Here is a 57,671-nt window from a genome sequence, read left to right on the forward strand (position 1 = left end):
AATAGATTTATCCACGATCACGAGTCTGTCTCATGGGCTTGTGGAAGCGGGGCGATCGGTTGATTTGAGCGCACTAGAGTCCGGATATTCGACGGACTTTGTCACTTCTGGCCCGGATATTGACCTATCGAATCTACGTGATGCTGATCACGCGGTGTTTACGATTGACGGTCGTGATTTGAATCTTGACACGGTTGAATCGATCGATGGTGCATCGTTTTATGTAAGCGGTGGAGTGAGCATCGAGATTCCATCGGTAACAACGGTAAGCAACACCTATGGCGACGTCTACTGGCGTGTGACCGGTTCGGGAAGTGTACTAAGTTTTCCGAACTTAACATCGGTAAACAACGGTACGGGACGGAACTGGGATACGTTTCTAGAGTCGCTTCAAGGTGGCAAGCTAGACCTTGGTAGGGTCACGGAGATCATCGATCCCAATTCAGGTGACTTGCGTCAACGTTCGGTTCAGGTCAAAGCAGAAGGAGTGGACAGCGAGGTTGACTTGTCATCGCTGCAGAACTTCGTTGACTACGCAGGTTCTGCAACAAGTGACAGTGACGGTGAGTACTCGCGACTCCACGCGACTCAAGGTGGGACGATCGCATTAGGCAATCATCTGACGACCCGTGGTATCTATATCCCGATTGAGCTCCAGAGCCGACTCTTGGTTGGGACGTTGGAGTTAAGTTCTAGTTCTTTGCTGAATGGATCAGGTTCAATTGTTGGTAATCTGATCAACCGATCGATGGTCAACACAAATTCTCTTTCAATCGAAGGGAGCTACTACCAAGTTGGAGGAAGTCTAGAAATTGGTTTCGATGGTAATTCAGAAAATTCACTTCAATCCCGTGTGGTCGTAAGCGACCATGCCGAACTTAGTGGTGCACTTTCAATATCAGAAGATGGTTTCAATCCTGAAATCTTGTTCGACTATCCGTTGATACAAGCTGCAAGTATTGTCGGGAAGTTTGATAGCGTTTCAGGGCATCAAACTTTTGATCCGTCAATCGAAATAATCTACGGTACTTCCGTGGTTGTTGCGAGCCAACTTTTTGATCGAACGCCAATCAACACATTTCTAGAATCGAATTCGGAAATGGGTAGGAGAGTCTTTTTCGACTCACTTCAGACGCTCGAAGGTAACGCAGAATTTCGGGTCGTTGCTCCGTCCGGTGATCTGGTCTTTGTTTCGAATACCATTCCGAACAATCCGGATATTGGAGATTTTGGGCCCTTCCGGTTGAATGAGGTCGGTAGCTACGAAGTCCAGGTGTTTGCGCACCCGGACGACAATGCCATAGTGACTTACGACCTTGTGGATGCGCCAGTCAAATCCTTTGATCTATCGGTCAATCGAGTGAATTCTGGCCAACTGTCAAATCCAGGGGAGCTTGATCTCTGGCATTTCAATGTCGACAAAGCTTCGATCTACGAAATGGAGGCTTCGCAGATCATTGGGCAGGGGGCAGTTTGGTTCCGAGTGGTCAATCCGAGCGGTCGTGTTGTCTTTGAAACGACAGAGGTAACTGGCGCAGCAGCTCGAATGCGTCACACATTCGATCTGTCTGAACCAGGCGAATATACAATTGAGGTACTTGGTCGAGGAGATAGCACTGCCAGCTACCAATTCTTGCTATACGGTCCGGAGAGCCCACGGATTGTTTCAAACGCAGTTCGAGGTTCGGATGATGAGTCGATCAATTCAATTTGGTTGTTCTTTAATCAGCCGATGGACACGAGTGACGGCAACTTTGATTTGGCAACAGACTTGCTTTCGCTTGAAACCCCTGATGGTGCTTTAGCCGCAACAGGTACTCGTTGGGAGAACGATGGGACCTTGGTGGTCAGCTTTGCGGAACAGACTGCCGATACACCGATCATTATCAGCTTGTCTCCTGGTATTTTTAGCCTGTCGGGCGTTCCGCTCGACCAAGACGCCGATGGAAATGCTGGGGAGGATCCAGATGATATCTACGTCGCGACGATCAGGAACGACACGATTGGTCCCAACATTTTTCTTACCGACCCGGACGCAACGGCTTCAGCCCCAATTGAGCAAATCACGCTCTACTTCAGCGAGCCGATCGATACGTCAACGTTTAGCCAGGATGACATTCTTCGTTTCGACGGTCCGGGCGGGTCACTGCTCAACCAGATCGAAGGTGTCCTGGTCGTCGACGATCACGTAAAAATCATCTTCGAACAGCAAATTGAATCCGGCGACTATTCGATTTCGATTGGTACGTCGGTTTTTGATCCAGCTGGCAATGCGCTCGACCAGAATCAAAATGGTGTTTCCGGTGAAGCCGAAGACATCTTCACCACCACCATACGCTTGACGTCCCCCGACCTGACGGTGACCTCGATCGCAAATCCCACCGCGGCAACTTACGGCGACGAAATCAGTCTCACTTGGACGGTAACGAATGAAGGTTCCGACCCGGCCGAAGGTTTGTGGTGGGACTACGTTTATTTGTCGGCGGACGAAACATGGGACTTGGACGACGCTTTGGTTGCACGAGTCCCCTATGATGCGGCCAGCGAAGGCGCGGTTGCAGCGGAAGGAGGAACTTACGACGGTTCCGTTACCGCCGCCTTGCCCGCTGTCTTGCCAGGCAATTATCACGTCATTGTAAGAACGAATTTGCTCAGCACGATTGCTGAGTCGGACATGACCGACAATGTTCTTGCTTCGTCAGACGCGGCATTGTTCGATTTACCAGAACTCGTTGATGCAACACCTGCGACGGTCGACGTCGACTATCGAGATTCTCTGTACTACAAGTTTGAGATACCGGAATTCGCGCAGGGCGGAAGCGTGCTGTTGCGATTCGGCACCGATGATACGACTGTTGCCAATGAACTTTACTTAAGGCGCGGAGCGATGCCGAGCGCGGCTGACTACGACGAACGCTCTCGGCAGGGACTGAGTTCCAATCAGTACATCATCCTTACCAATCCTGAACCAGGACCCTGGTATGCGTTCGCAGAGGTTTCTCCACACATCAGCCGTCTCGGCGAGTTAGGAACCGCGACGACCCAGGTCGAGTTCCTTGTACCCGGAGAATTCAGCGTAGTAGACACATCCTTTGGTCAGGGAGGCACCGCTGGGAACCGGACCATCGAGATCAACGGAGCAAACTTTGACCAAACACTGAATGTAAGCCTCAGTCAGAATGGGACCACTATCGCTCATGCCATGAATTACTACCGCCCCGGGCCCGAACAGCTATTCGCCACATTTGATCTGAGGCAGATGATCCCAGGTGACTACGACGTCGTTTTGACGAATATTTCTGCTCGGTCAGAAACCATCGCAAATGGATTTCAAGTCGTCGCTGGCGGCGGTTACACCAATCAGCCAACACTGACCTATCCCCCGGCGTTCCGCCGTGTCTTTCACAAGCCGTATGTTCACTTCCCAATGATTGTTTCGTGGGTAAATGAAGGGCTAAATGACGCCCCAATCCCTTTGATTCACGTCGCAAGCAATGAACCCTTCCATCGCGACTTGCAGGCCGCGTTGGCTGACAAGGGCGTCTTCGCGGAGACACTATTTGGATTTTCCAAAGTGGGCCCGCCGGGAATCCTTTTGCCCGGCGAGAGTGGAGAGCTGCAACTCTTCGTTGTTCCGCGGTTGCAAGGGGCAACTGAACTGGGTGAGAACGCTAATTATTACGTTGACAATCTTCTAAAAAATATTGATGCATCGTTTGACTTTGAAGCGTATCGCATCGTGTCTCGACAACGCGGGCTGTCGGACTCTGAAAATGACGCTCTGTTCAATAACTTTTCAGCGGATCAACGTGCCAATCCGACAGCGTTCCAAATTGCCCTTACCGAAGCGATAGGCAACCACAGCAACGATTCGGTTGATGGGATTGGCATCCTTCAATCAGCTGTCGCCGATCTTTTTGCCGCCTACGCTGCTGGTTTTGGGCAATCTCTTGTTGGGGCAATTGAAGAAATCCCTTACCAATCGCTCCGTTTAGGTGATGTCGTCGTCGCAACCAATGTAGAAACCAACGCGACTCATGCCTCATCGATTCATTCGGATGGCCGATTCGTATTCTCGCGACTACCCGTCGGGAACTACTTCCTCACAACGCCGCGGCATTTACCTCTTGAAAGTCCCGTCGCGATTGTTATCGAACCAAATCGGACGACTGAAGTCACATTGCAAATTGCGGCATCGGCATCGGTCAGCGGTTCACTCACCACCGCCGAGTCTTCCACCGCAATTGCTGGCGTGCAAGTGCGTTTGCTCAACGAGGATCGAGCTTTTACCACCGAAACAGATGCCAGCGGTGGATTTGTTTTTTCGATTGTTCCAATCGGCAACTACAAATTGATGTTCGAGTCGGCTGGTTGGCAATCTGTTCAAAAGGAAATCTTACTTGGGCAACCAGGAGTAGACAGTATCAACAATGATCTGACGAGTCTTCCTGCTCCACTCGTCATCGGCCGTGTAATTGATAGCGATACAGGGGCCGGCATCGCCGGAGCCGTAGTTTTGGGGAGCGATGGACTTGGTCATTCCGCTTCAACGCTCTCGAGTGCAGATGGAACTTTCCAGCTCAGTGGAATGCCTGCTGGGACCTGGACACTCGACGTGACAAGTCAAGGTAAAGTTCGGGAAACCGCTATCACGGAAGCTGCCGTTGGAAATCAGATTCTCGGCGAGATCACACTTCGAGAAGGAGCCCAGGTCGACGGGATTGTCAAAAACAGCAGCGGAGAGGCGGTGCCAGATGTGCAGATCAAAGCGACCGAGGTCAATGGAGACACCTATTTTGCGAACGTGGATTCATCTGGACGGTTCAGTTTGGACCAACTTCCCGGTGGCCGCTACGACATCGGAATTGAATCCAACCAGTTTGTTTCTGCATCGAAGGCCACGGTGGACGTACTAGCGGGTGTGAATCAAACTGGGATCGAAGTGATCGCCGGTGCAGCAGGGCATTTGCAAGGTCACATCTTCGACGCGAACGGTCAACCGCTGAGCAACGTGGAGGTGCGATTGGTCGGAAATCGCTACGGTAACCACGCAATTCAGTTGACTGACGACCAGGGGCTCTACGTCTTTGACCGGCTTTTATGGGATGTCTATTCCGTCACTGCGATCTTTGAAAGTCGTTTGTCGGTAACGCAATCGGTTGACTTGCGAGTAACGACGGACCAGCTATTGGACCTCGCCATCCCCGCGACATTTACCATCGAGGGCACCGTGTGGGATGCGACCGAAACCTTCGGGATCCCTGCGGCCAAGATACAGTTGTATGACGTGGTCAATAACATAGTCGCAATACAGGAAACAACTCAGGATGGTTCATTTCTCGTCGCCGGGATCCCCAATGGTTCCTACACACTTGTCGCCTCAGCGGACGGCAGACTGTTCAAGCCGGAAAACGTTGAAGTTCTAGATGGCAACATCACGCAGCCTCTGGTTGCCTATTCAGGATCTGTGACCGGTAGGATAACGGACCTGTCAGGGGCTCCGGTCATAGGCGTAGGTGTGGAGTTGATCGTCCCGACTACAGGTTCGCTGGGCTTGATTCGAAGTCGAGTTCGCTCGGATGATTCTGGCAGCTACACGATTGAAGGGGTACCCGCAGGTGACTTCAGTATTCGTGCGGTGGATGATCAAATCGGCAGCATTACCCGATCGTTTAATGCGGTGGCAAACAGCTCAACAATCGCTGACCTTCAATTTGAAGAAATGATCGCACTGGCTGGAGATGTCAAAGATTCAAGCGGAGATGCCTTGTCGGACGTCTTAGTTGTTATTTCGCTTCATGATTCTCTGGATGATAGCTATCGATTGACCCGCAGTGACGCCGATGGACAGTTTGCATTGGCGGGAATTTCGCCCGGCGTTTACGACGTCGTGCTGGTCAAAGACGGGTTCGAGATACAACTTCGCCAACTGGATTTGAATTCGAGTTCGAATCTCCAATTCGTTCTGGCAGAAGCTGCCGCAACCGTATTCCGCGTTGTAGATTCCCAAACTGGTTTACCACTGGATCAGGTAAGTGTCTACTTTTCGCTTAACGGAATCCCCATTGGTAATGCACTACAAAATGAATCCGGTGTGCTGTCTTTTCCCTCCAGCGGCGGCTGGCAACTCGTTGCCCTGCTGCGCAGCGGGGAATCGATCTCGACTCAAACCATTGCCTTGCCAGCCGGACAAGAAGTTAATTTAGAATCGTTCGGCTGCTCCAATGGCTGTGCCGTACTCGGTTCTCAGGGGAGTGCGGCCACGAGTGTGATGAATGTCGCCTTGTCACAGGCGGAAGGCGAATCCAGCGATGGACTCAACGACATTATCCAATTCGCGCCAAATCGAATCGATGACAATCGAGGGAGGATCGAAGAGTACCGACGAGCAAGAGACTATATTCAAAACCAATTTCAAGCGAATTTGCCCTCCATCACTCCGATACCAGGGCTTCCGTCTCTCCCAGGTCCACCACCGGCGATTTGTGACAAGGACGGTAAGTTGCTTGCTGAGTTTAGGAAATTGGAATCGACCTTTCAAGAACTGATTCAACAACGAGACGACCTAATAAAGCAAAAGCAGTTTCTGGACCAGACAGAGACGCATCTGCGCAGCAGCGCCGACAACGCCTTGAAACGCGCTGAGGATGCTATCCGAAGTGCCACCACTGATAATTACGAAGTAGAAGCCAAAGTGATCTTCTTGGCAGCGGTCGGTTATGCATATGGCGGCATCGGTAGTCTCGTCGCACTGATTCTGGGCCTTATTGATGCGACCGTCGAAAATATCGATAAAGCAAACGGAAACCTTAGCGTCTACGAATTCTCTCTTAATGAAGTCGTTCGGATAAGAAAAGAATTCAACGCGAAGATTCCAGCTTTCGAAGACCGGATTCGACAATTTCAAAAGGACGTCGAACAATACCTGGAAAACGTCAGAGATGCCGACTGCAGCCTACCGAACTTGGAACCGATCTCTGATGGCGGCTGTATCAACGACGGCCCTTTCACTGGGGACGTTCTTGACACCAAAGACCTAGCTACGCTCCGGGGGCTGGTTTGGCACATCCGTCGGCAGAATACGCGAGGCTTTTCAATCGACGGAAAGGGTAAATATCGATATGCGCCTGAAGATTGTGGCTCGGACAGTTTTACGTATGAGCTCGTGATAATTGCTACGGGCGTTAACGGGCCTGAAACTTATGTCCTTAGCGGAACGATTTCATTTGTGGTGACTGACGATTGCATCGATCCCCCAGACCCGGGACCGTGCCAATCCGTTGAACAAGATTGCGACGAATTTACGTACACGACAATGAACTGTGGCGCCGTCGACCCCAATGATATCATCGGTCCAATCGGTGCCGGTGAGCAACGATGGATTCCTAAGAAAGAACTACTTAACTATATAGTTCGTTTCGAGAATGATGCCGAAAAAGCGACAGCGCCTGCAGCTCGTGTGACGATCCGACAGCAACTCGATAGTGATCTCGACTTCAGTACGTTTAAACTCGGACAATTTGGTTTTGGTGGTACAGTATTCTCAAACGCGACTGGTCAATCGTCCTATCAATCTCGAATCGACTATACCGATTCGTTGGGGATTTATTTGGATGTCAGTAGCAGCATCGACATCTCAACCGGCGAACTGCTGTTCCAGTTCACCTCGATCGATCCTGAAACGGGGGCGGTTCCATTCAATCCGCTGCTCGGATTCCTTCCGCCCAACGTAAGTGGGTCCGAGGGTGAAGGGTTCATCAGTTACTCGATCAAGCCTAAAACGGGTGTCGCATCGGGAACCAAAATCGATGCGGTCGCGGAAATCATTTTTGATCAGAACGAAGCAATCGATACTCCTCCGATTTACAACACGATCGATGCCGAGATCCCTGGAAGTGCAGTTATGGACTTGCCTTCAGAAGCCTACCCGGGTGTGCTTGTCCAATGGGCCGGTGACGATCTAAACGGATCCGGGATTTCCCTTTACGACGTTTACGTTTCACGTAATGGAGAACAATTCGAACGTTGGCTTACGCGAACGTCATTGACAGAAGCTCCTTTTTACGCTGGTATCCCTGGTAGTACGTACTCGTTCTACAGCGTCGCGACCGACTACGTCGGATATCGAGAAACTCCCCCAACGGTTACCGATGCGATCACCACGATTCTTGAACCCGCGCGGGTCAGCCAAATCAGCGTTGCAAACGATCGACGATCACTCGATGTTCAATTCACTCAAGACATGGACATTGACGGTTTGATTCAGTCCGGAGCAATCAATGAAACGATCGGTATTGAGACATTCGACGGATCCGCATTTGATCTAGATGGCGCGCAGTATCAATACGATCAAGCAAGCCAAACTCTCTCCATCGAATTGACTACGGCAATTCCCGAGGGAACGTACCGACTCTCACTCGATGCCGTCGCACTCACCAACGACGCCGGCGGGCAACTTGCCAGCGGAATCTCCGGCACGACCTTCGCCGCATCCGACTTTGAAACTCCGTCCAATCTGATTGTGTCGGGATCGCCGTTAACCTATACCGGTAGTCTCGGTCCCCAGTGGATCGACTTCAACACCGATGGACTGCAAGACCTTCTTGTTGTCAACGAAGATGCCGAAGGCAACCACGCTCTGGAACTGTACCTCAACAGTGGCAACTCCAGTTCGCCTCTGTTTGATGATCCGATCATGGTCGAAGGGGATGAAGGTGAATTTCAATTGCCCGCACAGGCGACGTCGATGCCGATATTTCACGATTGGAATGGCGATGGCGAAACCGATTTGTTGGTTGCACTCGACGACGGCCGAATCGAACGATGGACGAACGTCAATACAAATGAACAACCCATCCTCTCGCGACCTCAATTGCTGACTTACGAAACGGGTCAGGGACCAGCCGAAATCGTCCTTTTCGCCAGCGCGATCTCAATGATCGATATCAACAGTGACGGTCGTCCCGACCTCGTCGTTGGAATGCAGGACGGAAGCGTTGTTGCTTTTATGGACCAATCGCAACGCGGCGCACCGTCGTTCGCGATCCCGCAGCTGATCATGGTTCGTGATCAAACGTTGGTTGCAACTTCGGTCTCCAATCTCGGGACCGGCGACCTCAACCACGACGGAAAGTCGGACCTGCTGATCACGTCCAACGACGGACACTTGCTGTTCTATCCGAATGTCGGTAGCAACGCGATGCGGTTTCTTGGTGGTTGGGATATTTCTGCGGAAGCGTTTGCTGGACTGCCAGCTGGAACGAGTGTCAGTTCTGCCACATTCGGTGACATCAACGGAGACGGAAGGACGGACCTCCTTGTCAGCAGTAACGACGGCATAGTTCATCAGATTTTGGCATTGGGTGAAACAACCTCGCTCGCTCGCACCTCGCTCATCGAAGCGGATCCAACCCAATACATCGAAGAGTTTGTGGTCAAAGAGTCCATGGTACCGATATGGACGAACCCACTTGAACCTCACGATGTCGACGACATGAACGGGGTGACAACGACCGACGCGCTCATCGTTATCAACTATATTGCGAGAGTTCCCGACGGCCGATTGCCGTCAGAGGAAACCGTTCCGCATTTCTACTACGACGTGAATGGAGACGAGGTTGTTTCGCCGATCGATGCGTTGCGAGTGTTGAATTTTCTTGCAATTCACGGTTCAGGTGAGCAAGAACATCTGGTTCGCAAACCAGCAGCGGTGACGCTGAAAACTGAACGCGAAACTCTATTGATTACCGATGAGGCTCTGACTGAAGACACTTTTGATGTCGGAAGTGCTGTCGAACCGGCCGCGGAAAACCTGAGTTGGTCAGTAGAAGTTGATGAAATGTTTGCCGGGGATCTGTTCCGCCTAAATGAAGTTTCATTACTTCAGAAAGAGAAGACGGAAGAGATCGTTCGCGAGTTCGAAGTGTTAAAGCTTTTCTAGCAGTTGGTCTGGAAACGCTTAGTCCGGCCTTACATGTCTGCTTGGTGGGATTCCTCCACCAATCGGTGTCCGTGTGAACCAATCTTGCTGGCACTGAATTCGGAATTCATTCAGTCCAAAAATGGGAAACACCGCTTCAGCTAAAAGGGTAGCTAGGTTTTCCGTTTTCGGTCCGATAAGCTCATGTTTGTCGATGCGATTTCGATCAGCCTGCATTGGACGAACGTCAGTTGGACTTTATAAATAGGTTTCTGATTAGTCGATGTTGGCTTGTTGAGCGACATCACAAATCGAATTCGCAAGTGACGAGCTGGGCCTCAGCTTGAGGCTCGCCCGGTTGCTTGGGTGATCTTTCTTAGGCGTTCGGCCAGTTCGTCGTTGAGGTCCAGATAGGGACAACGCCAACGCCAACATTCCTCACCGACACCTGGGATGTTCATCCGGGCCGTTTCGTCGAGGCTGAGTAGATCTTGTATCGGGGCGATTGTTAGCTTGGCTTTCGATTCCCAAATCAGTCGAATCATCTCCCACGCAACGTTGTCACTGTTTACGTGACGCTTTAGGTATGTGCGGAAGTTTTTCGATTCATCCGGAGTCATCTCTTTGTTAAACCAGCCGACGACCGTGTTGTTGTCGTGCGTTCCGGTATATGCAACGCAGTTTTCGGTGTAGTTGTGTGGAAGGTAGGGGTGGTCGACGAGGTCTCCACCGAATCCAAACATCAACACTTTCATGCCTGCAAGACTGTACTGCTCCATGACCTCGTGAACATCCTCGGTGATTGTTCCGAGGTCTTCGGCGACGAAACGGTCGGCATCAATTTGTGCGAACACGGTTTCGAGAAAGTCGTGAACGGGAACATCCGCCCAATGTCCATTTATAGCCGTTTCTTCCGACGCGGCGACTTCCCAGTACTGGACCAAGCCACGAAAGTGATCGATGCGAATCACATCATACAGTTCCGTGTTGTGCCGAAATCGATCGACCCACCATTGATACTTTTGTTCTTTCAGCACGTCCCAGCGATAGACCGGGTTGCCCCATAGTTGTCCTGTCGCACTGAAATAGTCCGGCGGCACGCCAGCGACCCATTCGGGCTTAAAGTTGTCTGCGAGCTTAAAACATTCTGGGTTGGCCCAAACGTCTGCACTGTCAGTTTCGACATAGATCGGCAAGTCGCCCATGACTTGGACGCCTTTACTGTGGCAGTACTCGCGGACGGCGTTCCACTGTTTCCAAAGAAGGAATTGAACGAACCGATGGAAGTTCAACTGGTGTTCGTATAGCTTTGCAAATCGCTGCAGTTCGGCTTCGTCAGGCAAGCGAAACGGCTCTGGCCATTCGCACCAAATCTGACCACCAAAGACTTGTTTGAGGACAACGAACTTCGCGTAGTCCTCGAGCCAATGAGACTGGCTATCGACAAAGGCAGAGAACTCGTCGGCGAATTTGCCAGTCTGTTGAAAGACTTCGAAAGCCTGCATCAACAAAGCTTCCTTGAGCATCTTGACGCGACGAAAGTGCGCCGGACCGCTTTCGCGAGCGTAGATGTATTCGACGTGTTCTTCCGTCACCAAGCCTTCTCGGAGGAGCACTTCTGGACTGACAAGCAGTGGATTAAGTGCGAACGCCGACAAGCTGCTGTAGGGAGAATTCCCGGTTAGCGAGCTGGTTACTGTCAGTGGCAAGATTTGCCAGACCGATTGTGATGCTGCGCTAAGGAAATCTACGAACCGAAAAGCTTCGGGACCAAGATCGCCGATTCCAAATCGTCCGGGCAAAGAGGTGACGTGCATGAGCACGCCGCTTTTTCGATCATTCATGCGAAAGGTCGTTGAACGTCAATCAGATACAAGGATGAAACGCATCGCTGAACAATGGAAGTTTCGTGCGACGACCGGTCATGAAATCTGGGGTCGTGAAGTCAATTGCTCAACAGTTCAGTGTACCCGGTGTCTAAGGGACTCGCGGACTTGCGTTTGATGTAAATCCGACATCATTCGCGGCGGAGCGGACAATCGCATGAATTGCAAACAAGGTTGATTCGGTTCCCCTTAACTTTGACGCTTCGCACCGATAACGAGCCATTGCGGGATCTAGGAAAGTGTCTGATTAACGACACAGGTCTGCCGTTGGGAACATCAATACACACCTTGATCGCAGAATTGCTGCTCAGCAAATGAAGTTCTTATGACGTAGACCCGGCCTCCCCCACGGGTGTGTCTGATACCTCTACAATCGAGCCGTTGGATTTCGTAGGTATTAGTATCAAGGCTACACTATGATCAACTCCGTCGAAGAGCTGGCTCGTGAAATCGGGCAGGCCAAGCAAAACCATGACTTAGAACGACTTGTCGAGCTCGAAAGCTGTTTTGTCCAGACGAAAGAGGCTGGGCCATTGCCGCTGGCGCCTCATATTGAGCTGGACCCTAAGAAGGTCAAAACCGCTGGCATTGCCGAAGAATCTGAACGTGTATTGGGACTGGCCAACGCGGTCGCCAAGGCAAAGCGAAAGATTTGGTTTCAGCGGCAGAAATGGACGAATTTTCGCAGACCGGTGATTGTCAGCGAAGGCGATAGCTGGTTCCAGTATCCCGTTCGGCTTGACGATGTCATCGATGTCTTGATGGATGATCATTTAATCTTGTCGCTTGGCGCGGCTGGTGATCTGCTCAGCAACATGTTGTCCGATGGAGAGTATCTGAGAGCTATCGGCGAAGAAAACGCAGATATATTTTTGATTAGTGGCGGTGGCAACGACATGCTACATGGTGGGCGTTTGGCGACCTTCTTGCGTCCCTATCAAGACGGTGATGACGCCGCATCTTTGCTACGTCCCGACCGTTGGAGTCAATTCCGGACAGAGCTGCGAAGCAACTATGCGACGATCTTTAATTCGGTTGCCATACAATTCCCACACGTAAAGACGTTCTGTCATGGATACGATTATCCCATTGCTCGGGATGGCGGCAAATGGCTTGGCGGCCCGTTGGCATCACGCGGTGTTCCAAAGGAACTTTGGAATGATGTGATCAAGATTTTGATCGATCAGTTGAATGAAATTTTGATCGAGTTAGCTGCGGGATCGCGGGGAAAAGTCATTCATGTCAATTGTCGTAACGTCGTTGGCCCCAGCACGAACAGTTGGTATGACGAGCTGCACCCAAAAGATCCCGGATACAAAAAGGTTGCCAATCGATTTGCTCAATCAATACGTTCATCACTTCAGAGTCATCCGCCGGCGACTGAACTGGCAAGCGATACCGTTGCACAAGCCGATTTAAAGACGCCCACAACGCCGAAGCTGCCACCGGTCGTTGCGCAACAGTTTTTAGCGCGGCAACAAGATTTGAGACTGCCTAAGCAGTTTAATCTTCGTGACAAAGCATCGACCTATGTCGCGACGGAGGCGATTATCGATCACGGGCGGTCGAAGGTCGGTCCTCTGTTGCGGCCTGCGCCATCCACCGCCGTTCCCCAAGATTCATCAGAACCAGTCGGTATGAAACCGGAGGACGTCGGAAGTCCCAAGATGGATGACGCGGCGTTGATTTCTGCGAAGATTCGGATGACGGTCGATAGCGTCCTTGAACAAGGGCGTTTGCCAGACACCGGTCTGGGAGCCGAGCCAAGTGAGGCGGATCAGCACCCAACGGACGCGGATTTGCTACGTCAATCTCCATGTTCCTCTTTGGACGCTTGGCAAGCTCATCTGCGAGCCGACCCGACTGCGATTGAGTCCTATAACGACTATGTCGAAGTCCGTCGAGAATTTGATCGAGAGGAATCGGTCAGTCGGATTGAGACGCGCATGGAGCTACTTCCAGAAAGCGATCTGTTTTTCCAAGAACGCATTATTGGTGCGTCAAATTTGGAACAGATCAATTTCTTATCGCGAGGCGAACGCGCTGCGCGAACTGTGGGGCGACTCTCGGTCATCACTGAATATGGGATTCCGGCCGGAACCGGGTCTGGATTTTTGGTCGGTCCGGGATTGTTGCTGACCAATCATCATGTCATCGCAACGATCGAACGCGCCGGATCGGGAAGCTACGTTCTGTTTGACTACGAGTACGACGCTGACAATCGACTGAAAAATTCAGAGCGATTTGATCTCACAAAGGAGTTGTTCTTCACCGACAAAGATCTCGACTTCACATTCGTTTCGGTGGCTCCGACTGGTAGCCGCGGCAACAGAATCGAAGACTATGGCCGGATGAAATTGATCCGAGAGAGTGGCAAAGCACTGAAGGGTGAAGAGGTTTCGATCATTCAGCACCCCGAGGGACTGCCAAAGCAGATCGCGATCCGCGAAAGTACCGTCGTCGGTCGCAAAGACGCCTTTGTCTATTACTACGCCGATACCAATCGGGGATCGTCAGGTTCGCCGGTTGTTAACGATCAGTGGTTCCCGGTCGCACTCCATCACCGCAGTGTTCCTGACTATTACAAGCCATGTGAATACGTCGCGAACCGCGGGATTCGAATTAGCGAGATCTACAAAAGGCTGGAAACGCTTGCCGACGCTGGTAGCGACATGTGCCGGCGTATCATCGATCGATTGGAGACCGATCCGGTTAACTCAACGACCGTTACGACGTCGACGAATTCGTTTGATTCTGCAGTCGTTGAGAGATTCGTCGAGCCATATCATGAACTGCCATACGACAACCGAGGCGGATACGATGATGAATTTCTCGGTCGACGCGTTCGTATGCCGATGGTGACCGATCCGGATGGTGTTGCCGCACCTCGCATTGATGGGGCGACACAAAAGTATCTTTTGACCTATGAACACTTTTCGCTGGTGATGCACAAGCACCGGCGTATGGCCATATTTACTGCGTCAAATGTCGATGCGTCGCCAGCGAAAAAGCGTCCTGAACCTGGGAAAGGCTACAGCCGCAAGGCATTGGGCGGATTGGGCCCAAACGACCGAGAGAAATGGTTTGAAGATCCACGAATCGCGTCGAATCATCAGTTACCAGATCGGTTCTTCGAAAAGGACGACGGCGCTTTTGATAAAGGGCATTTAACGATGCGGGCTGATGTCGCGTGGGGTAACGATTATTCCGAAGTCCGGCGAGCCAATGGAGATACATTTCACACAACGAACTGCTCACCTCAAGTCGCCGAATTCAATCGAGCTATTTTTGGGTTTCACGGCCTTTGGGGTGAGCTCGAGGAGATCGTGATGAAACAGGCGGCCGACGAAAAGTTGTGCGTGTTTGCCGGACCGATCCTGAGTAGTAGCGATCAGTCGTTTCGCGGAAAAGACAGCTCGGGTGAAGTGCTAATTCAGGTGCCGTCTGCGTATTGGAAAGTCATCGTTGCCAGAACCGATAGTGGACTAGAGTCATTCGCATTCATTCTTGAACAAGACCTATCGGACACGCCACTAGAATTTTCGTTATCTGCCGAATGGAAACGGCGTCGCGTGAAGGTAAAAGAAGTCGAAGACCGAGCAAAGTTCTTCAAATTTCCAAGTGAAGTCCACGACGCTGACGGAGCGTAAGCGTCGCATCCGGCTTGTGTTCATAAATGCCGAGTCGAAGGCGACTCGGCACTCTACCGGTCGTTGAATCAGAAACTTTCGAAGGGTTGCACATTCGAGCGGTTTGCGAAACGAACTACTTGATCGGCTGGTCAGCGTCCCTCGATTGTGGATTCAAATGTTTTGCGGTCTAAAATCTTTGGCGGTTCGCTTGTTAGGAAGAAGAAGACGACAGAGATAATTGCGACCGTGGTTAAAATGCCGGCCAGCATGATCAAGTAGCGGATGATCGATGCGGTCAATGCTTTGGGTTTGCGAGGCAGCGGTTTGCGATCAAGCTTCTCCGCTTTCGAGAGATCGTACTCCGGTGGCGTTTCGACATGGTTGAGCAATTCTTTTGCTCGATCACTTGCCTGTTCCGAATCAGGATTCGCTGATGGGGCGATCACTTGCCCGACGGGTTGGTGCAGGCGTTTGTCGATGGCATCTCGTAGTGGCGGTAAGATCCAGTTCATCGACAGGATCTTTGACTTGCTGACCGCATATCGACGCATTTCAACGAGTAGCTCAACCAGTTCAGGCGGAGCACCTTGCACCCCGCGCAGATCCAGTGGAACACGGCGTGTGTGTTTATCGATTTCTTGTGTCAGTGTTGATCTCAATAAGGTCACGTCCATTCCATCGAACCAATCGATCCGGACTGGAGCTTCGCCGGACAAACGGTCCATGTGCTTATCCAAACGCGACATCCGAGCTGGCCTCGCGGAAATGAATTTTCTGACAACTGCATCACTGACGTGCTTTGACCACGAGGCGATCTGTTTGCGAACGCCAGCGGTAAGACCTGGGAACTCGAAAGCCCAGCGTGGTTTAGACCGTACCTGTGAAAAGGTAATCAGGTGCCCCTCTGTCGGCTGCGCGTTGTGGTCCGACCGAAAACTGATTCATCGAAACTTCAAAAGCACCAAACAGGCTGTTCATCAGATCTGAACAGAGTGAGTCGAACTGTATGACTCTCAATACGTGCGTACAGTTAGACACGACGAAGTTGACGCGTCAGAACTGAATCCAACGCGGACAGAGGTTGGCTCGGATATTGAATCGAGTCGGTATGGTTTCAAGTCAAGTCGGCAAGCGATGCACATGGAATTGTTCTTCTGCCAAGGTCTCGGTAGCCAAGTCGAGAACATGTTCGTGGTGTGTGAACATCAAAACCTGAGTCTTGGCCGATAGGTTTGAGAAAAGCTTCAAACCCGCAGCCGCTCTCTCGTCATCGAGCTGAATGAGGCAGTCGTCAACGATCACAGGAAACTTTCGACCGCTGGACAATTGATGTTCGATCGATGCGAGTCGCATTGCCAAGAACACCGAATCACGCGTCCCGTCGCTCATCAATTCCACCGGGACCGTCTGCTCAATTCCGTTTTCGGATTGCTGAACGCCAACGAGCGCCCAGCGATCTTTGTCGTCGTATTCCGGGCGGAGTCCCTTGTACTTGCCCAGGGTCAATTGCGAGAACGCATCGCAGGCAATTTTCAGAACGGGGCTTTCGTTCGCGCGTCGGTAGTGATCAATCGACTGTCGCATGATCATCGAAGCGACTCGCAGCCGAGCCCATTGCTCGGCGTGGTGGCTGATTCGACCGAGAGCCATTTGAAGATCCTGGTTCAGGATCGCTGCACGGTCGCTACCGTCGATTCTGTCGCGGTCGTTTTTCAATGCCCCAATATTTTGATCGACCTCGGTCCGCAGTTTTGAAAGTTCCTCAACCTGAGCAGACAGCTTCTCCATCGTATCGGTGATTTCGATCGGATCGAAAGATTCGACTTCGATAGCGAACTCTTCTGGATTGTTGCTGCCGGCCATCGAAATCAGTTCGCGATTACTTTGATCAAAGTCCTGTTGTGCGGAACGTTTTGCGGCGGCCTTTTGTTCTACATCGGGAAGGTCGTCAACACTCGCCACGCCAGCTTCATCACAGAGCTGTTTCAGGATCGTTGAAGCTTCTTGCAAGGCTTCGTTGGCTTGGGCCAACTTCGTTTCGATTTCTTTGATTCGATCAACCGTTCGCTTTAACTCGGCGTCTGCTTCACGCGCGGCCTGCAGTCGCTCATAAAGTGATTTAGCAGTTTGACCTGACGACATCGCATCGTCGGCTTCGTGTTCCACTAGGTTGGCTATCGTGATGACCCGCTGGTCAAACTCTTTTTGCTCACGCGAGAGAGCTTCAATGCGTTCGGCTGTGTTGTCACGCTCACGTTTTTGTTGGAACAGCTCGGTGATCTTTTTGATCTTCGCGTTGACCACAGATGGTGTTGCGGACGATTCGCGAACGATATTCGCCGTCGCTTGCTGCCATTGTTCCTCCCATTGCTGTCGATTGGTGCGGCAGCTCTCGAACTTTGACTGTGCCGCAGGGATCGCGGCAGCCAATTCATCGCGTTTGGTCTGCAATTGATTCCGCCGAATCCAAGCACTCTGTAGTTCGCCTTTGAGACCGATGGCGGCATCATGCAGTGATTCGAACTCCATTGCGTCGATGTCGATTGAGTTTTCGCTGGCTTGTTCAATCGTTTGACGCTGCGACCATGCGAGAGCTAGCGCATTGGAAAGCCGCGTGGACATCCGCCGAATTTTCTCTTCGTTCTGTGCGAACAAGGATTCGGCTTGGCTGAGTGAAGTTAGCTTTTCGACGAGTCCTTGGTGCCGATTGACCCATTGACGCATTTCGGAGACTGTTCCGGGAGCGACGCCTCGGTCCTGCCACAACGCTTCCCACCGGATGGTGACTTCTTGGAGTTCGTCGATGATTCCTTCTAAGTCATCGCTCAGTTTTGCCGCTTCGTCGGACAACTGGGCAATCTCGTTACGAATCGAATCCGCTTTCACAACCTTTTCTTGTTGATGCCGCAATGTATCGACCATCTGATCTGACTTGCGGATTTCGTTGCGGGTTTTTTGAGCGGACTCCAGACGTTCTTCGTCGGTTTTTGCTGCGATCCAGCGGTCCACCATTTGATCACGCAGTTCACGTGACTGTGCCAGTTCCTGCTCGGTCGGCAGGGCATGTTCGGTTTGCAGCTGGGTTAGTTCGGCCTCAAGTGTCTGGCGGCGTTTTAATAGTGAGGAACGTTGGTCTTTTAGTTGATCGATGCGGCGGTGGCATTGACCAAATGTTTCATCGCAGTCGTCGATCTGTTGTGGCGAAGGCGGCGTGAAAGTCTTGATGTCTTCAAAGGTTTGCTTTCCGAGTCCCAGTGCGACAGCAATCTGTTGACACTCCGAACGGCCCGATTCTAGGTCGGTCTTTCGTTGGTCTTGCGCCGCAAGGATTTCTCGCGGAGGACCGATCTCACCGAGGACGGTTTCGAGCGTTTTTGGGTCCGAAGTGGTTGGAGTTTGCTCCAATTCTTCGTCCAGTTCATCAAGTTCGCGTTTCAACGTCCGTACGTGTTCGCCAGCGTCTTGCTCGAGTTGGCGGAGCACTTCCGCGTTTGCAGCGAGCTCACTGATGCGAGTGTGTGCGGCGTCGGAGATTTGAAGTTGTTTGATCGCTTCTTCAAGTTCGGCGATCCCGGCGTCTTCTGCGATTTCGATATCGAGGTCGGTGAGCGATCGCCGCAACTGTCTATCATGATCAGCAAGGACGCGTTTAAGTCCGGTGCGTTCGGTTTCGGCCGCCTGACGGCTGGCGACATCCAAAAACAAAGCGACGACCGATTCGGCATTGTCCAAAATCGCAGCGTCTGGCGTTAATTGCACCTGCTTATCTTTGGCTAGCTGCAGCTCTGATTGCAGTTCTTCAGAACGTTTGCGATGAGAGACGCAGTTGGCGTTTGCTTCGCGTCGACGCGCGGTGAAGTCTTCATCGAGAGCAGGAACGCTTCCCAATTCGTCCAAACGTTTTTGCGCATGCCGCCAAAGTGGGACGACTTTGCAAGCCGACGAAAACGCTTTGTAACGCAAAAGCTGTAGTCGGATATCGGAGATCTGGACGTTAACTTCGACGGACTTTCGTTCTGCCTGTTCGATCTGTTCGCAAAGGGTCCGGTACTGGGCCGGTGGCCTTTGAAGTTCTTTGATCTCGCCCCGCTTGCTTTCCAAATCGGAAATCGCGGCATTCAAAACAGTCTTACGTGCTCGCGCGGCAAACAGCTCACGTTCTTCGTTTTCAAGCTGTGAAAGAATGGCACGAAGTTTTCCTACGCCGGCACCTGCGGCGAATAGGATTTCGCCCAATTCACCTTGGGATTCTAGAATCGCTTTGCCACCTTCGATTAATTGTTCATGTGACAGTGCGAATCGGTGGTGAAACGTGGCTTCGTCGATGCCGCCTAACGCGAGAGTCAGTTCCTCGTCCTTGAGCGCGGTTTTTCCATCGGCACCAAGGATCGTATTTTGGCGGCCTTTACGGCGAATGAATTGGAGACGCTTGTCTTCACCGGTATGCAGCGTCGCACCGATCCGAAGTTTGGCATTGTTGTGAAGATAATTATCTGTTGTGACCGTCGGGAAACCGAACAGCAACGCCGTGATGGCACGTAGGCATGTCGACTTGCCCGATTCATTCGGCCCGTAGACAACATGAAATTGGTGGGGACCAGCGGAGAGATTGATCTCGTGATCGGTAAAACTTCCGAAGGCCAGTAGATCAAGTTTTTCGATATACATTTCAGACACGCTCGCCTCTCACTGATCACTTTGAATTCGGGCGTGGACTTCAGCCGCTGCGGAATCAACCAAGTTGACGACCCATTGTGGGTCATCAATGGGAAGTGCTGCCATCATCGAATCGGGACGCAGTTCGCTGGGAAGTTTCCTGATGAGTTCGTCCAATTCCGCAACAATGGTGTCTTTCGAATCTGGAGACTCTCGTAGCTGTGACAACACTTCTTGGACGCTTTGCATTGGACCGTCGAGGTCAACGGTCGATTGGTCTGTTGGCAATTCGGTGCGAACGCGAACGTCTTCAAGCCACAACTGCTCGCGAGCAACTGCGATACAAATTGCCTGAAGTTCACTGCGTAAACTAGATTCGCTGCGCAATAGCTCGGGTGACAGATTCGTCTGTCCGACCAATCTCGCTCGCGTGATCACCAAACGTGATTCGGCGGCCAAGAGTGCTTGTTTGATCTGAGATTCGAAATGATCGAGTATCTCGTCGCGGTGTTTCAGGTGCGTCACATCGATGATGCATTCGTGCCAGCGAAGGACATCGCAGGAGTGAAAATCGTAGGTGCATTTCTGTCGGTCATCGACATCGATAATCACGCAGCCTTTGGCTCCTGTTTCATTGATATGTCGGCCTTGAAGGTTACCCGGAAAAACGATTGGGGCACCGTCGGCGAGAGCGTGGTCGTTGCGGGTGTGGATGTGGCCCAGGGCCCAATAGTCATAGGCTTTGTCGGTCAGTTCACGTGGGGTGCACGGTGCGTAGTTGGCGTGTTGCGTGTTCCCTTCCAACCCGGTGTGCAACATTCCGATGTTAAACATCCCGTTGATCGGATCGGGATACTTTGCGGCCATATTTCCGTTTTCTGCACGACGGGCGAACGATTGCCCATGAACCGCAATTCCCAAGTCATCAAGTACGCGAGTTTCGGCGTGTTTTTCGGATAGAAAGGGATGACCGATATACTTCAGTTTGGGAAGCGGAAGAGACGAAGTCATCTGGTTCGCGGCGTCGTGGTTTCCACGGATCACGAGCAGCGGGATTCGAGCGTTATACAAACGAGTCGCCTGAGCGACGAAGGCCAAGCCGGTGTTTTGATCCGTCCAGTCGCCGTCATAAAGATCACCCGCAATCAAAACTAAGTCGACATCCTGTTCGATCGCCAGCGTGGTCATGGCTTCCAATGCACGTCGGCTGGCACCACGGATTTGATCAACCGGCGCGTTGTCGTAGCGATCCAGTTTTTGAAGTGGACTATCCAAGTGGATGTCCGCGGCGTGAAGAATCTTGCGTGTATTCAATTCGCTATTTTGGGGTACAGATGAGAAAGGCGAAGCGTGTATTCGCCATCGGGGCAGCTTTATTCGTGGGGTGTGCGTTATCGATGCAGGCTGCGGATCACATGCTCATTTCATCAAAGTCATTGGCGGCAAAGGCAAACAATCGTCTCGGGCGTCTGGCTACGTGAACCACGCAAGTTCATCTGGCTTTTGCTGAAGAGTGAAAATGCGTCCTCGCCTTCTATGGTTGCGTTTTAGCCAATCCAGGCGGTGTTGATCCAAATTCTCAAGTCAGCGGTGTCTCCGTAGCAGTATCTCAGAACATGGGTGGGGCGGTAGTACGGCTAGGGTATGACGCACCATACTTTATGGGACTTCGGCGACGGCAGTGAATTTGGGTAAGCAGGGTATCGCTATCGCGACGGTTTATCCGCATACCAGTCAGATTCGCCTTTTTCGAACAGCACCGATTCGCCGTCTCCCAAATGGCTGTCGGTGCCCAAGGCGGCATGGATCAACGCCGCCATCGTCTTGGATTCCGTTTTAGATGGATGAGTGACCATGTACAGGGACTGCCGTGCACGCGTGATTGCGACGTACATCAAACACAGCGTTTCGGTAATTTTGGCGGCGGAGTGTTTGCCGAATGCCTGTCGCCATTGCGGGTCTAGGAAGTGCCAAGCTTCCTTGTTTAAGAATCGTGACAGCGCGCGAGGCGGTTGACCGATGGTCGGTGCATCAGCGAGGTAAAGGGGAGGTTGCCCGGAAAGGCTGCCATCGAGTTCCGGAAGAATTACCGCGTCAAACTCGAGACCTTTGGACTGGTGGACTGTCATCACACGGACCGGTGCCGCTTGAGGCCGTTCGATGCGTTTTTCCCGTACCATTCGCACGAAGTCGCGGACTCGGGGAGTGGCGTTGGGTTCAAAGTTGATGGTCAACTGCGTGAGTTGTTTTAATCGCTGAAGATCTCGCGCATCGCAGTGCGGTGCGATCAAACCCGCCAGTTTTCGAACCGTTCGCGCAAGACCCAGTTCGGTCAGTAATTCACGAACTTGGTTGGGTTCCAGGTTTTTTAGTTCTGTGACAGGCGAGCTTTGCACATGGTATTTCCAGCGTCCGTCACCGGGATGCTCGCTCATCATCAAAGCAGACAGGACGAGTTCAACAGCGGCGGAATCGACCAATGGGTTTCCGCCTTCTTGGCTGACGTCCACGCCACGTGACTGCAAAATGAAAATCAGATTGGCGACCGCGCGATTGGTTCGAGTCAACACGCCGATACTTTTATCGGGAGCGGATTGATTGAGTTGAACGATCTGTTCGGCGGCAAGTTCAAAGCAAGCTGCTGTTTTGGGAGCAGACTTTGGCCCCGCGATTTTCTGGCAGGTTTCAAATCGGACGTAGCCGGGAAGGTTTTCTTTGAACGCGACATGGGTTGGGAAATCGCTTGCGAATTTACGAATGGCTTCAGCCTCGTAAGTTGCTTTTTCCGTTTCCAGCGGGTCTTCGGGCGGATCGGCGATTTCGTGACGAGTCAGGTTTTTGAATACGTCATTGACGAAGTCCATAATGACGGGACTGCTGCGGAAACTGGTGTTCTGTTCGATCGATTTGACACCAGGGATTTCGTCGTCCACAGCATTAAAGATCTCTGCAACTCCGCCTCGCCATCCATAGATTGCCTGCTTTGTATCACCGACGCAGAAGAACGAACGCGCAATCGCATCTTCAGCAGATGATTGTTGATCGACGGTCTGGTCTGAACTGCGTAGTGCCAAGGGACGCAAGACTTGCCATTGGGCTGGCGAGGTGTCTTGGAACTCATCGAGCAGCAAGTGATCAATCGCCCCGTCCATCCGTCGGTTCAACGTTTGGTAGTCGACGGAACCAAAGAAGTTTGCAAGACGGATCGCAATGTCGTCAAAGCCCAATGTGCGATTGGCTTGTTTCAATTGCGTGATCGTGCCGTTATAGAACGCAAGTATTTCGCCGGTTGCTTCGTTTTGGGCGTGCAAACGGGACAGCATCCTGCTTCTGACCGCAGCGTAAAGTGCGCCGAGGGCAGTGTCCAAGCCGTCGGGCAAAGCTGACCGGCCAAATTTTACGGGTTCACCGCAAGCCTTCGCCTTGGCGTAGTTATGGATCAATCGTTCGTTGCCCAACGAGTCGTACTCGCCTTGTTCCATCAAATCGGAGACATCGTCAAGCTTTTTGCGGATGGACTTTTGCGGAGGCTCGGCACATCGAAATGTCGCGATCGCCTGTTGCATAATCTTGTCATCAGGGGCCGTTGGTGCGTCGACTTGTTGCCAGGCGTCGGTGGCCGCGCGACGAGAAAGTTGATAAGCACCGGTAACGACCGAATCCAGCTCACGAACGACGGAACGTTTCGTTTCGCCTTTGCTAAGCATCGAAAGCAATGTCGAAAGCTCCGACGGTTTTAGCGACGCGATGACCGAATCGATCGCGCGTTCGCGAAGCCAGACCTCTTCGATTTCGTCAGTCAAACGCCAAGCGGGAGGCAATTCCAATTCAAAGGGAAAGGACTTGGCCAGTTGTGTGAACAAACTGTCGAGTGTGCAAATCCTAAGTCGATGGATGTGCGACACCAGCTTCTTGACCAGCTGCAGGCACGTATTTCGCTGCAGCGTCTTAATACCGACTTGTTGTCGAAGGTCATTGAGCGCGGCTTCGTTTTCGGGGTCGCCTGCGTTGGCGAGGGTCAGCAGAATTCGATCTAGAATTTCGCCTGCAGCTTTACGAGTAAACGTCGTCGCGAGGACCGATTGTGGTGCGGCGCCTTGAAGCAGGATCTGCATCATCCGCGCCGACAATCGATAGGTCTTTCCTGTGCCTGCCGATGCACGCACTAGCATCGGTGGCAATCGCCCGTCATGGAAAATGTCTTTCGCTTGCTGCGTCTCTTGAACTACTTTGGCAGTCATACTCCGACCTCCTCGTCATCCATCCGTGAAAGCATTCGTGTCGGAACGCCGGTCTGCAAAATCATTTCATAGTCATCGTACAGCACCATCTCCTCGGTCGGCTCGAACTTGCACGCGAATATGTTTCGGATGCAGTCTCGGATCAATTCGCTTGCCGCATCAAGTTGCTCTGTTGAAAAGCTAGCCAAGTTGATTTTCGTTTCTTCTTCTTTGTCGCTGACATTGAAGTATCCGAGTTCGACTTCGTCACGCGGGACTTCGATTCCCAAGTACGGGATCATTTCACGATAAAGAGGCAACTGCAAATCGATCCAGTTGTCTTTTCCTGATTCGCCTTTGCGGCGAAGGTGTTTCTTTTCTGGGGGGCTGCCATGCGTTTTGTAATCAAGGATGGCCCAACGATTCAGTTCGGGATGGAAATCAATTCGATCGAAGCGACCTTTGAGTCCCATCTTCTTGCCATCGACTTCGATCGCGGCACCCATCGAGGGATTTACCGAAGCTTCTGTAGCATGAATTTGCCAGCCTTCGCCAATCCGCTTGGCCTGCGATTGGGCGACGAATTTTAGTCGCCGCTGTGCTTGGCTGATTTGCATTTGGACCGCACTGCGGACCTTCGAACCGTACCGTTGTTTGGCATAGTCTTCCAAATGATGAAGTAATGCGTCATAGATGCGCGATTCGGATGTTTCGCCTTTGTCTTTGGAGAGCCCAAAGTTTTCCAAGGCGCCATGGACGAGGTCACCGAATTGATTGGCGGCCAGTTCCCCAGACGCGTCATCGAGAGGTTTTAAGCCCAGAACATGACGCAGGTAGAAACGATAGGGACATTCCAGATACGATTTGAATGCGGTCACACTCATCGAATCGATTGGGCATTCGCTGACGTCAACAACAGGCACACCCAGGTCCGAAACGCTTCGTGGTTGGTGTGATCCAAATGGGTTGGTGGTTGGTGGAGCGTGCGTGCCCAGCAGAAGCCGAATTCGTCGTGCAACCGCTTCGGCGGGCGCGGCCGACAGCAGGCGGCTAGGTGGTGTTGGCGAACCATCGGCCGCATTTGATCCGACAACAAATCTGACATGATCCCGCGAGTGAAGGATCAGATGCATCGCATAGATGTCACGCGCGTAGCGTCGATCGTTGTCAGCCAGTCGTAATTCGCTGCGAAGTGATCCAGGCAGAAACGGATCGTTGGTTACCGCGCCTGGAACGAAGGGGTGATTAAATCCTACGACGATCAGGGCGGGTGCGTCATCCATCGCGAGGTCCAGCCAACCGTGAAGGTTGATCGGAGGTTCAACATCCGAATCAGGACGCTCCATGGAAACCCTCAAGTCGGCCAATCGTGCAGAGATGGTTTCCAAAGCCATCGCGGGGCTGACGTTGACATCCAGCCGCCCGTTCAATTCCGTGAATCGCAGCAACAGCTCATCGACCTTTTTGGCCGCCTGATCGGTCAGTTGCCGATGCGGCAACAACGATTGCTGCGTCGGAGCGACCTCTGGTGCAAATGTCTCCGACTGCGGTAGATCGTTTTCATCGTTCTGATCCGTCGGTGACGTCTGCGAAGATGAGTAGACGTCGTGTAACCAGTCGCGAAGTCGCTCGCTCCAAACGCTAATGGGAGACGATTGCTCGATGGGCGGACGCCGCGTCTTTCTGGCTCTGCCGGTGATCAATTCCGGTGCGCTATCGGCAAGCAGATTGGGCGGCAAAAAAGAGTGCAGCCACTGGACAACACGGTCACGAACGTCGATCGCAACAGGGTGCGACTTGATCGCAAACGCGGGCAATGAATCGGCGACATCGATCGGAAAATGGTCGGCCAGAAGTTTGTCGATGTCGATTAGGAAGTCTTTCTTCGATTCGGATTGTTTCGAAATCCAAGCATGCACGTCGTGGTGCCGAACGAACGCGGAAAGAGACTGCCAAGTTGGACGGGCGACAAGCCGGGTCAGAAGCTGAATCAGTTTTCCAGGCCCCGTTTGTGCGACGGTCCACCCCGCATGCCTGTAACTGGAAAGTGAATTGTCTTCCAGTTCGATCTCGACCGGAGCCAATTGTGAATGGTCTGTTAGACCGACCGTGATTTGTTTTTTCGAATAGGTCTGACAAAGTTGGCGGACAAGGTCGGCTGCGACCAACGACTGATCAGAGATATCGCCACTGGCGACCAACTGGTTGTCGTGCAGCGGAAGTTCATCATGGAGAAACGCTTCGGTTTTGATGCGCCCAAGATGATCAAAGTCATGTTCTCGTTTCTGCGGAGCCGCGATCAGAACGGTGACTTCGCCTTCGGCCTCCTTGACCATGGCCGCGATCGATTCGTTTAGGTCACTTGTCCCGATCAATACAAGAGATTGATGAAAACGGATGCGACGTTTTTTGATCGCCAGCTGCCTTTGCTGAAAGGGATCGGAAAGACCAGCTCGCGACAATTCACCAAGATAGGTTTCGTGAAGAGTTTGCAGCAGTTCCCAGCGTACACGTTCGGCTGGCGTATGTACCTTATCGAGTACGTCAGCGAACTCGACGTTGTGGGACGCCAAGTCAGTTGAAAGACGCCGCAGGGTACCTGCAATTTCCAACCAGGGTGCGAACGAATCCGATTCTGGCAAGGTCGGCATCAACGGTGCCAGCTTCTCGTCGGGTTGCTTTTGCAGCACACGAGCCCACGCGAGCGTTTGTTCGAACTCGATCGCGATCGGCTTTTCAGGTTCGTAGAGCCTTTCGGGCAGTTCACCTGCCGTGATGATTTTGGGTGGGGAATATCTCAGTCCGTCCTGCAGGGCTACACCACGCAACAATTCGTCCAAACGGACTGCGGTCTGCGTGGTCGGAAGGACACACAAACGATTGCCTAGATCGAGTGATTTGCCGACTCGGAATTGGTCCACGAGCCACTGTGCAGCAGTCGTGGGCAGGGGACGATCCCAACCGAGGAAATATTTTTGAAACAAAAGGTCTCGGAACAGTTCCATTGCCACTGACCTTGTTCCCCCATCAAATTGAGCGTGTTAAATAATTGTTCTTCCGCAAAGCATCGGCTGATACGCCAGTGTTCGAATCGCGGCAAACCCGTTGAATGTGGTCGTGGCGAGTCTTAAAGATGCTTGCTGTTTGCCTGTAGCGGATCGGAATCATCCGGGCTGATGCCGAACCGCATCGTCGCGGCAATACGAAGAACGGATCGTTTGAAAGCGTTTTCGGCGTTGAAGCGGACACATTAGGTCCGAATCTTATCCGGATCGGTCATCAATCGTGAACGGGTGGCGAACGAAAACGACGTCAGCGATGGATCAAGAGCCAAATTCGAAAGGGATGCGAGTTGATTTCCCGCGGTGCTCAGTCCCACATGCAATGCTGCGAAACACGAACAGAAATGCCAAGGGATGTGGGGATCGGATGCCGAGGCGGCTATCGGACAGGATTTTCAGAATCATCCGCGATTTCCGAGATCGCTTTAAGGCGGGTAAACCGTATAATTCCCAGGGTGGTGCACCAGGATGTACTGTCGGAGGCGGATAGTCGAGTGACAGGCAATTGATCAAGTCAACCAGCTGACGAGATCGAGAGTTCGATAAGTCGAATAGGATTCGTATCGGCGTGGTGCTATCGCCCTGAACCGCAACCTTCCGACGCTTAGGCTCTTGGGCCAATAGGCGAATTGTATCCCGCGACACGATGCAAGCGTTCGACCTCGATTCGCAAAATCCACAAGGACCACTCGACAGCCCACCGGCGGACCATTGGTCGGTTCCGGTTGGCAGGATTGCGGGGATACGCCTGTACGTCAGTTACAGTGTTTTCTTTACCCTCGCGATCCTCGCCGTCTTAATCACGACGGTTCAATATCGACAAGGCGAGGCGGACTTGCCGGTGATCGCGACTGCTGCGATCGCGTTTTGGATGACCGGTTGGCTCGTGCAGTTACTGGTATTCTTCTTTTGTCAGCTGTCCTCGATTGCTCGAAGTGACGTTCTGACGATTGGAATCCTCGGCGTCGAAGTTGGGTATCCATTGTCGCGGCCGATTTGCTGGAGCGCGATGACCAATGTGCTTGTCTCCGCAACATGCTTTGCCGGCTTGCTGATCTTCGGAGTTGGCTGTCTTGCCGTGCACATGTACGGACAAGGGTTGCCTCTGTCTAGCTATTCAGTCTGGATGGAGACGTTGCGAACGCCAGGATTCGGTTTAGGGTCAATCAAGAATATTTATCTGACAGCTACATGGTTGTTCTGGTGCCAAGCTGTATGTCAGACCTATCCGATGCCTCGTTGTCTAGGGCGTGGCGCGATGGTTTCCGCATTGGTGTTATTTGCGGCGGAATCAGGCGAGGATTTCAAGCTAAAGCTGGTTCGCCGAACGATTCAGCTGGTTTCCATCATCACGATCATGATCGCGTTATCGGTCATGCTGGTGGAGCCTAAAGAGAACGTGGCGCGATGGCCGGTGCTCGTTGTGCTGTCTTTGTTGCTATGGCAGTCGTCGGGGCGTCGAGACTTGTTGGCTTGGATTCGGTCAGTCGAGGTCGCTCGATTTGATCAATCAGATAGTCCGGTTTTGAGCCTGGAGGACTTTCATACCAATCAGAAGCCACAGCCTGGGATCGTTGGCAAGACTTTGGAATCCGTTCGGATGCATCGCAAACGAAAGCGGGCGATCGCGGTTCTGCAAAAGGAACGTGAAGAAGCTGTTGATGCAGCTAGGCTTGACGAAATCCTTGAAATTGTCAGCCAGCATGGGACCGATGCTTTGTCTCCAGAAGATCGCGCGGTGCTCGAGCGCGTCAGCGTGATGCTACGAAAAAGCCGCCAGCCGGATTCACCCGATGGCGGCTCTGAAAATTAGTGGTGTTCTGAAGCAGCAGCTTTAAACGGGCCGGAGATTGAATGGGCGAATGAACCATGATCCAGTCGCCCACCACCTTCATTGCCCTGCCGATTGGTAGGCAGAGCAATCCTGCGAGAGCGTCTAGCGGCGAGCGCGATAAGGTGTCAGCTGACCGCCTCCGCCAAGCGGCGACAATTGGTTGATGGGCTCTTCGTGGCTGACCGGCTTCAACAGTGCTGGCGAGGAAATCGGCCGCAGATTTGACGCCGGTCGAAGTCCGCTTCCGATCGGTTTGGCAGAGCTTGGCCGTTCGAACGACGATGACCGGACGCCGACTGGACGAACAGGTCGATAGGGTTGACGCAGGTTTCGAGCATCTTCGCTGAACGGGTCATCCAAGTTGTTCAGCTCTTCGTCCAAAATGTCAAAAGGTGACTTTTCGGGTTGAGGCGTTGCAGGTGGTGTTGCCGACTCGGCTGGCGGAGTCGCCGGTTCGTTGAAAATGCTATCCAGGTCGTCGCTAGGCGTCGGAATGCTGGGCGTTGTGTTTGGCGAATCGTTCATTTCAGGTAACGGCAAAGCCGAATCCGGCATCGCAGGGTCTGGCAAAGCTGGATCACCAAACGGTGTTTCGGGGAGCATCGTTTCCGGTTCGGTCGGTTCCGGCAGAACTTCTTGAGGCGCAATTTGCAGCGGCGCCGGTGGTTCGGGCGTCGAAGGCGTAATCTTCGGAGGCAATGTTTCGGCCGGTTCCGGCATCGTCTGGCTTGGCTGCGGTACAGATTCGGCAGCAGGCGGTTCCACAGTATTCGGTTCGCTATCGATGATCCGTGGAGGTGTCGGACGCAAGTTAGGCTCGGTCGACGGTGGATCTTCGGAGGGAACCTCGGTTGGTGGAACGCTTGGCAGCGATGGTGCTGCGGAGTGTTGCTTTGGCGATGCGGGAATTTGCAACGGCTTCAGCGGCGCTGCTTCACCGGGAACGCTCGGGATCATTTCCACGGGATACGCATGCGAGTGACTGACGCCGCACTTGCACGCTTTTGCAGCCGGGACGCATTTGCACTTATCCAGTCCCAATGTTTTCTCGATCCCGCCAGCAAACTTGTCCAGCGTCGCAAACAGTGGATTGTGAGGGCGACGTGGGCCGCACGAATCGCAGCCGGCATCGTCGCAACCAGCAGCTGTAAATAGCTCCGTATGGCCAAGCCCGCAGGAGCCACAATCGCAAAGGCCCGCACCGCAGGACGGTTCGTACGTATCGCATGGCGTATCGGCGTGTACCGTCGGCATGGCCAAACCGCCTAAGAATCCCGCGGTGAGTCCTAGGGTTTTGCACCACTGTCGGAAAGGAGTCGACTGCCGTGTGCCGCGATCGAATAGCTTGCTTTGCAATTCGCGTCGGCGAAGTAAAGGACGGGATGCTTGATACATTCGATAACCTCGAAATAGATGACGTTTCCGCGAAGGCTTATCGACGTCCGAGACTCAGGCTCAGCAAAAGAAACGGAACTTCCGGAATACAGTTTGCATCTTGCCCCGTTTAACAGGGGGGCGGCGTCGTGCACCGGCCGGTTTTCCGGTAAATCGTTCCGAAATGTCTGTGTCTGAGGCTGACTGCGAATCGAAACTGTTCATTCGCCCCCCCTTATTGGCCCGCTATTGGCCGTTGTCGGATCCTTGCAATCCAGATCGGTGCTGGGGGCGACTAATCTGTCCGGACGCGATAAACTGCTAACTTGCCGGGCCGGTTCGGTCCCGATCGAACTGCATTCACTAACCCGCCAGATTCATCCAGAGAGATAAACGCAGTGAGTTCTGACCCGTTTAACGTACGCGATCAATTTGAAACCGGTGAAGGTAAAGCAACGATCTATCGATTGAGTAAGTTGCAAGATGCGGGTTTAGGTCAAATCGATCGGATGCCATTTTCGATCCGAGTCCTGTTGGAGTCGGTGCTGCGGAATTGCGATGGATTTTCCGTTAGCGAGCAAGACGTCAAGAACATGGCGGCCTGGAACGCAGCCGACCCAGCAAAGCAAGAACTTCCTTTCAAGCCATACCGTGTTGTCCTTCAAGACTTCACCGGCGTCCCCGCGGTCGTCGACCTTGCAGCGATGCGTTCGGCGATGCAGCGTATCGGAGGTGATCCCAACAAAATCAACCCGCTGATTCCCGTTGACTTGGTCATCGACCACAGCGTTCAGGTTGATTATTTCGGCAGCGATAGCTCGCTGGCAAAGAACGTCGAAATCGAATTCGAGCGAAACCGCGAACGCTACGAATTCTTGAAATGGGGCCAACAAGCATTTGATAACTTCGGTGTTGTCCCACCTAACGTGGGAATCGTTCACCAAGTCAACTTGGAATACCTCGCTCGCGTTGTCGCGTTGGTCGACACCGCTGACGGACCTGTTGCGGTTCCCGATTCGTTGGTCGGTACCGACAGCCACACCACGATGATCAACGGCCTTGGCGTTTTGGGCTGGGGCGTCGGCGGTATTGAGGCCGAGGCAAACATGTTGGGCCAGCCGCTATACATGCTGATGCCCGAAGTGATCGGCTTCGAATTGACAGGGCAGCTGCCATCGGGTGCAACCGCCACTGACATGGTTCTGCGAGTCGTCGAAATCCTGCGTGCCGAAGGCGTTGTCGGCAAGTTTGTGGAGTTCTTCGGCGACGGCATGAACGCGATGAGTGTTGCTGACCGCGCAACGATCGCGAATATGGCTCCCGAATACGGTGCCACGATGGGCTTCTTCCCCGTGGACAACCTGACGCTTGAATACCTGCGTCAAACCGGACGAAGCAAATCTTCGATCGAACTGGTTGAACGATACTGTAAGGAACAAGGCCTGTTCCGCAACGATGGCGACTCGCCATTGAATTACACCAAGACACTGTCGCTGGACCTTTCGACGGTCGAACCAAGTTTGGCCGGGCCTAAGCGTCCGCAGGACCGTATCGCACTGGCCGGAATGAAAGAGGCCTTCAACGAATCTTTGACCGCTCCGGTAGGAAAGACCGGATTCGGATTGGAGCCTTCGGCACTCGATCGCAAAGGCACTGTCGAAAACAACGGTCAATCGACCGAAATCACTCACGGTGCTGTGGTCATCGCCGCAATTACATCGTGTACCAACACCAGCAACCCATCGGTGATGATTGGTGCCGGTCTGTTGGCCAAGAAAGCTGCCGAACGCGGTTTGAAGGTTGCTTCTCACGTGAAGACTAGCTTGGCACCGGGCTCGCGCGTTGTCACCGATTACTTGAACAAAGCCGGTTTGACGGAGGCTCTGGATCAACTCGGATTCAACACCGTCGGCTACGGTTGCACCACGTGCATTGGCAATAGCGGGCCGTTGCCTGAACCGGTTGCCAAGGCAATCAAACAGGGTGACTTGGTCGCGTCTGCCGTACTGAGCGGCAACCGTAACTTCGAAGGTCGCGTCAACCCGCTAACCAAAGCCAACTATTTGGCCAGTCCGCCACTTGTGGTCGCTTATGCTTTGGCCGGAACGACGGATATCGATCTCAATACCGAACCGCTCGGACAGGGTTCTGATGGCAGCGACGTATTCCTGAAAGATGTCTGGCCGACTGCCGAAGAGATTCGTGACACGATCAAGACTTCGATCGATCCAGAGATGTTCACCAAAGAATACGGTGCTGCCGTTGCTGGCAACGAGCTTTGGAACAAAATCGATGCCGCAGAGGGCGCGATTTACCCCTGGAGTGATGACAGTACCTACATCCATCATCCGCCATTCTTGGATCACGTTACCAAAGATGCCGATCCAAAAATCGCTCCGATCGAAGGTGCCCGCTGCCTGGTATTGCTGAATGATTCCGTAACGACCGACCACATTTCGCCAGCCGGTGCCATCGCCAGCGACGGACCTGCCGGAAGCTATCTGCAAGATTCAGGCGTCCCCGTTGTCGAATTCAATAGCTTTGGATCACGTCGCGGAAACGATCGCGTGATGGTTCGCGGAACCTTCGCAAATATTCGAATTCGCAACCAACTGGCCCAAGGCACCGAAGGCGGATACACACGGTATTTGCCAACCGACGAGGTCACCAGCATTTACGACGCATCGATGCGGTACCAATCCGAAGGCACACCACTTGTGGTGCTCGCTGGCACCGAATACGGAACCGGCAGTAGCCGCGACTGGGCCGCCAAAGGCACCATGCTTCTCGGCGTTAAAGCCGTGATCGCGGCCAGCTATGAACGTATTCACCGCAGCAATTTGGTCGGGATGGGCGTTCTGCCTCTGGAATTTGCTGAAGGACAAACTTGGCAAAAGCTGGGACTCAATGGCGAAGAAACCTTCGACATCCCAGACCTGTCTGAAGAACTTGAACCTCGTAGCACTATCTCTGTCACTGCAACGGCCGCGAACGGTGATGTGACGAAGTTCGACTGTATCGTCCGAATCGATACACCTGTCGAGTTGCAGTACTACCGAAACGGTGGCATTCTTCCGACTGTCCTCCGTAACCTCGCAGACATTTAATCGCCAAACGATCACGCAATCATGTGATCGACTGAAGCGATGCTAGTAGCTAATTCTGATTATCGGCCGGTAACTTGCCGGCCGATGTCGCATCAAACACAAGCGATGTCAACGTTCCCCGCGTTTGGCATCGGTCGTCGGTAGCCGACTTGGCCACCCTGACGTTTAGAACCAGAAAGTGAGATTTGGGAAATAAGTAATGAGTGATATTCACGCACGGTACAACGAAGTCGAAAAGTTCATTGACGACGAACAGTACGAAGAAGCGATCGAAGGATTGACTGAGATCGTTGGGATGGACGAAGACTTCGTGCTAGGCCATTTGGCGTTGTCTCGTGTCTATACCAAAACCGGTCAGCATGACCTTGCGATCCAGCACGGCGAAAAAGCATGTGAACTGGAGCCCAATGATCCCTTCAACTACACCGCAATGAGCGTGACTTATCAACGCGCATGGGCGGGAACCCAAGATCAGCAGTACATCGTCAAAGCCGAGGACGCGAAGGCGAAGGCATCGATGCTGCGTTCACAAGGCTAAAAACGGCCTTCAATCCGACGAGTCATACCAGAGACCAACGACCCTTTGGTATGACTCGGTCTCTGCAGAATTTTCTTCGAATCGCGCGAAGCGGTAACTTTATCAGTCGTCATTGTCGCGCGTTAGATGTCCGCTCTGTGCGATCGCGAGCATCAGCCACAGCATGACTGTGATACTGCCCATAACGCCGAGCAACCCAAACAGACTGATCGGTTCGAGTTGCACTAGCCAAAGGTTGAGCTGCAACATCGGCGGGACTCGTTGCGACAGCATCAACGATGATCCGACGAACACGCTGCTTGCCATCACGCCAAGCACCAGTCGGTTGACAGAGGGACTGAGCTTTTGATGCTCGAGGGTCAGTCTGGCTTCACCACGCCGAACCATTTGCATCATCGAGATCACTTCATCCGGTGCGGACTCGAGAAAGTTTTCGGCCTCAAGATAAATCCGCCGCGCTTGACGCAATCGTCGTTGTGGGCTCAAGCGACGCATCATGGTCTTTTGTGCAAGCGACTGCACAACTTTCATCGAATCGAACCGCACGCCGAGTTCGCTTAACGTGCCTTCGAGCGAGATCAGCATTTTAAGTAGCAACGCTGATTGGTTCGGCAGCTTGATCGAATGATGATGCAGGATGTCAGTCAACGCATTTAGTGCACCCGTCAAGTCGAACTGTTCGATCGACTGACTGCCATAGGTGCCGATAAAATCTGCAACATCGATCGCCAGTGCCGATTCGTCCAATGTTGGTGGTGTTTCACCGACGCGGCGGATTAAGCGAATCAACCGGTTTTGGTCTCCACCGGAGATCGCCAACAACATGTCTTCGATGTTTTCACGAAGGGAATCATCGAGTCTGCCAGTCATGCCAAAATCGAGAATCCCAAGCCGTCCGTCCTCTAGGCAGAATAGATTCCCTGTATGAGGATCGGCATGAAACAATCCCTCTTCGAAAATCATCGCGAGATAGACATCAGCGATCGTTTGTCCGAACTGTTCACATTTAGCGGCATCTAAACGCATCGGGTTTTCAGTTCCGTTGCGATTGATTGCGATGCCGTTCGGAGTTTCGTTCGCTCGAGCTTCCTTCTGTTCTTGCAGCATGTCCGCCAGCGACCGGCCAACAAGCTCATCCATCACCAAGACGCGTCGTGTGCATAGCTCTGGAACTGGCCTTGGAATGACGACTTTGGAATCGTGTCTTTGCGTCCATTCGCAGAAATGTTCCAGCGTCTGCCGTTCCCGACTAAAATCCAGCTCGCGGGAAATCATCGGAGCCAATTGGCGGACAACGTCTGAGGGACGCCAGGCGGCTAGTGTCTCAACGCGTTCGGCCAGGTCTGCTAAACCGCCTAGCAGTTCGATGTCCTGCTTGACGATTTTTTCAAGCCCAGCCCGTTGGACTTTGATGACGACGTACCGGCCGTCATTGAGGACCGCGCGGTGAACTTGCCCAATCGATGCGCAAGCGAGCGGCGTTGGCTCGATGCTCCGAAAGTGGACCTCGTAGTCGTCTCCCAGTTCAGCGGCCAGTGACTTTCGAACTGTTTCGATGCTGTCCGGTCGCACATCGACTCGCAACTTTTTCAGTTCTTCGCTAATCGAAAGGCCGACCAAATCGGGGCGTGCTGCCAGAATTTGCCCCAGCTTGATAAAAGACGGCCCCAGGTCCGTCAGTACCATTCGCACACGTTCTTCACGGCTGAATTGTGACAGCGGAGTCCCGCGATGATCCTTGTACCACTGGCTAAAGGGCAAACGTTGGTGTTGGCTTAACCAATCGGCCAACCCGTATCGCTGCAATACGGCCAGAATCTCACGCCAACGACGCAAGTTTCGGTACAGCTGTGGGATGGCGGTGATTTTCATACGTGGCGTCGATGGCGAACTGGCCTTCGACAAGGCGTTTGTGAATGTGGGCTTTAGCGTGCAACTTCGGTTCGCCGCACAACAAGACTGGACTGTTAGCCCGGCTGAAGAACACGCGAACTTCATTGCATTGTAAACGGGCCCGAATTTCTTTCGATCTGGGGGAAAGTTCGGTGGTTTTAAAGGCAAAAAATAGCTGCCAATCGATCGGTTAAACTAGATCGTCCGATTATCTTTCCCGTCCAAGTTGTCATTGGTCGGTCGTGTTAGTCGTGTGTAGCAGTCAATATTGAGACCCGAAATAGCCAAGCCCATAGGCTGCCGCTCCAATTTCAGGTGCAGAACAGGTCCTGTGAATGTCTGAAGCCCCACCCATCGAGCCCCCCTCCCCAGAAGACAGGTCTGCAGGCGGCGTCCCAAGTGCAGCAAATTCCTCTGCAAATGTTGCCGCAGTTGCGGATCTTGCAAAGCGACTGATCGGGAACGTCGAGCACGCGATTGTTGGCAAACGAAAGCAGTTGGTTCTTTCGCTGGTAGCGTGGCTCAGCGGAGGACACCTGTTACTGGAAGACGTTCCGGGGGTTGCTAAAACCATGTTGGCTCGGGCGCTGGCGAAGAGTGTTGGCTGCACGTTTAAGCGTGTTCAATGCACACCGGATTTGCTGCCCAGTGACGTGACTGGCACTTCGATTTTTAATCAGAAGTCCTCCGAGTTTGAATTCCGTCCGGGGCCTGTCTTCACGCAGATACTTCTCGCCGACGAAATCAATCGCGCGACACCGCGAACCCAAGCTTCGCTGTTGGAAGCGATGGCAGAGTCTCGTGTCACGGTGGATGGGACAACGCACGATTTAGACGCTCCTTTTCTTGTCATTGCGACGCAAAACCCGGTCGATCACGAAGGAACGTTCCCGTTACCAGAAGCCCAACTCGACCGATTTTTGATGCGTTTCAGTCTTGGGTACCCATCGATGGAAGAAGAGTTGCGTATGCTGGATTTGCTTCAGCACACGCATCCGGTTGATAAGTTGCAGGCCGTCGCGACGGCTCAGGAATTGATCTTGGCGCAACAGGAAATCCGCAAGGTTCATGTTGATCCCCGAGTCCGGCAGTACTTTTTGCAGATCATTTCTCAGACGCGGCAACATCCGGATCTAGCTCTTGGCGGAAGCCCCCGAGCGTCGATCGCGTTATTCCGTTGCGGACAGGCGATGGCAGCGATTCGCGGGAAAGCGTTTGTCAGTCCGGACGATATTAAGCGGGTGTTGGGGCCCGTGATGAACCACCGATTGATCATGCAACCCGAAAGTCGGCTTCGTAAATTGACGACCGAAAGCGTGCTCCAAGAGATCGTGAGCGAAATCGCCGTTCCAACGATTCAGGCCTGAGAGAGTTTAGAAGGAAGCGTCACAGGGACTGTGATGGGGACGATTGGTGCGTCCCCAAAGTACCCGTCACGCTCCGTCGTGACGCACCTGTGTCCCACCCCAACAAACCAACGCCCGGCATCACGGGGACCGTGATGGGTACGATTGGTGCGTCCCAAAAGTACCCGTCACGCTCCGTCGTGACGCACCGGTGTCCCACCCCAACGAACCAACGCCCGGCATCACGGGGAACGTGATGGGTACGATTAGAGTGCCCCCAAAGTACCCGGCACGCTCCGCCGTGCCGACCGGTTTCGCAGCTCATCGGAGACAGCTGCGTGCATCACGGGGACCGTGATGGGTACGATTGGTGCGACCCCAGAGTCCCCGGCGCGCTTCGTCGTGCCGATTCTCCCGACTCCGCCTCATCATCGAATCCCCTTCCCCACCTTTGCCCTCATTGTGAAATCGGCTTTGATCCTTTGTAATGGTGGTTCGTTGAGTGGTGTTAGCCCCACGTCCGACCTTTGCGGATCTGGAGAACTTGCGTGGCCGAGAAAACGAAGGATCGACTATCGTTGCATCAACAGATCTCTGTCGATGGCAACGTGGTGCACGAAGTTGGCGAGCAGCCTTTGGTGCTGCATTCGAAACTTGACGGTCCGATCGCGGAGCTGAGCTTTCTGCGTCGCAGTTTGCTCTTCGCCGAACTATCGATGATCGCATACAACGACGATGCCGAAGCGAGAGCGGCAGCATCTGTCGTCGGTTTTGATGATGTAACGATGTATGACCGTGATGGCTCGCAAGCCTATCGGTTCCGCAACGAACACGATTGCGTGATCGCTTGCCGTGGAACGGAGCCAACGGAATGGAACGATATCAAGGCCGACGCGAATGCCGCCAGCGTGCTTGCGGAAACTGTTGGACGCGTGCATCGCGGCTTTAAAAGAGAGGTGGATGACCTATGGCCGATGATCGAAACAGCTTTGCTGGATAATCGGCAACCGCTCTACTTTTGTGGTCACTCGCTCGGTGGAGCGATGGCGACGATATCAGCCGGTCGGTGTTTTCTTTCGCACATTGCCAGCAGCCCAGAAGAGCTGTTTACGTTCGGAAGCCCACGCGTTGGCGACAAGCGTTACATCAACTACGTCCAACTAGATCACTATCGATACGTTAACAACAACGACATCGTGACGCGTGTTCCCCCTAGTTTGTTGGGGTACCGACACAGCGGTTCCGAAGTCTACTTTGATCACAATGGTCGAATTCGGAAGTTGGGAGTCGTTTCTAAACGACGCGACAAATGGCGGGGGTTCATTCGCTCACTAAAGCGTTGGAAGATTGATCATTTTTCCGATCACTCCATCCATCGCTACATCGATGCATTGATTGTCGCGGTGCAAAAAGAAGATGATGAAATTGCCGTCGGAGGCACTTGCAAGCCCGCGGCCGCGTACGCTGATACTGAAGAACAGCACTTGTAGCGGATTGTTAATTCTTCGGTTGGGGCTCAGATGATGTCACTTTTGACTCCTCAAGCCAAGCGTGAAAGAACGATGCGTCCATGTAGTGAAAGACGGCAATTGGATATCGGCAAAATATCTGGGCTCAGAGGTCTGTACCGCCAGGGCCCGTAGGCCTGAGCCTGCCGGATTGTCCAGCATTGAAGTTCGGACGCTTTGGGTTTCGCATTTGCCGCGGTGATCGGCCAAAGACGCTGTCGTTTCGAACAAGATCCGCTTGTCATTGCCGTTTGACTTTTTCGCTGGGCGGTTGGTCAATTGTCGTTCACTTCAATCATTACCTCCAACGCGTCAAAATTCGTTTTCTGACGCTCCAGCCCGCGTGTCCCCGCTCACTGTTCCTTGCCATTCTCGCCTACAATGTCGTAGCAAATAAGCCAAGTGCATTGTTGAAGTAGACGCCCCACTGGCGGATCGGCATTTGCAGTGAAGTAATAATCCCAGGCAAGTTAACCAGGTAGGTCAACGTGGAACGGCAGCGGATGCCGCATGGTTCAAACCGTGTTCACGAAGACAGACCGAATGTGCTGGGAGAACTTACCAAAACTCGCGTTAGTTCAGCATCGCTGGACTCCGCGTCCCGATCGGCTAGTCAATTTGCCAGAACCTGATGTCACAAGAAAGCGATCAACCGAACGAAGAAGGACAAACCGATTCAATTCCGACGCATGTCGAGATTGACGGAATTCGATTGAAGCTGGCGAAGCCGTTTCGCGACGATGCGAAATGGATCGGTCAGGGCGAGATCCTTGAACAGCTGTTGGCGTGCTGGATTTCCATCGACAAAGCTGACCTCCCACTAACGCCGCGGTTGGTTGGCGCACCCGGTGTTGGAAAAACACAACTGGCGATCGCGGCGGCGAAAGCTCAAGGACGCCCGCTGTTTATTTATCAATGCACGGCGGATACGCGACCCGAAGATTTGCTCGTCACTCCGGTGCTCAGCCAAAAAGGCGAAATCGCTTACCACGCATCACCGTTGGTCACCGCGATGATCTGCGGCGGCGTTTGTGTGCTGGACGAAGGCAACAGGATGAATGAAAAGTCTTGGGCTTCGTTAGCACCGCTGTTTGATCACCGACGATACGTCGAGTCGATTGTGGCGGGGATCACGATCAACGCACATTCGGAATTCCGTGCGGCAGTGACGATGAACCAGGATGAGTCGACGTTCGAAATCCCCGACTACATCATGAGCCGATTGCAACCGACACTGCCGGTTGGGTTCCCGAACAAGCAGGACGAGATGGCAATCTTGCAATACCATCTGCCGTTTGCCGAAGCGGAGATGTTGGCGATGACGGTTGAGTTTTTGCAGCGGTCACACCAATTGAAATTGGAGTTCTCACCGCGCGACGGCATCAACTTGCTCCGCTACGCGCTCAAACGCATTTCGCAAGATCCGACGCATCCAGTCAGCCGTGATCAAGCTTGGCAGGAAGCGTTGGAAAAGTGCCTTGGGAATGAAGCATTGGATCTCGAAAAGCTATCCCAGCGGAAAAGTCGCACGCTCGGTGGCGATGCAGTTCCACTCGGTTTAGCCGACCTGTTCTTCGATCGAGATGATCCGATGCACCCTGATCGGGACGATGATGACGAGGATGACGACGATTTCAATGTCTGATATTTCGAGAGCAAATCCAGCATCAGGTGCATCCACGACCACTGTGAAAGGCACGGTGGACGTGAAGCAACCGCCGCCCCGCCCCGTCGCGGTCATCGATATTGGCGCGTCCGCGATTCGAATGGCGATCGCCGAGATCCATCCGAGCGGTGAAGTTCGAAAACTGGATCAGCTAATTCAGCCGGTGCCATTGGGGAAAGAGACGTTCGAAACACGGCGGCTTTCCAGACGCAGTATCGAACGCGTTGTCCGTGTTTTGCGCCAGTACCAACGGATCTTATTGGAGTACGGTATCGACCAGCCTTCTGCGGTACGCGTGGTCGCAACCAGTGCTGTTCGGGAGGCATCAAACCGCTTGGCTTTTGCCGACCGGGTTTACATGGTGACGGGCTTGCACGTCGAGCCAATTGACGAAGCGGAAGTCAATCGCATCACCTACATGGGAATTACGCCGCAGCTGCTTGCCGATGAGGAACTTTCCAATGGCAAGGCGATGGTGCTCGAGATCGGCGGCGGCAGCACGGAAGTCCTTGTTGTTCGCAGCGGCAACGTCTTGGCCAGCCATTCGTATCGTCTAGGATCGATTCGAATGTTGCAGACGATCGACCTTGCGCGAGCGGGGGCGAAACGAAGACGTGCACTGCTGGAAAACCATATCAACCGTATGCTGACCCAGTTAAACGAGTTGGTTCGTTCGGAATCTCAATTGAACTTGGTAGCTGTCGGTGGTGACATTCGTCTAGCAACACGTCTGCTCGGACACGAATCGCTCGGTGGCGACTTGGCTAGCGTTTCGGTCGAACGACTCGCTGAGCTGACTGACGAAGTGCTAACGCTGGACGAGGAAGAAATCGTCAAGAAATACGATGCCACGTTCATCGAAGCCCAAACACTTGGACCGGCTCTGCTAGCGTATTCAGCTGTCGCGAGACATTTCTCGCTTGATCGTATCTATGTTAGCGATACGAACATGCGAGATGGCCTGCTAAAGGACATGGCCTCCGGTGGTCGCTGGACGGCGGAATTCCGGAACCAAATTATCCGTTCGGCGCTTTCACTTGGACGTCGTTTTCATTTCGACGAGATGCACGCCCGCAGTGTTGCCGAATTGTCGCGAAAGCTGTTTTATCAGCTACAGTCGCAGCATCGATTGGACAATCGACACGAAGTCATTTTGTATGTCGCGGCGCTACTGCATGAAATCGGGATGCAGATCAATGTCCGAGGGCACCACAAGCATTCGCTTTATATTATCCGGCACAGCGAGCTATTCGGGTTGTCGCAGTCGGAACTGGTCGAAGTCGCTTTGGTCGCTCGATACTACCGGCGCGCGACACCGCAGCCAACGCACGCGGAATACATGTCGCTCGATCGCGAACACCGCGTCATGGTAAGCAAGTTGGCAGCGATCTTGCGAATTGCTGCCGCACTAGACGATACCAGGACCAGTCGAATTCGCGAGATCGATTGCAAGGTCGATAGTAATCGCCTGATTATCGAGATTCCTGGTGTTAACGACGTCTCACTGGAACAGATCGCGATGAAGCAACAAGCGGGCTTGTTTCGCGATGTCTACGGACTTCCTGTTATGCTTCGCGTGAATGGCTGATGCAATATTGTTGCAAGACGTTTCGCATTGCATTGCCCTGAGTTCCTGAAATCGTCTTGGCCTAACCTGGCAATCAGTTTTCGATTTTGATTACGTGTTTGACAGGCTTCATGGCGGCGTGAACTGCCGCTACCAACGGTTCGCGTTCTTGTTCTGAATCCTTGACGGCCTTTTCCATGTTGTCGCGGCCCTGCCGCCCATGAAAGATCTGTTTGATCTGCTTCGTTTCATATTCCTGCTTTGCCGCAACCGCATCGTCGACTCTCGCAAATGCATCGCAAAATGGGTTGTCCGTAAATTCCGCCGCCAAATTGATACCATCGGCCAATTGACGAGCCGAAAAGGTTTTCGATGCGCCGCCCCACGTAATTGTGGCGATCCCATGGACTCCTGTGACTTTCAGTGTCAAACGGTTCAACTTTTCATCAAACGGAACAAACGTCATGCCTGAGCGTACCGAATCATCTCGGTCGATCGGGCCAGGGGCACAGAAGCAGTATCGCTCGCTCGTGACATGGATTTCGCCATGGTTGACGCGCTCGACATGGTGACCACCTTCACCTTTGCCTGATTGGTTTTCTAGATTGACCGAGATCGTTCCCAAGTCACCGTCGAGGCCTAGCGAGGTCAGGAAGGCGTAGGCCATGATTGCATGTCCGGCCCAGTCTGGGTGAATACCATCTCGGCCAACGATTTCGTAGGGTTGTGAACCGTCGCCAAGGTAAAGTCCGGGAGCCGCAACGCGAGCTTTGTACATCGGCCAAAAGACGTCCGCGAAGGCGACTTGTTCGCGCTGAGCAACACCCATCGCGATATCACGCAGTGCACAGAGATGCTGGTTGTGTTCTTCAAGAGTTCCGGATCGTGATTGAACCCAGGTCGCCAATTTGCCGCTGCATCCTGGCGAACCGACAACGACTTTGGCACCAGCGTTTTTCAGTTTTCGCACGATCGCGGTATAGTGATCCTCGTACCACTTCCCGTTGGTGATATCGAATGGTCGATATCTAGCATCGTTCATGCCGTAGCATAGCGTGGCGATGGTGGGATCAAAACGCAGACAATCGTTATCCATCCGCCGAAGGAAACCATCGGTCTTTTCGCCGCTCCATCCATACTGCCGTACCGACACGTTCAAGTCAGGCATGCAAGCGGTCAAGTAAGTCTCGATCAACCTAGAATACATCCGCTGTTCGGTGATCGAATCTCCGACGATGGCCAATCGGTCACCAGAGCGAAGCAGCATTGCACCGGGCTCTGGTGCCTTGCGAGGGTTCAGTTTGACAAAAGCCTCGCCCTCGGGTTTTGCCTCGTATTCATACGGGCCTAAAACGGGCAAAGGCAGCGTTTGCGGTGATACATCCTGCGCAGCTGCAGTCAGCGTAGCGCAAACGAGCAGAAGGGCTGAAATCGATCGCATTGATAAGTCTGGCGGGAAAGATGAGGAAGGTAGGGGATAGGTGGGGATGATCCTCACAACGATGCATGGGTATCTGTTGCACCGCTTTGCTAGATGGTTGCTACGCCACGTGAAGTGGCAGCTAGGCTGGGTTCCATGGTAGTCGACAGACGCCCCATTGGCCGTTGTTTTCGTCGACAGCGACCTCAATCCAGCTCAAATGGTCACCGAATTTCGCTCGTGTTTTATCGCGGACGCGTTCGGCGATGACACGCGCGATTTCTTCAGCGGTCGTGTTTATCACGGGCAACATCACGCAGTCTTCATTGGGGAACACCCAGCGGCGATCGCGGAATCGAGCTGTTGTTTCTTTTTCGTCGGACTCAATTTTGATTTCCGCGTGATCGGTCGGCAGAATGACGTGATGATCCAGCAGCAACGTTTGCTCTAAAACCGCATCACGCAACGCGATAAAGTCCACAACATAGCGGTTCTCATCCAAAGGTCCTTCGACGCTGGCACGGACGCCATAGTTGTGACCATGCAGTCGTTCGCAAATATCGCCGGCGAAGGTGATGAAGTGTGCTGCAGAGAAAACAAATTGCTCTTTCGTAACATCAACTCGAAAGGTCGCACCGTTGTTGGACATAAAAAAGTAGCTCTACTGACAGCGAAGGAGGAAATAGAGTCCGGCGGCAATCAGGTCCGCCGTCGTTCCTGGATTGAGAGGCTTTGGATGACTGGTGCGGAGGAAGTTGTCAAACTGTTCGCAAGCTTTGGCGTCATTGTGATCGAAGTCCGCTTTTGTCATGACTTGCAGCGCGACTTGATCGCCAAATTTTCGAGCGATCAGCGAATCTGGGCGTCGTCTTAGTAATACCAGATGTGCACGAGAGATACCGGTCAATACGTCGCCGGAATCGCCTATACACGTTTCAATGGTTGGCGCGACGACTTGGAGCAAATCTTGAAATCCATCGCTGTAGTTTTCCGCGATTTGATCGCGGGCTCGCGCCGAACGCATCGCTGACATGAAATCCGGTGGTGGCGAATCGGCGAGATCCATGTCATCGACATTTCCCATCCCTCCTGGATGCGCTTGATTGATCGCAGAATACAAGTGGCTAGCGTCTTCGCTATCGAGCTGTTCCAGAAGTTCTGAAATCGCCAGCGACGTCGAGTTGACGTCCTTGGTGAGCTTGGACTGTTGATCGATCTTGACTAAAGGGGCGATCAACAAAAGGATTCCGAGGTTGACGTTGGTACCGATCTGATTCGAGACACTCCGTACCGCACTCAGCACGTCACAACTGAAGCGAGCATCGGGGCTGCGGAACTGTTCGGCTGTGAGATGTGCCGCGGAAACAAAGTCGTTGTAGGAAAGATCGTGAAAACTCTTTCCAGGGTAGACGTTCCCGGCCTTTGGCGCGGTCGCTTCCAAGATGCACGCCCACAAGACGGCATCCGCCGGTGTTGGACAGCGCCAACGCAATGATTCAATCGCGCTAATCACGACTTGTTGTCAGTCGCTATATCGCTCAGAAACGTCTCGATTGCGGAGAGAACCTCCTCCGGCGCGTCTTCGAGAACGTAGTGGCCTGCATCGGGGATCTCTACCGAGCGGGCATGTGGCCAAGCTTTCTGAAACCGATGCAAACAATCCGGTCGGAAGCACCAGTCTTTCATTCCCCAAACCAGTTGTGCCGGAATGTCGGTTAGGTCAGCAAGGGAAGCTTCTAGTTCGGAAAGCGTCTGAAATGTCGGATGAGAAGAGCTCATCGGGATGTCGCGAACGAAGGCATCAATCGCAACGCGGTTCTGCCAACTGTTGTATGGGCGCAGCAGTCCTGCGGCGACTTCGGGATCGAGCTTGTTGCGGTCCATAGCCATCGTGATCGCGGCACGAGCAAACAAGTTCATGCCACGCACCCCTAGCGTTCCGAAAAACGGGATGCGGCATGCGGCGATCCGCCATGGGACGTAAGGTGGCGGGAACGCTCCGGTGTTAAGCAACGTGATTGCAGAAAACCGTTCACGGCATTTCAGTAGCGCGCCCAATCCGATTGCTCCACCCCAGTCGTGTGCTAGCAGCATCACATTCTGCAAATCCAAATGCTCGATCAGATCGGCAAGGTTCTGCTGATGGTCGGCCAGTCGATAGGTGAAATCAACCTGCGAAGGTTTGTCGCTGTCACCACAGCCGATGTGGTCAACCGCGACGACGCGATATTGCGATGAAAATCGTTGGAAGATGTTTCGGTAGTAGTAGCTCCAGGTCGGATTGCCATGCACGCATAAAATCGTGCTGACTTCCGCCTGCTGGGACTGATCCCCTCGGTCGCGGTAGGCGAGTGAATAGGGGCCCGCCTTAAAACGGGAAACCGGAACATCGAATTGATTGGTCAACTGTTGCATTTCGATAGTGTTGCCGGTTTCTTGTCGATCGGGAAGTCGACAGGGGCAACGCATTTCGTACATTACCGTGCGGAACAGCTAAAAAGCCTAGAAAATTCCGTGTTTGGTCTCTCGGACGACGCTAACTCCCACCCGTTTTAATCTTGTGAAGCTGACCCTAGCCAGCATCCGGAAGTTATTTCGCGAAGACTTTAGCGGTGAAGCCCCGATTCTGATTGACCGATCGAACCTGCATGGGGCAATTCGGCATTGGCAGGCAGTGGTTGATGGAATCGAAGGCTGCAATCGTACCAAGCACCCTGGAGACAAAGATTCGCGCTCACGGACGCTATGTCGATTCACGATCCCAGAACCAGAATCCGATCGCAGCCATTGGCGAAGCGAAGAATTTCGCTTGCAATACGACGAGGAATGGCACCTGACGCTGCATTCCTATTGCGGGCATGTCGGTACCAGCCAAGTAAAGACCACCGTCAGTGATGTTGACGAGATTAAACAATTCGTTCGGCACGTCCACCAGCGTTACGCGAGGCAAAAAGCGTCCGCACAGAAACGTGAGAAAGTCCGGCAATTTAAATCAAAAGCCATCTTGGCTCAGATTCGAAAAATCGCCAAAGAGGAAGGGTTTGATTTCGCAGCCACGCAGGACACGGTAAAAGTAAAACTATTCGTCAAATTGGCGTCCCATGAAATGATCGAAATGCATGTGCCGTTCAAGCAGTTCGAGAAAGTGATGCCACGCTTGAAGACAACGATCCAAGATTTGCGACAACTGTATTCCGAAGGCTTGCGATTTAAAATGCAACCTGTCAGTCGCCTTCCGTGGGATCTTGAATGGGTCGATCACGAGAGTTTGTAAATGCAAGCGTGTATGGAAACCTAGATGGTCAACAGTGCCGTCTTTGACCTGCACGCTAATGAAAGAATGCAACGAGTGTTGAGGAGATAACATTGCCGGTACGCATCGATGCAAGCGAGCTCACCGAATTGCTGGAGCTAACGCCTTCGACTCAAAATGTCATGCTTGTCGGACGGCATGGGATTGGCAAGAGTGAGATGATCACAAGTTTCTACGCATCACGCGGGATCCCGGTGATCTCTTTCTTCCTTGGGCAGATGAGCGACCCGGGGGATTTAATCGGTTTGCTGCACAAGGACGAAAGCACGGGCCGAAGTGAGTTCTTGCCGCCCTACTGGTGGCCTGCCGATGGCAAGCCCATCGCGTTGTTCCTAGATGAGCTTAACCGAGCGCGGCCGGAGATCCTTCAGGCGGTCATGGAACTGGCGCTGAACAAGACTCTCGCTGGCAAAAAGCTTCCCGAAGGAAGCGTCATTGTGTCGGCGGTAAACGATGGCGACGAATACCAATTAACCGATCTCGATCCAGCCCTGGTGTCGCGTTTTAATCTTTACGAGTTCGCGCCGACTGTGGAGGATTGGTTGGTCTGGGCCGAGAACGCAGATGTCGATCATCGCGTTATTCAATTCATACAGCAACAACCTCAGTTCCTAGATGGCGCTGGGCTGAACGAGGGCGGAGCATCAATCGAGACACTATCGGGACTCGTGAAGACCCCGGACCGTCGATCATGGAAACGTGTCAGTGATCTTGTGAAACCAATCCAGGGCGTCACAGACCGCCATTGTAAATTGATCGCTGGAATTGTCGGTTCGGCCGCGGCGACAGCATTTCGCAAAAGTCTTGCCACACAGTTGCCAGTCACGCCGGCCGATGTCTTGCTGGAGCTTTCGAAACACCGCAAGGTGCTCAACTCGCTCGGACTGGCAGAGCTTCTATTGTTGAATGAGCAAGTTTTGTTGTGGATTTGTACAGACAAATGTCCCGCGAAACATCTCGATAAAGCCAGAAACGGACTCTTGGGCTACTTGAAATTATTGCGGAAACGCAAGCTTGATGAAGCCGTTGCTCATTTTGTCGCGATGTTAGATAAACCAAAGTTTGAACCGGTCATGGGATTTGTTTCAGAGTCACTAGAACTGACCGAACTTCTGACCAGCTACATGGAAGGTATCCGAATCGACTGATTTAGGATTGCCATGAATTCACAAGCTTCCAACAAATCGTTTGCGCGTTTAACGGCACGGGAAAGGATCACTCAGGTGGTCGAGACGTGGTTCCTTACCGAGCCGCTCTTATTTGCCGCATGGACGATCCATGATGTGCAGCCCCAGCCACACATTGAAACGGTTCGTGTCGCGAGAGGAAAAGTTGAATTCAATCCGATGTTCATCTTATCCCTTCGTCGCGATCAGCTGCGCGAGGTTTTGACATTTGAAGCGATGCGGATTCTGTTGGGACATCCTTATGAAAGGCGTAAGCCGAATCCGGACTTGTCGTATATGGCGAGCAACCTAACTGTGCAGGAATGTGTTCGAACGAACTTGCCGATCCCTCGCGCCAAAGACATATTCGGTTCTGACGAATTCAGTGACCAATATTTCGAATTTTACTACCGTGAATTGTTCGAGCGGCAGCAGAAGGATGAGCCGGACGAGCAGCCCCCAGAGCAACGCGAAGATAAACTTCAAAATAATGATCGTGATGAGGCTTCCACGAACGACTCAAGCGATCCGGCCACGGACTTAACACAGGCTTCAGAAGATGAAGCAAACTCGGATGCTGAACTAGATCTCAGTCAACGGGACAAAACCAACGACGCCACGGATGCCGATTCCTCGAGTCCTGAATCCGAGTCAGGAAGTTCTGACGGTACCGAGAAGGGATCTGTTCCTCTTCAACGGTATGCAGATGCGGAGCAAGTCGGAACCGAAAATGCTGCCCAATGGGATAGCGACGAACTTCTTAAAGACGAGATCAACGCGGCGGTGCGCGAAGCCGCCGAGACAAGTGGCTGGGGAAGTATCGGCGGATCGGCCAAGGAGCAATTGCTCGCGACTTTAAACCCTGTGATGGATTATCGCGGAGTTTTGCGACTGTTCCGCCAAAATGTGCTTTCTGTTAGACGTCGATTGACACGAATGAAACCGAGCCGGCGTTATGGATTCGCCCAAATGGGAAGCCGGTATGACGTGACAACGAAGCTTCTATTTGCCGTCGACGTTTCCGGTTCGATGAGCCGTTCCGATTTGCAACTAGGATTTTCGGTTGTCGGCAAATTCTTTCGATACGGTGTCGAATCGGTCGATGTCTTGTGGTTTGATGAGGAGCTGCGGTCCGAAGCAGTCACGATTCGGCGGGCACGACGGCAATTTGAAATCACTGGCCGTGGTGGCACAAATTTCCAGCCCGTGATGGATTACATCGATCAACATCCAAACTATGACGGGCTGATCATTTTCACCGATGGCTATGCACCGGTGCCTCAAAAACCGCAGAACGCTCGAACCAAGGTGCTATGGCTATTTCGTGATGAACACACCTACCAAAAAATGAACGCGGCACTGAAAGGGTTCGGAAAGTCGGCGTATATTCACTCCGAACGCTCAAAGCCACGCCAATCATTGTCGCCATTCACGCCGTGAAGGTCGTGTTCTATCCCGCTGATATTGTGGAACGGGGAGCCAATTTTTGAGAGATCAGGGCTGAAGATCAACATCTCGCTACGCCACCGTGCGATGAACGGACGCAAAAGGTGAACGGCATAACGAATTGTCGACCACAGAAACTATTCCGTTATTGCTTTGATCATTTCAATCGCCTTTTGAGCTGCCTCGGCTGTTTTGGGATCCTGGGACGATGCTAACTTCGCTGACGTTTTCAAACAGGCAATGAGAGTCTCGCTGCGTTCGGCGTCGAACTCGTCTTGGTATTTTTCTTTGACCTGAAGCATTCCTTCGACGGTATCGAGATCTTTCACCGACTCAAGGGCAGAGCGTTCCCAGAACATCAAGCTATACATGGCGATAGCGTTTGCACGAGACTTCAAAAACGGTGAAAGCGAATCGGTATCACGGACCAGTCTCGCGAATCGATAGGCGAGTTCAATCGCTTGGCGTTCGTTGCGATTGGAAAGGATCCGCTGCGCGTCATCGAGAAGCTGCGCCAGTTGCCGGGTTTCACCTTGCGATTGTGGCTGCAAATGGTTGAGTAGCAGCCGGGCACCGTCCTGAAGGTCTGCAACCTTGGTGTTCGAGATCGACGATTGCTGAGACATCGCAAGTCGTTCACTGAGTTCGAAGATCGCTCGTGTTGAGATTTTGGAAAGCTGAACAGCTTCCTGTGACTCTTCGGAGAATTGCGGAAGTTTTGGCCGTCGCCCTACGATCGTTTCGATCACATATGTGAAAAGTTTTGGGTCTTCCGAACGGGTCACCAAATCGGTGAGCGTCCCCATCGTTCGCAGAAACTCCGACGCTGTACCCGCATCACCGCAACGCTTTAGACCTTCGATTGATTGAGAAAACCGCGCGTTCTCGCCGAGAACCAAAATTGTTCCCCATAGCAAATGGACTCGGCCGGGATGATCGGCAAGTTCGCTCGATGCGACTAAGTCCATAATCTGTTCGGCCATTCGCAACGCATCGCTGCTGTTGCCGCGAGCTTGCTCGATTTGCATTTTCCAGACCAACCATTCGGCCGCAATAAATCGGTCCTCGTCGAATTGCTGGTCGGTGGGTGGCACGTCAAAGGCATCGGCCGCCTGATCCAGAATCGCTTGTTTTTCACTGCCGGTGTAAAAGCTGGCGCGTCGAAATAGTGCTCGCCCCAGCGAGAACTGCGCTTTTAGATCCTTCTGGCCGGTGTCCATCGCTTTCTGAAACGCTTCGACCGTCAAGTCAAAGAACCGCTTTCGGCGTTCGACTTCCTCTTCTGTGTCGCCGGCGGAACAGTAGAAAGCGATGTCTTCGCAAATGTTTCCTTTCGTGGTCCAAGTTCCGGCAAGTGTCCAGGTAACGAATTCGCTTAGATTTGGTTCGTAGCTATCTAAGGCGGCGGTAATTTCTTCGAAAGATGACTTCAGTATCGGCAGCTTGATTGCAACATCGTCCGATAGATAGGCGAGTCGGACACCGATCGCAGCGGCATCGACCAAAGCTTCGAAACGTTGAGCTTTCGATCGCACCGTCATGTTTTCAGCCGTAGCGATTCGATTCACAGCCTGTTGATAGAGCGATCGTGCCATCGCGAAATGGTCCGATTTTTCGGCCGGGTCATTGGTCGCATCTCCGATTAACCGGTAGGCATCGGCACGCCAGCGAGATTCCATGACCGGAGTCGCACCCATTGCTGCGGATCGATTTGCAAACCGAAGCATGGACTCTCCGTCTCGCTTTTCCATTGCGAAGAAAGCTTGAGCGATGCGGTTCAGGTATTCACTGCGATGATCCGGATCAAATTGTGGATCTTCTAAACTCAAAAACGTGGTCGCAATGAGGATTCGAAGTCGTTGATCGGGATCATCCTCGTAAAGCTTGACAACGGTTTGGTCGGTGTAGACCGTTGATGTCAGCTTGCAGAATAGTTTGGTGATGTCAGCATCAGTCGTTGGTCCGGATGACGGCTTCGGAATGATGTCGTTGGACTCAAGATGCATTTGAGGGATCAATACCGTTTCGATGGTGGGCTTGATCACGTTTTTCAGCAGATGGGATTTTGTAACCGACTCTCCCTTATCGGGACCGAACTGTTCCATGCCAAAACGATTGAGAAGCTTGATGGTTGGCTTGAACACCAACTGATTGGCAATGAGCCTCTTGGCTTCTGTGTCGGATGCTCTTTGGAAGTAGCTCATCGCGACGCTGTGAATTGCGAGGTCCAGTTGACTGGAATCCGGGAGCGAAGGCAGATTCAATCGGTAAGCCTGGCCAAGACGATTTGGTATTCGAACTGTTTCCGGATCGCCAGCACTGAGGGCTACCGATTGGATCAATCGTTCGCATTCGAGCTGAAGTGAAACTTCGTCTTGGATGTGGTCATTGAAAAGTTTGCCGACACGTAAATAGTCGAACGCTCGTGTAAGCTTTGCGTCCTGCGTTGTTCCAGGGCGATATCGTAGATTCGCAATTTCGTCATTTCGAATGTCGGACAATTCGATTGCTTTTAGCGCCATCATGTCGGCCCCGTTTTTCAATCGCCAATTGTCCAGAAGCTCAATTGCCACACGAGATTTATTTCGCAGTGTAGAGCTACCAGGATCAGTTGCCTCACCATTGATCGCAGCGACACAGCACTGCAGAAACGGATGATATGCGTTAGAAACGAGGTCTAGTATGGATGACTGTCCATTGCCAATCGCATCGCTTGCCTCTGCGAGTTGGTTTTTACCGCCGCCACGTATCATGCTCTCGATTCGCAACGCGCCGGCCAAGCAGCGGTAACGTTCGCTGGAACTGACTCGATCGATGCAGGTAAGCAGCGTTGGGGCGATTTCACCGCTACGCGAAACCACATCGTCACTGGGCAGTATCAATGCGGCCGCCAAGGGAACCGCAAACGCGGCCGGAGAAACCTGGACACCGAACTGTGTTTCGATAGCGAGTAGCGATTCGACTTGTCGCTTGAAATCGATCTGATTTGGCGTGAATGAATTGGCGAGCAGTTCTGCGTTGGTCGCACGGATAAAACTTTCGATGACCGGTCCAATATTTAAAGACCTGACATTGGCGAGCGTGATCCCGCTGGTTTCCAAAGCAACACGCAGTTCTGGCATTGCCGTTTGCTTAGCACGAATCTGGTTCAGCGTGTGAACAAGGCTCACCAACGTTTTTCGAGGGGCATCGAGATTGGACGCGGTATCCAGTTTTTGCAGCAGTGCTGTCGTGGTCGACCAGTCGTTGTCAATAATCGATTCTCGGAGCCGAGCGATCAGACGGTCGGTCTCTAGCAGAGGGAAGTCGCTTCGGACTTCATCTAAAACTGAGTTGGCGATATTGGAGTTGGTGACAACTCCGGTCGCCACCGGTTCGACGGCACTAATGTATTGATCGCGGATTTTTAACCAGCGTGACAGGTAAGGTTCTAGCCCACTGTCGAGTCCGACTAGCTTTTCTGCTCTTGCGAAGTCCGCCCTCAGGTCATCAGCCAACCAATCGTTGACGGTCCAGGATTGAATCGGTTGGCCAATGGTATCCGCCACAGCAACGAGTAAAGCACACAGCGGAGTGCTTAACGAATCGGCTTGATCAAACGTTGGCGACTGTTCTTCTAACGCGGTTCGTACGGTTTGAATATCGTCGCGAATGATTGCTGAATCCTCTAGAAGTCTCCAGCGGAGATTCGCTGCGGCTAGCAGTTGATTGAACTGACGATGGGATTCAATAAGTTCTTCGTTCTCGGAATCAGACCACTGCTGCATTCCATTGTTGATCGATTGCTTGACGGATGCCTGCTGTTCGGTCGGTGATTCGGCATCGACGTTTAGCATTTGGAAACAGTCATGCAGTGCAGACCGTTTGTCAGAATTGCGAATCGACTTTCCAGACGCTTCGATTTCAGCCAGCGTCTGATGAACTCGGTTGACTAGACGGTCGGCCGCATTTGCAAACAGCAGTTGACTACTGGTGCGCAAATCCACCTCGTTGTTTTCAGTCAGCGAAACCGGCGCACTGGATGCAAGATCACCGGCTTCGCTTAAGACCACATTGATCAACGTGAAGCTCGACTCGGCGAATGCCTGTTGATCCGTGCGGTCGTAGCTTGCTTGCGTTCGGGCAAGCAATTCACGAGCGGTATTGATCTCACCTTGATTAACAAAGCTATAGAAGCTCTCAGGGAAAAAATACCACCACGAGGTGACTCCGATTGTCGAGACTAGCAGAAGTGTGGCGATCGTGGACAGGATGCGAGTGACGGTGATGCCGCCGCTTTTCTCGACTCCTGACGCGACTGCCAGTGCCGTGATCATATCGCTGCAAGAACGGTAGCGTTTCTTGGGATCACGCTGCAGTGCCTTTTGAAGGACTTTCCGTTCCGGCGGCGTCAGCGCCGTCAAGTCAAGATTGCCCGTTGACTTTGCCGCGATCATGCTGGCATGGGTTGTCACATCAAATGGAAGCAACCCAGTTCGCAACTCGTAGTAGGTGACGGCGAGTGAATACTGGTCGACATAGAGGTTTTCGCCTGATGTGGTCGAAAGGTGCTCGCCTTCCAAAATCTCTGGCGATGCATAGGCGGGTGTCGCGTGAGTCTGTTGTGTTGCGCGGACATCACGTTCAATCTTTTTGGCCAGACCAAAGTCACAGACTTGTGCTTCGCCACCAACCAATAAAATGTTTTGCGGTTTAATGTCAAAGTGGTAGACGTCATGCTCGTGGTTGAGCAAGTCGATCGCGCTAGCGGCCGCACGCAAGTACCGAATCGTTTCCTCCGGTTCAATCCCCAAAGGAGTTTCCAAGTCCGACGGCGGAAGCCCGGCTTCTTGGCGGACGTATCGCAAGCGGTCATAGAGCGTGCAGTCACCGAGCCCCATGACGACGATCAATTGCTCGGCAGTGATTCTTCGCTTGGGCGGTTGATTATCCGGAGACTCCAGTGGCTCGCTGATTGCAGAGTCCGGTGACAGACCAAACGACGGATCGAAAGAACCGTGCATGGTTGGATCGATCGCCATCGTTCCGCCAATTTCGGCATCCGAAGGTTGAGACGCGCCGGGCGGTGAAGGAGGCTGATTTGTGGTCCCAGGAAATGGGTTTGGTGGAGCCGAATGGACCGAATCCAGGGTTAGTTCTTCCGTCTCGCCATCGGCCAAGATTCGACCACTGGCGTCCTTGGTCCAAAACCCAAATAGCGGGCAGAGGTTCGGGTGGTGAACGTCCCGAATGGTTTTGAGCGCCTTGAGCTCCTTTCGTCCTCCGACGTCTTTCAGGGAGCGAACGATTTTAAGTGCAACCTTGATTCCGCCAGCTGCTTGTGCCTGCCATACGTCCCCAGCCATTCCACTGCCCAATGGGGCGATCAGTGTATATCCGGGGACGATTTCCATTCCTGGTTGGAATTCGACAGGTGGAGGACTGGTCATCAGACGTAATCAAATGTGAGAGCTGAAAACAACAGTATGCGGATAAGGAAGGCGGGAGGTCCAGATTGTTTCAATCGCGTCCCTACAAGTTAACACGACCATTGGATCGACGATGTTGCAAAAAGGCAACGTGTCTTGTTTGACACCCCACCCCCGCAACCTAAGTTTGATGCGAAACCGCAACGTCTGCGGCGAAAACTCCACATCCGATGATCTTGTCCGGAGCGAGACACCATGTTTGCCGCTAGATTCTGGGGCTCATTTGCTACCGCTATCGTGTTGTTGCCATCCATCGCGCAGGCTTGTGATGATTGTGCAAAATGTAAAGGCACCGGGTGGTGCACCAAGACCGTTCAGGTCCCTTGCACCGTGATGAAGACAGTCACGGAAACCTGTTATCGCGAGGAACAGCGTGTCGAGACGGTTCTGGTTCCCAAAACGATCAATGTTGAGAAAGAAATCCCCTACGAGTACAACGCTTTGGTCTGTGTCGAAAAAGTCGACGAACAGGTTATCGAGGTGAAAACACCAAAGTTTCGCTGGGTTGAACAAGAATACGAAATCATGGTACCGGCCAAAGATACGGTTACCAAAGTGCGGAAGCGAACTGAATGTGTACCGGTCGTTGAACAGCAAACCTGCATCGAAGATCAAGGATGCTGGAAAATCGAAATGGTGGCGACAGCTTCGTGCGGCGGATGCAAGTGCACCGAAAAGAAGGTTTGGTGCCCAAATCCGGTGGAGGTCACTAAAGACGTGACGGTGATGAAAGAGGTTTGTGTCGAAGAGCCTTACACCTGCGAAGTCGATATCATGGTTCCATACAAGAAGACTCGCAAGGTAAAGGAGTACTTCACCAAGACGGAAACAAAGACGATCAAACACCCCTATAAGACGATGGAGTACCGAAAGAAGACCAAGATGGTCAAGGCTTGCATCCCCGAATGTGTTCAGGTCGAACAGGAACGCACCATTACTGTCAAAGTCCCATACACCGTCGAGAAAGAAGTGCCATGCACGGTGATGAAGACGGTCGAACAGTCTTGTGCGTGCAGCTGCGGATGCGGCGTCTAATGATGTGTTGATGCCCAGTTTTATCTTTTACAAAGTCGCCTCCCGCTCCGAAATGGCCGCGCGAAAGAACGCTACCTACACGGAGTCAATGGCGACCATAGAACGACGGTTGGCGACAAGACACCTGCGATCGCTGGATGACGCGATCTGAGATCATGTGTGGTCAATTCACTTTGCGAAACACATTTACTGCGAGACCGCTTCACTGTGACTTGTTGCGTATTCCGGCAAGGTGTCCAATAGAATCTGGTCGATTGTTTTTCGCAGCATGGGAGTTAGGTGACGGTATTCGTCTGCTTGTTCTCGGCCACCTAAAATCGCAGCCAACCGCTCCAAAACTTGCTTTCGCGTGATCTCCGGAAGTCCCGCGAAGGCGTCTGAATAAATCAGGTAGCTGCATGGGTGTTTGAAAAGTCGAGTTTGCAGGTCGAATTGACGAAGCGATCGGCCTTGCGAATCCAGTTTTCCCTGGCTTTCAAATTCAGTGGCGTAATCTGTTGTGCCGGTGACTTTATCCGTGAGCTGAAATTCTTCACAGAACAGCAGATAGTACAGCAGGTCGTCGACAACCGCCTTGATCCGGCGATGGGCGCTGTCACTAATAAAGCCCTCTGGACGCTCAAGCAGTTCATTCATTTGAAAAGACTGATGCAGCGCCAGACGCGTTTCATAGTTCGCCGCAGCGATCGCATTGTGCATCTGGGTTTGATGCTCCAGCACCATCAGCGCAACGATATCGCTATGTGGCGTTAGGTAAGTCTCGGTGCGGAAATGCTCGGTAAGGTTGGGAACGTTCGCACCTGGTTCTCGATCGAACGTCGTTTCGTCCCCCATACAGATGGTGTTTCCCATGTGCTTCATTTCGCCGTGTGAACCGGTCACGTACCAACCTCCCCAGCGATCTTTGAACTCGCTGGTGTGATCGGTAGTGAACGTTCCGCTGCCTAATTTTGGGCGACCAGCCGCATCGGGAAAGACACTGCGAACAAGGTATCCTGGGATCCCTTGCGTTCGACTTGACGCGTGACAAGACAAGCATCCGCCTTTGTCGCGGACGAAACGTGGTCGAGCGGATTGGTCCTGTTCGAGCGTGTAAAACGTTGCCCCCTGATTGGCATCCGTTGCCGCTATCTCGATCACATCGCCGCGTTGACAGTATCCAACATAAACGTCGTCGTTAAAATAAAGTGACCGAGGTCGACGCGGTGAGATCTTCGAAAGCTGCAAGCTCGTTTTTGAAAAGACCAGCGACTGCGAGTTGATCGGGATTTCAAGTGCTTTCAGTAGCGAGATCAGGTAGCCATATTGCTCGTCAAATTCGAGCGAGGCTTCGCCGGTTTCTAGCTTTCGCTGCAATACTGCAACGCGATCGTTGACCTCGGCGTTAAGGTAGTCAATTGGCGGACGTTCGTAGGAAACTCGCTGCGCCGATGCGGTGATTGCGAAACCAAAGAGTGTCGCAGTCCAGAACGCAACTTGAAGGCAGAGCTTCTTGCGATCGGTTTGTAGAATGAGGCGGGGCATCGAACAACTCTCGGCGTCGACGGTTCGTCAGATGATCAGGTGGGACGGTGCGCAAGCTTGACGAAAACTGCACCCAAGGGTACAGATATAA

General features: G+C 52.7%; 27 protein-coding genes. 13 read left to right on the top strand and 14 right to left on the bottom strand.

The window, feature by feature from the left end:
- Positions 1-64: 64 nt before the first annotated feature.
- Entirely contained in the window at positions 65-9,940 is a 9,876-nt protein-coding gene (locus LOC67_RS10880; protein WP_230262627.1) for a carboxypeptidase regulatory-like domain-containing protein, read from the top strand.
- Between the two features lie 317 nt (positions 9,941-10,257).
- Here LOC67_RS10880 and malQ read toward each other — a convergent pair whose 3' ends face one another.
- Complete coding sequence (gene malQ, locus LOC67_RS10885; RefSeq protein ID WP_230262628.1) at positions 10,258-11,763, bottom strand: 4-alpha-glucanotransferase; 1,506 nt, start codon at positions 11,761-11,763, stop codon at positions 10,258-10,260.
- A 458-nt stretch (positions 11,764-12,221) separates the two neighbouring features.
- Here malQ and LOC67_RS10890 point away from each other — a divergent pair, with 458 nt between their 5' ends.
- Positions 12,222-15,455 carry a DNA/RNA non-specific endonuclease gene (locus LOC67_RS10890; RefSeq protein ID WP_230262629.1) on the top strand — a complete coding sequence of 1,078 codons (3,234 nt, stop codon included), beginning with the start codon at positions 12,222-12,224 and terminating at the stop codon, positions 15,453-15,455.
- Between the two features lie 131 nt (positions 15,456-15,586).
- Here the strand turns inward: LOC67_RS10890 and LOC67_RS10895 are convergent, their stop codons facing one another.
- The 5 genes from LOC67_RS10895 to LOC67_RS10915 form a co-directional block, all read right to left on the bottom strand.
- Positions 15,587-16,162, bottom strand: a complete 576-nt coding sequence (locus LOC67_RS10895; protein ID WP_230262630.1) for a hypothetical protein — start codon at positions 16,160-16,162, stop codon at positions 15,587-15,589.
- Between the two features lie 394 nt (positions 16,163-16,556).
- The gene (locus LOC67_RS10900) at positions 16,557-20,105 is read right to left on the bottom strand and encodes a YhaN family protein (protein WP_230262711.1); all 3,549 of its coding nucleotides are present in this window, start codon (positions 20,103-20,105) and stop codon (positions 16,557-16,559) included.
- A gap of 18 nt (positions 20,106-20,123) precedes the next feature.
- Positions 20,124-21,407, bottom strand: a complete 1,284-nt coding sequence (locus tag LOC67_RS10905; RefSeq protein WP_230262631.1) for an exonuclease SbcCD subunit D — start codon at positions 21,405-21,407, stop codon at positions 20,124-20,126.
- A gap of 392 nt (positions 21,408-21,799) precedes the next feature.
- On the bottom strand, positions 21,800-24,334 hold the full coding sequence (locus tag LOC67_RS10910; RefSeq protein ID WP_230262632.1) for a UvrD-helicase domain-containing protein: 2,535 nt from the start codon (positions 24,332-24,334) through the stop codon (positions 21,800-21,802).
- A complete protein-coding gene (locus LOC67_RS10915; protein WP_230262633.1) occupies positions 24,331-27,318 on the bottom strand; it encodes a PD-(D/E)XK nuclease family protein in 2,988 nt (995 codons plus the stop codon). The genes LOC67_RS10910 and LOC67_RS10915 overlap by 4 nt, the downstream gene beginning before the upstream one ends.
- A 703-nt stretch (positions 27,319-28,021) precedes the next feature.
- On the opposite strand from LOC67_RS10915, the gene LOC67_RS10920 reads away from it, so the two are divergent.
- Complete coding sequence (locus tag LOC67_RS10920; RefSeq protein ID WP_230262634.1) at positions 28,022-29,188, top strand: hypothetical protein; 1,167 nt, start codon at positions 28,022-28,024, stop codon at positions 29,186-29,188.
- 123 nt (positions 29,189-29,311) lie between these two features.
- Here LOC67_RS10920 and LOC67_RS10925 read toward each other — a convergent pair whose 3' ends face one another.
- Entirely contained in the window at positions 29,312-30,604 is a 1,293-nt protein-coding gene (locus LOC67_RS10925; RefSeq protein WP_230262635.1) for a hypothetical protein, read from the bottom strand.
- Positions 30,605-30,981: 377 nt separating this feature from the next.
- On the opposite strand from LOC67_RS10925, the gene acnA reads away from it, so the two are divergent.
- Both acnA and LOC67_RS10935 read left to right on the top strand, forming a co-directional pair.
- Entirely contained in the window at positions 30,982-33,690 is a 2,709-nt protein-coding gene (gene acnA / locus LOC67_RS10930; protein ID WP_230262636.1) for an aconitate hydratase AcnA, read from the top strand.
- A gap of 199 nt (positions 33,691-33,889) precedes the next feature.
- Positions 33,890-34,228, top strand: a complete 339-nt coding sequence (locus LOC67_RS10935; RefSeq protein ID WP_230262637.1) for a scaffolding protein — start codon at positions 33,890-33,892, stop codon at positions 34,226-34,228.
- A gap of 102 nt (positions 34,229-34,330) precedes the next feature.
- Here the strand turns inward: LOC67_RS10935 and LOC67_RS10940 are convergent, their stop codons facing one another.
- Positions 34,331-36,100, bottom strand: coding sequence for an ABC1 kinase family protein (locus tag LOC67_RS10940; protein ID WP_230262638.1), 1,770 nt, complete (start codon positions 36,098-36,100; stop codon positions 34,331-34,333).
- Between the two features lie 356 nt (positions 36,101-36,456).
- On the opposite strand from LOC67_RS10940, the gene LOC67_RS10945 reads away from it, so the two are divergent.
- The 4 genes from LOC67_RS10945 (at position 36,457) to LOC67_RS10960 (ending at position 42,229) form a co-directional block, all read left to right on the top strand.
- Positions 36,457-37,488, top strand: coding sequence for an AAA family ATPase (locus tag LOC67_RS10945; protein ID WP_230262639.1), 1,032 nt, complete (start codon positions 36,457-36,459; stop codon positions 37,486-37,488).
- 527 nt (positions 37,489-38,015) lie between these two features.
- On the top strand, positions 38,016-38,957 hold the full coding sequence (locus LOC67_RS10950) for a lipase family protein (protein ID WP_230262640.1): 942 nt from the start codon (positions 38,016-38,018) through the stop codon (positions 38,955-38,957).
- 649 nt (positions 38,958-39,606) lie between these two features.
- Positions 39,607-40,620 (top strand): AAA family ATPase, encoded by a 1,014-nt coding sequence (locus tag LOC67_RS10955; protein WP_230262641.1) that lies wholly within the window; start codon positions 39,607-39,609, stop codon positions 40,618-40,620.
- Positions 40,598-42,229, top strand: coding sequence for a Ppx/GppA phosphatase family protein (locus tag LOC67_RS10960; protein WP_230262642.1), 1,632 nt, complete (start codon positions 40,598-40,600; stop codon positions 42,227-42,229). Before LOC67_RS10955 ends, LOC67_RS10960 begins: the two co-directional genes overlap by 23 nt.
- 73 nt (positions 42,230-42,302) lie before the next feature.
- On the opposite strand, the gene LOC67_RS10965 is transcribed toward LOC67_RS10960, so the two are convergent.
- From LOC67_RS10965 to LOC67_RS10980, 4 genes are all read right to left on the bottom strand, one after another.
- Positions 42,303-43,649 (bottom strand): SGNH/GDSL hydrolase family protein, encoded by a 1,347-nt coding sequence (locus tag LOC67_RS10965; protein ID WP_230262643.1) that lies wholly within the window; start codon positions 43,647-43,649, stop codon positions 42,303-42,305.
- Positions 43,650-43,770: 121 nt separating this feature from the next.
- A complete protein-coding gene (locus tag LOC67_RS10970) occupies positions 43,771-44,277 on the bottom strand; it encodes a 6-pyruvoyl trahydropterin synthase family protein (RefSeq protein WP_230262644.1) in 507 nt (168 codons plus the stop codon).
- A gap of 12 nt (positions 44,278-44,289) precedes the next feature.
- Positions 44,290-45,141, bottom strand: coding sequence for a triphosphoribosyl-dephospho-CoA synthase (locus LOC67_RS10975; RefSeq protein ID WP_230262645.1), 852 nt, complete (start codon positions 45,139-45,141; stop codon positions 44,290-44,292).
- Entirely contained in the window at positions 45,138-46,097 is a 960-nt protein-coding gene (locus tag LOC67_RS10980) for an alpha/beta fold hydrolase (RefSeq protein WP_230262646.1), read from the bottom strand. Before LOC67_RS10980 ends, LOC67_RS10975 begins: the two co-directional genes overlap by 4 nt.
- A 91-nt stretch (positions 46,098-46,188) precedes the next feature.
- Here LOC67_RS10980 and LOC67_RS10985 point away from each other — a divergent pair, with 91 nt between their 5' ends.
- The 3 genes from LOC67_RS10985 (at position 46,189) to LOC67_RS10995 (ending at position 49,547) form a co-directional block, all read left to right on the top strand.
- Positions 46,189-46,902: a hypothetical protein gene (locus LOC67_RS10985; protein WP_230262647.1), complete on the top strand. Its 714-nt coding sequence runs from the start codon at positions 46,189-46,191 to the stop codon at positions 46,900-46,902.
- A gap of 92 nt (positions 46,903-46,994) precedes the next feature.
- The gene (locus LOC67_RS10990) at positions 46,995-48,089 is read left to right on the top strand and encodes an AAA family ATPase (protein ID WP_230262648.1); all 1,095 of its coding nucleotides are present in this window, start codon (positions 46,995-46,997) and stop codon (positions 48,087-48,089) included.
- A gap of 12 nt (positions 48,090-48,101) precedes the next feature.
- Entirely contained in the window at positions 48,102-49,547 is a 1,446-nt protein-coding gene (locus LOC67_RS10995) for a VWA-like domain-containing protein (protein WP_230262649.1), read from the top strand.
- 143 nt (positions 49,548-49,690) lie between these two features.
- Here the strand turns inward: LOC67_RS10995 and LOC67_RS11000 are convergent, their stop codons facing one another.
- Positions 49,691-54,982 (bottom strand): protein kinase domain-containing protein, encoded by a 5,292-nt coding sequence (locus LOC67_RS11000; RefSeq protein ID WP_230262650.1) that lies wholly within the window; start codon positions 54,980-54,982, stop codon positions 49,691-49,693.
- Positions 54,983-55,216: 234 nt separating this feature from the next.
- On the opposite strand from LOC67_RS11000, the gene LOC67_RS11005 reads away from it, so the two are divergent.
- On the top strand, positions 55,217-56,056 hold the full coding sequence (locus tag LOC67_RS11005) for a hypothetical protein (RefSeq protein WP_230262651.1): 840 nt from the start codon (positions 55,217-55,219) through the stop codon (positions 56,054-56,056).
- Between the two features lie 186 nt (positions 56,057-56,242).
- Here LOC67_RS11005 and LOC67_RS11010 read toward each other — a convergent pair whose 3' ends face one another.
- Complete coding sequence (locus tag LOC67_RS11010) at positions 56,243-57,580, bottom strand: hypothetical protein (RefSeq protein WP_230262652.1); 1,338 nt, start codon at positions 57,578-57,580, stop codon at positions 56,243-56,245.
- Between the last annotated feature and the right edge of the window lie 91 nt (positions 57,581-57,671).

The sequence above is a fragment of the Stieleria sp. JC731 genome, from assembly GCF_020966635.1.
In the GTDB taxonomy this organism is placed as follows: domain Bacteria; phylum Planctomycetota; class Planctomycetia; order Pirellulales; family Pirellulaceae; genus Stieleria.

Excerpts from the sequence above, each read along its gene's own strand:
- malQ (WP_230262628.1), bottom strand. The coding sequence starts at position 11,763 with ATGAATGATCGAAAAAGCGGCGTGCTCATGCACGTCACCTCTTTGCCC.
- LOC67_RS10890 (WP_230262629.1), top strand. The coding sequence starts at position 12,222 with ATGATCAACTCCGTCGAAGAGCTGGCTCGTGAAATCGGGCAGGCCAAG.
- LOC67_RS10895 (WP_230262630.1), bottom strand. The coding sequence starts at position 16,162 with ATGGACCGTTTGTCCGGCGAAGCTCCAGTCCGGATCGATTGGTTCGAT.
- LOC67_RS10900 (WP_230262711.1), bottom strand. The coding sequence starts at position 20,105 with ATGTATATCGAAAAACTTGATCTACTGGCCTTCGGAAGTTTTACCGAT.
- LOC67_RS10910 (WP_230262632.1), bottom strand. The coding sequence starts at position 24,334 with ATGACTGCCAAAGTAGTTCAAGAGACGCAGCAAGCGAAAGACATTTTC.
- LOC67_RS10915 (WP_230262633.1), bottom strand. The coding sequence starts at position 27,318 with ATGGAACTGTTCCGAGACCTTTTGTTTCAAAAATATTTCCTCGGTTGG.
- LOC67_RS10920 (WP_230262634.1), top strand. The coding sequence starts at position 28,022 with ATGCAAGCGTTCGACCTCGATTCGCAAAATCCACAAGGACCACTCGAC.
- LOC67_RS10925 (WP_230262635.1), bottom strand. The coding sequence starts at position 30,604 with ATGTATCAAGCATCCCGTCCTTTACTTCGCCGACGCGAATTGCAAAGC.
- LOC67_RS10935 (WP_230262637.1), top strand. The coding sequence starts at position 33,890 with ATGAGTGATATTCACGCACGGTACAACGAAGTCGAAAAGTTCATTGAC.
- LOC67_RS10940 (WP_230262638.1), bottom strand. The coding sequence starts at position 36,100 with ATGAAAATCACCGCCATCCCACAGCTGTACCGAAACTTGCGTCGTTGG.
- LOC67_RS10945 (WP_230262639.1), top strand. The coding sequence starts at position 36,457 with ATGTCTGAAGCCCCACCCATCGAGCCCCCCTCCCCAGAAGACAGGTCT.
- LOC67_RS10955 (WP_230262641.1), top strand. The coding sequence starts at position 39,607 with ATGTCACAAGAAAGCGATCAACCGAACGAAGAAGGACAAACCGATTCA.
- LOC67_RS10960 (WP_230262642.1), top strand. The coding sequence starts at position 40,598 with ATGACGACGATTTCAATGTCTGATATTTCGAGAGCAAATCCAGCATCA.
- LOC67_RS10965 (WP_230262643.1), bottom strand. The coding sequence starts at position 43,649 with ATGCGATCGATTTCAGCCCTTCTGCTCGTTTGCGCTACGCTGACTGCA.
- LOC67_RS10970 (WP_230262644.1), bottom strand. The coding sequence starts at position 44,277 with ATGTCCAACAACGGTGCGACCTTTCGAGTTGATGTTACGAAAGAGCAA.
- LOC67_RS10980 (WP_230262646.1), bottom strand. The coding sequence starts at position 46,097 with ATGCGTTGCCCCTGTCGACTTCCCGATCGACAAGAAACCGGCAACACT.
- LOC67_RS10995 (WP_230262649.1), top strand. The coding sequence starts at position 48,102 with ATGAATTCACAAGCTTCCAACAAATCGTTTGCGCGTTTAACGGCACGG.
- LOC67_RS11000 (WP_230262650.1), bottom strand. The coding sequence starts at position 54,982 with ATGACCAGTCCTCCACCTGTCGAATTCCAACCAGGAATGGAAATCGTC.
- LOC67_RS11005 (WP_230262651.1), top strand. The coding sequence starts at position 55,217 with ATGTTTGCCGCTAGATTCTGGGGCTCATTTGCTACCGCTATCGTGTTG.
- LOC67_RS11010 (WP_230262652.1), bottom strand. The coding sequence starts at position 57,580 with ATGCCCCGCCTCATTCTACAAACCGATCGCAAGAAGCTCTGCCTTCAA.